The sequence below is a fragment of the Calothrix sp. CBUCES-K 9914 genome (assembly GCF_059640475.1).
Genome location: NZ_JBXXZH010000043.1, coordinates 1 through 47,519, shown reverse-complemented (window position 1 = coordinate 47,519; position 47,519 = coordinate 1). Strand labels below are relative to the sequence as shown.

The window sequence follows — 47,519 nt, the reverse complement described above, 5'->3', positions numbered from 1 at the left end:
TTATGATTTTTATAGCTAACCATCTTGACAAATCCGATTTGAGAGGGAATGAAACAGCCCTGCTTATCAAGGGGGGTTGGGGGGATTTTATTCTTGTTATATATTACCAATTCTATGAAATATCTCATCAGAGAGCCAATGAGTTGTTGCCTTAAAATTTCTAACTGGTGTTGGTAATAAGTCCACATAGGTAGCTTGGCGAATTAAATGACCAAGTTTACCTTTAAATTCATATTTATCAAAGATTTCTGCTGCACTTTCATCAAGTCCTAGTTTAATTAATGTGCCACGCAGTTTAATATTTACTGGAATAAGGGGATGACCATTAGATGCTGCTTTAAGATTATGAGCTATATTTGCTCCTTGTTGATATGCTACCTGTGCTGTTGCAGGTAAAGGATGTTCAGGACAAATTACACAGTCTCCACCTGCAAATACTTCTGGATATTCAGGTAATTGTAAATATGAATTTACATATAGTTTGCCGTGTTTGTCTCGGTTTTCTATTTTAACTGGTAATTGTTTAATGAGAGGATTTACATCGGTGCCTGTTGTCCAAACTATAGTATTTGCTATTAATATCTCGGTTTGTCCATGACGTAAATATTCAACTTGGTTTGGTTGAACAGCTTTAACATCAGCCTCTAATATAAATTCTACAGGTACTTTACGTTTTTGTGCTGATTGAAGTGCTGTATGCCTAAGTTGTGCTGAGTCTCCCTTAAGTATTTCACTACCCCGTTGTACGACTATTACTTTAATTTCTGCTATGTTACCTCCTATTGGTTCATACCATTCTGGCAATAAGTCGGCAAGTGTTACTGCTAGCTCAACTCCAGCACGTCCGGCGCCTAAAATTACAAAAGTTAATATTTGTTGACGCAGTTGGCTATCTTCTGTTTGACTAGCTAATTGTAAAGAATCTCGTAGATGTTTACCCAAAGACATTACATCTTCTGGACTCCTAAATCCGAAAGTGTTTTGTTCGGCGCCAGATACTCCCAAATAACTATTAACACTTCCTAAGCATAATACTAACTTTTCGTATTGATATGATAAACCTGAACGTAGATAAACTATACGTCCATTTACATCAATCGTCTCTATAGTATCCCTAACAAAACCAACATGACTATTTTTAAGCAAGTAATCATACCTCGCCCAAATTAGTTCTACATTCATTTCACCGCTTAGAAATTCATATAGTAACGGTTTGAAGGTAAAACTCCAAGATTGGTCAATTAATAAAGTCGGTAAATTATACTTTTGATGACTTAAATGTAAAGCTGTAAATAATCCAACAAAGCCACCGCCAAGAATAATTGTGTGATATTTGTTACTTTCCATATCCTTGCACCTTCTATAATTAACTTTGTTTATGAATCACAGATGGATTAATTAAATTAATCGTTGCATCACCTAACCCACCTAAAATTAGCTGTACCCCAATAGCAGACAGTATTAAGCCCAAAAGTCTTGTTGCTACATCTAGTCCAACTCCTCCAAGTATTTTTTGAATTTGATTACTTGAAAGCAAAACTAAAAATACTAGCAAAGCGAGTAAGAAAAGTGCTCCAACCAATCCAAAGAGAGTTTCCTCGTTTTTTGCTTGATTTCCATAAATAATGACCGTGCTAATTGAACCTGGTCCAACAAACATAGGAATTCCCAAAGGAATTAAGATTTTACGGAAAACTAATTCAGCTTCTTGTAAATCACTAATTTGACCTTCAGCAGCCATTGCTTGTGTTTTCTTAGTCTGCTCTCCCTTTACCATATTTAAACCCGTTAGTAGTAATAAAATACCACCAGCAATTTTAAATGCAGCTAAAGTAATACCAAAGAACTTGAGAATAGCTGTTCCAGCAATCAAAAATAAAACTAGAAATACTAAAACAGTCAAAGCAACGAACAAAGCTAACCAACGCTGCACTCCCCGACGCTCGCCAGTTGTGTAGCTAACAAAAACAGGAAGGTTTCCAATTGGATTCACAATCGCTAATATTGCAATTCCAAAGTTTAAAATCAGCGTCCTGTCCATATTCTACCTCAATCAAGTAGTTCACTATAAAATATATAAGATATTGAGGCTATATTTTTAAATTTTATATTTTGTCTTTATTTTATTAAACAAATAATCAGAAAATTTATGTTTGTGCCTAAATATGAAACCTATTGTGAAAATTATCAAACGACCTTATTTGAGTATACTAGCTTAATTTAATTAAGCCACTAATTTTACAAATAGTAAATTTCTATACTTTTGTTTATAATTATGACTCAACTTTTGCTAGTTGCGTAAACTTAAGTATTATGCTTACGCTCCCGGACATGATATCACTACCTCTACAATTATTGTAAAATCAAACCATAGTTTAGGTAATTAACCCACTCAACGGATAAAAATTTACTCTACATATCATGGATGACTACCTGAACCTATCTCTGACATATTAGGTGTATTGCGATTATTTAAGGCAAAATAAGATGAAAAAACTAGAGGGGAAAGTGGCAATTGTTACTGGCTCTAGCCGTGGAATTGGCAAAGGAATCGTCACAAAATTAGCACAAGAAGGCGCCAAGGTAGTCATTAATTACAGTAGCAGTCCAGATAAAGCCAAAGCTGTTGTCGATGAAATTGCCCAACAAGGTGGCGAGGCTATTGCAATTAAAGCCGATATGAGTAAAATTCCCGAAATAGAGCAATTAGTTGCTCAAACCGTAGAAAAGTTTGGCAAATTAGACATTCTAGTTAGCAATGCTGGAATTGAACATTTCGGATCTTTTGAAGAAGTGACACCAGAAGAGTTTGACCAAACATTTACTGTAAATACCAGAGGTCAGTTTTTTGCTATGCAAGCAGCAGCCAAGCAAATGAAACAAGGGGGACGTTTAATTTGCACTTCTTCTATCAGCGCTAGTAAAGGCTTTGTAAATCACTCAGTATACGGAGGCAGTAAAGGCGCCAATGAATCTTTTGCCCGTAACTTAGCAGTAGACCTTGGTAAGCGTGGTATCACAGTTAATGCCATTGCCCCAGGCGCTACCAAGACCGATATGTACAATAAATACGCATCTCTGTATCAAGACCCTAACTCTAAACTCTCTGTTGAAGAGCAGATGAATAATTTTTCGCCCCTTGGTAGAGTGGGAACACCTGCAGACGTTGCAAATGTCGTTGCTTTCCTAGCTTCTGACGAAGGTGGATGGATAACTGGACAAGTTATTCATGTTACAGGTGGCATGGGCTAAGTAAGGTGGGCAGTGCCTAGGGTGTTGACTCTGCGGCTTTTTTGGGATTTCGTTCATGCAGAAAACGTGGCTATTCACGATGGCTGAAACCCTACTTTAATTAGACTTTTGACGAAAAATTAAATGTTACGTACAAAAGTACCAAAAACGCTCAAATTTCAACAAAGTCAACAGCCTAGGCAGCGCCTAGGGTGTTTACTTTGATGGTTTAGGAAAAATACTTTTTCATACAGATTTTGTGTCTCGTGGTGCCCGCATAAAAAGCTTATAAAATCAGGGTTTTGAACTTTACGGCTAAACACAATATACTGATGAGCTGTCGGGTAGGTCGGGGGTATTGCTACCCCGTTCCCCCCTAAGAACCGTGTGTACAAGTTTCCAAGTTCACGGCTCAAGCAAATCATAAAGCTATGTTCCAGAATGGATTTGTTGATGACAGTAAAGATGAACTAATTCAAAATTTGAATAGTTATCTTTACCACCTTTGGATTTTGGGGTTTTGTGATGTTTGTGAATTTCTTCACCGTTGTATAGGCTTTGTCCACAGATAGGGCAAGTGTGACCCTGTTTTGAGGCAATTTTTTGAACACTTTTGGAATGGTTAGAGGTTTTATCCTTTTCCCTTTTTTCCCAGTATTCTTTTAGTGCCGGGTCATCAGGTGACGACTTACCAACTACGAGTTTATGCCGTTTAATCTTAAACCAAGAGAATTTCAATATATGTTTTCCGGTGTTTTTATTACCGAATACCCATTTATCGTTTCTCTCTAGGTTTAATTTTCCCCAATATCTATTTGTACGCCATTGCTTATTTTTCTTCGGGTGTGTACGATTTACATATTTACATTCGCGTTTGAACATCCAGTCGTCAAGTGCGCTAAAAGCTTCGGAGGCAACACCAATCCGGAAATAGTTAGCTTCTCCTCGAATAATCGGGTTGAGTTTTTCAATTACGGAATTGACATTGTGACCTTTTAAATTCAACCATTCTTGACGTAACTTTCTTCTGATGTTTAAAATGGATTCTTTACTAGGTTTTATCAGTAGTTTCCATTCGGTTTTCGTATTAGTAACCTGGTATTGTCTAATATTAAAACCAAGAAAATCAAAACCTTCTTTTAGGTGAACTATTCGGGTCTTTTCTTTTGATAGTTCCAGACCTCTTAAATTCAACCATTTTTCTAAGACAGTTTGTGCTTGTTCTGCATCTTCTTTGGTTTTACAGAAAATTACAAAATCATCTGCGTATCTTACTAATGCCCGATTACCTATTATTTCCGAGCGATTATTGTACTTTATTCCTAGCGCTTCTTCCATCCCATGAAGAGCAATATTAGCAAGTAATGGTGAAATAATATTGCCTTGTGGTGTTCCGGAAGAGGTGTGAAAATATTCTCCCTGTTCTACATATCCTGCTTTTAACCATTGGTATATTAATTTTCTTGCTGGAAAATTGCCAATAGTTTTCATCAGAAATTCATGAGAAATATTATCAAAACATCCTTTTATATCGGCATCTAAAACCCATTTTTTCCTTCGATGAGGACACGCGGTTAAATATATTTTTTCAATTGCGTCATGGGTGCTTCTACCTGGACGAAAACCATAACTGCTGATTTCAAATTTGGATTCCCAATAGGGTTCCAATGCGTTCTTAACAATCGCCTGTAAACAGCGGTCTATTATAGTTGATATCCCTAAAGGACGTTTTTTACCGTTTGATTTGGGAATGTAAACCCGTTTTGTTGGAAGTGGCTTCCAGGGAATAAATAAAGACAATGTATCTACCAATAATCCTCTGGCTTTTGGTGTCTTTATTATTAGCTTATCCACTCCGGGCGTATTTTTCCCACGATTTATTTGCGTTACTCTCCTAACCGCTAAGAGAATGTTAGAGTAACATCTCAACATTAGTTTTTGGAGACTACGTACTTTTCGTAGGTTTCCTTTCTGGGTAGCCTTGAATATTCTTTGTCTTAGGTTTCTGACTATCCGATAGGCTTTACGCCAATTAATGCCTCGCCAATCAGTAGTTCTTTTGGTTACATTTGCATTCCTCATGGTCTGCATCAAACTTTTTCCAAGAAGTTCGATTCCCTTACTTTGAATTTCAAGAGTTTCACCAACCCCACGTCGGCACCCTTTCGGGTTAGTCAATAGACCTATCCACCAAGTTATTTATTCCTTTTACATGAACGGTTAGTGGCGTTCGCTTTTTGAGGCTTCCTACGCCCACTGAGGGGTTCCGAATACCTTGCGGTAATTCCTACTAACAACATCGACCTAGTTGTTAGACCCCATTGGGGTTTTCCCTGTCTACACGAAAAGAGGTGTGACCAACTTAGGATTCTGCTTTACTCCGGGGGTGCGGTATCCTCAAAATCGCATAAATCGGACGATTTTCTTGCCCCACACTGCCGTATCAGTCACTTTCGACAGCCTTTTAGATATCGGAGCCTCAACACAGATTCATGTACTTATCCATATCGGTCTTACCCTAGCCCTCCCTTTCATCTGAGACTATTACTTGGGATTAGACATTACCCTCTAGCTGTGAGACACCGTAGTTACCCGCAATGCCCCTTCGGGTGGGTACAGGCTTTGGACACTAGCCTGGGAATTTTTAGGATTCCACTCCTTTCGAGCGATTTCGGGTCGCACAATTTATACCTTAATTATAGCAAAATCAACACCCTAGGCAGTGCCCACCATCATATCGTTAGTAAAGATGATTACCACAGAGAGGCTCTTGACACAGAGGTAGAGACGGAAAATTTACCTGCGGTACACTCCGTGAATGCGTCTCTAAACATCAATTTATGTAAAAAGATAAGGATCATAAAATGAAAGTCATAAATATTTGTATATCTTTATGTATAAGAAATAGCCTAAGCTTATTAGCATTACTTACTTTTACAAACACAGCTTGGGCAGAATCTTTACATAATACTCCCAGCCTAGTTTCCCAAACATCAAATGTAAATGAACAAGTTACTTCAGTCAATCAATTAGAAGATATTCAACCAACAGATTGGGCTTTCAGCGCGCTGCAATCTTTAATTGAACGTTATGGTGTAATCGCAGGCTACCCAAATGGTAGATTTCAGGGCAATCGAGCAATGACTCGTTATGAATTTGCAGCAGCGTTGAATACAGCACTTGAACGAGTTAATGAACTAATAGCACAGGGAACAACATCACTTGTCTCGCACGATGATTTAGCTACGTTACAAAGACTTCAAGAAGAGTTTGCAACTGAACTGACTATGCTCCGGGGTCGTATAGATTCTTTAGAAGCAAATACAGCATCTTTGGAAGCAAACCAATTTTCTACAACAACTAAACTCACGGGTCAAGTTATTTTTGCCCTGACTGGGGGAGGTTTCAGTGGTAAACGTATTATTGACGTGACAGGTAAAGAAATTGCCACAGAAAACCCCAATACTACTTTTATTTATCGTGCAGCTTTAGATTTTGACACTAGTTTTAGTGGTACTGATTTACTCAAACTTCGACTTGATATAGGAAGCAATGGCGCCGATGATAATGCTGCTGGATTTTTAGAACCTGCGTTTGGTAGCACTTTGGACTTCTCTGCAAAACCACCTGTAGAACAATTAGGGCTTTCACGCCTATACTATACATTCTCTCCATCTCAAGATATTACGCTTTCCGTTGGTCCAAGAATTACCCTGCCTGATTATATAGACTTGAACAGCTACGCGAACCTTAGCTTTTTAGATTTTTCAACCCAAGCATTAGTTAACAACTATATTCTTTTCCCTGTTCAAGGTTTAGGAGCAGGTGGTGTAATTAGCTGGAAACCAGGTCAAGGTTCATTCACCGCGCGCGCGGGTTATATCGCTGCATCTGCAAATGAACCAAGGGAAACTACATCCCCTGTTCCTGGCATTTTTCCACTTGGATATACTCTTTATCCGAATGGTGGCAGTGACCAAGGATTATTCGGCGCCCCTTATCAAGGTATATTTGAACTAGAATATGCTCCTTCCAAACATGCAGCATTACGACTCCAATATACAAGTGGTAATGTATTAGGTGGTCAGTTTAATGTATTCGGCGCCAATGCTGAACTATCAATCACAAACCAGCTTGCTATTTTTGGTCGCTATGGTATTGGTAGTTACGATGATACGACTTTTGGTGACATTGAACCCAGCTATTGGATGGCAGGCGTTGCATTCAAAGACCTTTTCAAATCAGGTGCCTTGGCTGGTATTGCTATTGGTCAACCATTCATTGAGAATAAAGTCGGTAGCGCAACTCAAACCAACTTTGAAGCATTCTATAACTTGCCAGTCAGTGATAACATTCGACTTACACCTTTAGTACAAGTAATTACAAACCCAGCAAACCGAGAAGAAAACGGCACGATTTTTACAGGCACATTACGAACTGTATTTTCTTTCTAAAATTGATTGTAGGTTGGGTTCCGCAAAGCCTCCACCCAAGCCATGATCTGACTTTTCACAGCATCTTTAATGGGCTATCAATAGGGTTTTGGTCATTAGATATAGGTATATTCAGATGTTGTTTTTCGATTAGCTCTATAACGTGTTGAGTTCACACAAAATCTGTGTTATCAATTTAGTCCAAAAACCTAGTTTTTATAAGTAAGCTTTTGAGCGCTAAAATCAGTAGCACAATTAGAGCGTGAATAAAAAACGGTCAAAACCTATCAAAGTCAACAGCCTAAGCATTGCTCACCGTACAACTCATTTGACAATTACCACAAAATTGGCAATAAGTCAAGCAACTATAAGTTAGTTAAAAACTGCTGGTTTTAATAGTAAACCTCTCTACTAAAGATTCGTGGCAAAGTCTCGGCATTTAATATAGCCTAAAAACGTATACCCTTATTTATCGCGCTTCGTAAAACCTGGCAACGGATGATTAGCGGATGTAACGGATAGATAATTTTAAATCATCAAATAAACGTTTAGAGAAAAATAGCTTATCCGCTACATCCGTTGTATCCGCTGCAAAGAGAACTTTTACTACTCAAAATTAAGAAAGGAGAACACTATGTCTGATACAACTATTAATCCATCAGCACAAGAACCTGTTATTGCTGATACAAAACCTGTTGTCATGGAATTAGAACCTGGTAAATATCACTGGTGTTCGTGCGGTCGTTCTAGTAATCAACCTTTCTGTAACGGCGCCCATAAAGGTACTGGTTTTACTCCGTTGGCATTTGAAATTACTGAGAAGAAAAAAGTTGCGCTCTGTTTGTGTAAGCATACTGGCAAGGCGCCGTTTTGTGATGGTACTCACCATAAGTTTGAAAATCATTAAAATCATTACATGGGGTTTTTGTTATGAATAATGAAAAAGAAATTCTGACTACGGATGCAGGTATTCCTGTAGGTGATAATCAAAATTCATTAACTGCTGGTGCCCGTGGTCTGCTGTTGATGCAAGATTTTCATTTAATTGAAAAGATGGCGCATTTTAACCGTGAGCGGATACCTGAACGTGTTGTACATGCGAAGGGGTCTGGCGCCTATGGTACATTTACTGTCACGAATGATATTACTAAATATACAAAAGCAAAGCTGTTTTCAGAGGTTGGTAAACAAACCGAGGTGATAGCAAGATTTTCTACGGTTGCAGGTGAACGAGGCGCCGCAGACGCAGAACGAGATGTGCGCGGTTTTGCACTCAAGTTCTATACTGAAGAAGGCAACTGGGATATGGTAGGAAATAATACCCCTGTTTTCTTCGTTCGTGACCCGCTTAAGTTTAGTGACTTTATTCGTACTCAGAAGCGCGACCCAAAAACTAATCTTCGTAACCCAACTTCAATGTGGGATTTTTGGTCATTATCGCCCGAAAGCTTACATCAAGTGACGATTTTATTTAGTGACCGTGGTTTACCAAATGGTCATCGTCATATGAATGGTTATGGCAGCCACACTTATAGTTTTATTAATGCCAAAAATGAACGCTTTTGGGTTAAGTTTCATTTCAAAACAATGCAGGGTATTGAAAACTTAACCAATGAAGAAGCAGGTAAAATTGTCGGTGATGACCGCGAAAGCGCGCAACGCGATTTATTTTATGCTATTGAACAAGGGAATTATCCCAAATGGCGCTTCATGATACAAGTTATGCCTGAAGCGGATGCAGACAAACTTGATTTTAATCCTTTTGATTTAACTAAAGTTTGGTATCATAGCGACTATCCTTTAATTGAAGTCGGAATTGTAGAGCTTAATCGTAACCCAGAAAACTATTTTGCTGAATTAGAACAATCTGCATTTGCACCATCAAATGTAGTACCAGGAATTTCCTTTAGCCCTGATAAAATGTTACAAGCGCGGATTTTATCTTACACTGATGCCCATCGTTACAGACTTGGTGTAAATTACGAACATCTTCCTGTTAACTGCCCTCACGCAACTAGAGCAAACACTTATCATCGTGATGGGGCTATGCGGTTTGATGGAAATAGCGGCGCCTCTGTTAACTACGAACCCAACAGTTTTAATGGTCCAGTCGAAGACCCTCAGTACAAAGAACCACCATTAAATATATCAGGCGCCGCAGACCGTTACGACCACCGCGAAGGTAACGATGATTATAGCCAAGCTGGTAAACTGTTTAGATTATTACCAGCAGAAGAAAAGCAGCGTTTATTCAATAATATTGCTGCGGCAATGAAAGAAGTACCAAGGTTTATCATCGAAAGACAGTTAAAACATTTTGCTGCTTGTGACCCAGCTTATGGAGAAGGTGTTGCTAAAGCTCTTGGTATAGCTGTTCCTGTACTGACTAATTAAATTGTAGTTATTTCCGAAAATGTAGAGACGTGATTAATCACGTTTCTACGTAAATATATTTCTACAATCTATATTTCTACAATCTATATAGAAATGCTATAAAAGACTCGCAACCGTATTAACAGTCGTGGCAATAATAACACTGTATAAAAAGAAAGATACCATTTCATGGAACAACACTAATCGTCGTATAGAACGGATCGTGATAGAAACATCAGAAGTTTGGGAAGTAAACCCAATAGTAAACGCAAAGTACATAAAATCAAGAAAATCTGGAGGTTCATCAGTGGGAAACTCTAATCCCCCAGCATATTTGTTTAAATCTGAGCCATCGACTTCATTATAGTAAGTACGAGCATAGTGCAGAGCAAACATAGTGTGAGTTAATAACCACGAACAGATGACATAATCTTTGTAAAGTCTAATATTTAGATATGGCATTCCTAATTTATTTGTAAAAAATGAAATCTTTATAACGAACCACAAAGGCACATAATCCGGAGGATTTATGAAGGTCATGATAGACTTTCCTCACTAGTAATGGCTTAAGAACAATAGTATTATTATTCTGGGTGATTAGCGTTAAAAGTTTGGTTATAAAATTTTTTTGTTGTTTGTAGAGGGCGGGCAAGGATGCCCGCTCCACAAGATGCTCCACAAGATGGTTTTGGAGGTTTTATGAATTATGTGCGGCTTGTTGTTGAATTATGTACGCAATAATGCCTGTCCAACCTGTTTGATGACTTGCTCCTATTCCGGCGCCGTTATCTCCGTGAAAGTATTCGTTAAACAATATTAAATCACGCCAGTGAGGGTTTTGCTGAAATATTTCTGTCCCTCCATAAATGGGTCTTCGTCCTTGGTCGTCGCGCGTAAATGTTTGTATTAATCGTTGTGAGAGTTTAGATGCGATATCCCAAAGTGATAGTTCTTGACCTGAACCAACTGGAAATTCAATAGCAAAATCGTCTCCTAGATAATTATGGAATTTTTGTAATGATTCGATTATTAGATAGTTCATGGGAAACCAAACGGGACCTCGCCAGTTGGAGTTTCCACCGAATAATCCTGTTGTTGACTCTGCTGGTTCGTAGTCTACTCGATATTCTTGTCCTCCCCAGCGAAATATATATGGATGTTCTAAGTGATATTTAGAGACTGCTCTAATTCCATACTTTCCCAAAAACTCTGCTTCGTGCAACATTGTTTGAAGTATACGACGCAGTTTGTCTGGTGTGACGACTGCCAATAAGCGACGGTTACATGCTCCTGATGTTTGTGTACAAGCTATTTTCTGACTCAAGTCAGGACGATGCTCGATAAACCATAGTGTTCGTTTAGTAAAATCTGGAAATTTCTCTAATACTTCCGGTTCTAAGCTGGCAACGGCAAATAACGGTGCCAGTCCAACGAGCGAACGTACTTTCATTTTAATTTGTTGCCCGTCAGGTAAACGCAGTGCATCGTAGTAAAAACCATCTTCTTCGTCCCATAAAGAAATATTCGCATCGCCAATTCCATCGATTGCATCTGCTATATAAAGAAAATGCTCGAAGAATTTACTTGCTATTGCTTCATAGTTCGAGTCAAAACCTGCTAGTTCTAAAGCTATTGTCAACATATTTAAACAATACATTGCCATCCAGCTTGTACCATCCGACTGATTTAAATGTCCTCCGGTGGGTAATTCAGCGCTGCGGTCAAATACTCCAATGTTATCTAACCCTAAAAAGCCTCCTTGAAATACATTGTTGCCTTCTACGTCTTTCCTGTTTATCCACCATGTAAAGTTTAATAGCAATTTTTGAAAAACGCGCTCTAAAAAGTGTATGTCCGCGTTTCCATACATTGCTTTCTCTATTTCATAGATTTTTAAAGCTGCCCATGCATGAACTGGTGGGTTCACATCGCTAAAAGACCATTCGTAAGCTGGTATCTGTCCGTTCGGATGCATATACCATTCTCTGGTTAATACGTCGAGTTGATATTTTGCAAAGTCGGGGTCAAGCATCGTTAATGGAATTAGATGAAATGCTAAATCCCATGCTGCAAACCACGGATATTCCCATTTATCTGGCATTGAGAAAATATCTTCGTTATATAAATGCTGCCATTCGTGATTTCTTCCAAATTTACGTTCTGGTGGTGGTGGAGAAGTTGGGGCACCCTTAAGCCAATCATGAATAATATAATGATAAAATTGCTTGCTCCATAACATTCCAGCAAATGCCTGACGCTGCACTTCACACATATCCTCAGATATATCATAAGGACAAATGCGATGATAAAATTCGTCTGCTTCTTGTTTACGGACGCTAAATATATGTTCAAATTGGTCTAATAAATCTGGGGTAAATTCTTTACAAAGACATAAACGAATAACTTTAGTTTCGTGAGCAGCAATTGATATTGTGTAGTGTGTAGATGCTTTTGTTCCAATTTGCTCAGGATTAATTGCATTGATTTGGCCATTTATTAAGTAATTATTAATACTATCTTTGACGTAAGGAGAAGCGTTCGGCACTCCATACAAACGTTCTAAATTGGTTTCATTCTCGGTAAAAAGTAGGTTTGGTGTACCATCACAGTAAAGACGCGCGTTTAATTCTGGGTGCAATACTTGGATTATATTAGAGTTAGCAGAATCAACTTTGAGAACTGGCTTTTCTTTAGAAACACCCCATGACCAAGTATTACGAAACCAAAGCGTTGGTAATAAATGTAATGTTTTTGTTTCCGAACCATGATTGGTCATGCTGACTTTAATTAGTATATCCTCCGGCGCCACTTTAGCATATTCCACTAAGACATCATAATAAGCATCGTTATTAAATATACCTGTGTCAATAAGTTCATACTCAGATTCATGCCGACTTCTACGACGATTTTCTTCAACTAGCTGAGTGTAAGGAAAAGCAGACTGGGGATACTTATATAGATATTTCATATAAGCATGAGTTGGTGTATTATCGAGGTAAAAGTAATATTCTTTTACATCTTCACCATGATTACCTTCATTACCTGTTAGACCAAACAAACGCTCTTTAATAATAGGGTCTTCACCATTCCAAAGCGCAATAGCAAAACATAATCTTTGATGATTATCTGATATTCCGGCTATTCCATCCTCTCCCCAACGATAAGCGCGCGAACGTGCATGGTCATGTGGAAAATATTCCCAAGCAATACCATTTGCACTATAGTCTTCTCGCACTGTACCCCATTGACGTTCGCTAACATAAGGACCCCAACGTTTCCAATAAGCTTTGCGTTCACGGTCTTCTGCCAGTCTTAATTCTTCTTCAGTCATGATAATTTTCCTATTGCTCATGATAATTCCGCATTAACCCACCATCTACAACAAAGGTGGCGCCTGTAATATAATCAGCATCAGATGAAGCAAGAAACGCTACCATTGGTGAAATATCTTCTGGTGTACCCAATCTGCCCAGAGGTATATTTTTTGTCAAAGCTTCTAACTTTACTGGGTCATTCAAAAGCTTTGTATTGATGGGAGTCACAATGGCGCCTGGAGCAATATTATTAATAGTGATTCCCAGTGGTCCAAGTTCAACAGCAAGATTTCGGGTCATCATCTTCAACCCACCTTTGCTCATACAATAAGAGGTGAAGTGAGGAAATGCCATTTCTTCATGGGTAGAACTAATATTGATAATCTTACCTGTACGTTTGGCACCGACTAAATACTGCACAAACGCTTGGGTAGTAAACATCGTTCCTTTAAGATTGATATTGAGAACAGTATCATAATCAGCTTCAGTAATCTCCCAGAAATCGGCATTTTTACCATCAACACCCGCATTATTCACCAAAATATCAAGCTTACCAAAATGCTCAATACCTTCTTTCACCAACCTTTGCACATCAGCAACAGAACTTAAATCTGCTTGAACTATCAAACCATTACGTCCTGCTGCTTCAACTTTGCTTAATGTTTCCTTGGCGCCATCTGGATGAGAACGATAGTCAATTACAACATCGGCGCCATGTGAGGCAAGACGAACGGCAATAGCTTGACCAATACCTTGACTACTACCTGTAACTAAAGCAACTTTACCTTCAAGTTTCATTGTTTTATTCCTTTTCAGTGCTTGATTTAATGCTTAACATTCTTAAAAATACTTCGACAGTGATAGCTGTGATAAAGCTTACAAGTTAAAACATCTAATTTTTGTGGTAACAATCGAAACACACCAACAGCTAATAAGGCGCCTAACGGTGGAGCAACAAAATAGAGCCATTGGTCTTTCCATAAACCTGTTACTAACGCAGGTGCAACACTACGAGCAGAATTTAAACTTGTACCAGATATTGGCGCCTCTTGCCATACCATTACCGCAATTAAAAGCCACACCATCAAAGGTGTCCAGCGCATTAAGTAGTCACTGCTAACGAACATAAAAATAGCCAAAACGAGTAAAAAAGTAATAAACACTTCTGCTGCAAACACCGTTACCAAAGAGTAACCTGTACCAGGAAGCGTCATGCCGTTATAAACGCTTTGTGCATAACTTCCCCATAACTTACTAACTAAAGAAGCTCCTATTACTGCTCCGATAAACTGAGCTACTACATAACCGATTAAATCCTGATTATGCATTTTACCATGTGCCCAAAACGCTAATGATAGAGATGGGTTGATATGGGCACCGCTTAGTTTTCCGAATGGTGATATGGCAACTAGTGAACCGCTACCAGCAAATATAAGTCCTGTTATTAGTAATCTTGCGCTGACACTGGGTATTAGTTGCTCCATTGGTAGACCTTTGCCAAAGTTAAATACTATTGCGCTTAGTCCAACAAATATATTAATAGCTGTTCCTATTAGTTCTGCTGTATATTCTCGTTTCCAAATGTGCATAAATGAAATTTCCTTTTTTGTGGAATAGGCATCCCTGCCTGTTCCATAATATACAGGGCAAGTTGCAGCCTGGAAGGCTGCTCCACAAGAGGTTTAATTTGGAGCGAGCATTACTCGACCTGCTCCACCTTTTAGGACTTGTTCATATGCGGTGACTGCTTCTGCTAGGGGATATTCTTTAATTCCTGCTTTTGGTGGTTTGAGTGCATTTGTTTCAAACCCTGGTGTTAGTTCTTTGAGAATGGTAGCACATTCAACTACACCAAGTTTGCGACTGTCAACACCTAATAGTCTTGCTTCGCGATGATAAAAATCGATTAAATCAAAGCTAACTCGGCGCTCCTTGACTGGAGAACTTATTTCTAGTAATCTTCCTTTATGTGCCAATGATTGTATGCAGGGTTCAAACATTGACCCGCCAACTGTGTCTAAAATAACGCTGGCGCCTTCAAAATTTGTTTCTGCCATTACTGCGTCTGGTAAAGTTTCTTCACCTAAGTTGATAATAATATCGGCTCCGTTATGTAATGCTAAGTCATGGTCGCTTTCACGTCGAATTGTACCAATGACTTTGGCGCCTTTCCATTTAGCTATTTGTATTGCAGCACCACCAACTCCACCTGTGGCGCCTATCACTAATACTGTTTCTCCTTTCTCTAATTTTGCTGCGTTAATAATACTTAGATATGCTGTTACATAAGTAACTCCAATTGAGCCTGCTTCTTGCATTGAAAGGTTTTTTGGTTTTGATGCTATTGCTGCTGATGGTACTACTATATATTGGGCGTGGGTACCATCACGAGTAAAACTTATATCTCCTCCTGTTCCCCAAACTTCGGCGCCTACTAATTCGCTTGCTCCTTCTACTATTATTCCCGCAAAGTCTCGTCCTGGTGTACGCGGTAAGGTTGTATTTTCCATGTTTCCCGCTACGTTTTTTACATCACTGGGATTTATTCCTGCTGCATGTACTTCTATAAGTACTTCGTCTTTGGTTATGGTGGGTTTGGATATTTCTTGAATCTGTAGCTGTGATGGGGCGCCGAATTTGTCGAAACGTACTGCTAACATTATATTATCTCCTTGGATGTAGTTTATGTAATGAACCGCAAAGGTCGCAAAGTACGCAAAGGTAAGAAAAGCAAGAAGAGAGATATTAATTATTTTAAGATAGCTGATACGTTAATATCTGTAAGAAGTTGTTCATCTTCTTTTAAACCTGATATTAGTTCTATATTTGTACCATAATCATTTCTTTCTTTGCGTACTTTGCGGTTCGTTACATAAACCTAGTTATTCATCAATAATTTGGGAATGTTCACACCTGCATCTACTGCTAATACATATCGGTGCCGTAACGCTAGTTTAAAAATCCACATATGACCAACCCTAAATACTATAAAAAAATCAATGTTTAAAACCTCTCCCCCTTTCCCATAACAAGAAGGATAGGGGGTTAGGTTTTTCACAGTCAAGTTAAAACAGGCGCCCGTAAAGTTGGTTTTGAGCTATAAATATCGATGATAGAATTGAGCAGATTTAGTGCTTGAGGTTTTGAACGCTGGAAAGAGTTACGTCCAATGATTGAACCAAAACCACCGCCTATATTAATTGCACGAATTTCTTCCAGTATTGCTTGGTCGCTATCAACTACACCACCAGAGAAAATTACTATTCGCCGTCCATTAAAGGTACACTGCACAATATGGCGTACTCTTGCTTCTAAAGTTGAAATTTGAATCTTTTCTTGTTCGTAAACTTTACGCCCTGCTTCCTGTTCTATATGGTCGCTCGGTAATTTAACTTTGATAATATGGGCGCCGAGTTGTGCAGCTATATGAGCAGCATAAGCGGTAACATCAATTGCAGTTTCTCCAGCTTTACTTAATCCTGAACCGCGCGGATACGACCATATAATTACAGCTAAACCGTGACGTTTTGCCTCCTCAGCATAAGCGCGAATTTGTCCATACATTTCGAGTCGATGCTCAGAACCTGGGTAAATTGTAAATCCAATTCCGACACAACCTAAACGCAGTGCATCTTCAACACTTCCAGTTAATGCTTGATGTGGGTCTTTTTCTTCGAGCAACACATCATGGTCGTTAACTTTGAGAATTAAGGGAATTTGTCCTGCAAACTCGCGCGCTCCTGCTTCAAGAAAACCTAAAGGTGCTGCATAAGCATTACACCCAGCTTCGATAGCTAACTCAAAATGATAACGCGGGTCGTAAGCATCAGGGTTTGGGGCAAAGCTACGAGCCGGACCATGCTCAAATCCTTGGTCTACAGGTAAAATTACTAGTTTCCCAGTACCTGCAAGTTTGCCATGATTGAGTAATTGCGCGAGGTTCGTCAGCGTTCCTGGGTTGTCGCTGCCATACCAACTGAGAATCTCCTGTACTCGTTGTGTCATATGATAAACTCCGATTTGATGTAGATGGAAGTGTATGGTGGGCACTGCCCACCTTACTTTGTTGAATGTTCAGATATGGCATTTCTTGCCAGCAATGACGGCAAAACCAATACACTTTTTTCTTTCTAATGTGTTGCAGCAAACGGTTGGAGCAACATGGACAAAGTTGGAAATCCACGTTAGCTCATTACTTTACCGTTGCTAATTTACTTAAAATAAATTGTTCAACTGCGTTAGCAAAACCTTCGTCTTCATAGGAAGTTGTTACATACTGAGCTTGTTTTTGCACTTCAGCACTAGCATTACCCATTGCAATACTCAATCCACTGCGCTTAAACATCGACACATCGTTAGGCATATCACCAATTGTGGCAATTTCTGCTGTTGGTATTGATAGTAACTCTGAAAGTCTATCTACAACTGCACCTTTATTCGCGTGCGGATGTGTAACGTCAAGATAATAAGGTTGAGAGCGCGCGGCAGATACCTGTTCTATATCACTTTCATTGGCAGGCACCTCACAACATACATGTTTACTAAATGCTTGTTGAACATCAGCTTCGCACTTAGCGACAGCTTCAAAATTATCACTTACACCAACAATTTTAACGACGTTATCAAGCAAATATTCATAGCTTTCAACGACAATTGGAGAAAATTTAACTGTTCGTTCTTCACGGTCTACATGTGTACCATGTCGTTCGTGTACATACCAATTATTACCTTTATAAATCCACACATCAAGACCATGAGCGGCAATTAAATCAACAATACGTGATGTAATTGATTGAGGTAAAACATTTTGCTCAATAATTGTCGATTCAGAATTAACATATACCCCGCCATTAAAAGCAGCTATTGGCTCTGTTAATTTTAAACCATCGACAATCATCTTCATTCCCAACGGTGGGCGCCCACTGGTAATTGTAAAGCGAATACCTGCTTCTTTAAGCTTACCCACAGCAGCGATAGCACGCTCTGTTAAGATTTTTTCTTTAGTAACAAGCGTTCCATCAACATCAGCTAATAATAGCGAAATCTTCTGATTCATATATTTTACCATTAACTTATTTGCCATTGACGACCATCACGTTCTAACAACTCATCAGCAGCAACAGGTCCCCATGTACCTGCTGCATAATTAGGAAATTCTTTAGAAGGAGATGCTTGCCAAACATCTAAAATTGGATTAACAACGCTCCAACCTAGTTCTACATTATCGGCTCGTTGAAATAAAGTCGCATCGCCAATCGTACAGTCATATAATAAAGTTTCATAACCTGTAGTTGGCTCTGCACCAAAGTAGTCTGCATAGCAAAAATCCATTTTCACGGCGCCCATTTGCACCGTTGGACCAGGAATTTTGGCGCCGAACTGTAAATTAATAGCTTCGTTTGGCTGAATACGAATTGTGAGAAAATTAGGTGTAAGCGGATTAGTTGAATTACGAAATAGTGAAGATGGTGCTTGCTTGAATTGAATTACTATTTCTGTAACTCGTTTTGGTAGACGCTTTCCTGTACGTAAATAAAATGGTACACCTGCCCATCGCCAGTTATCTATATTTAATTTCAGCGCTGCAAATGTTTCGATACTTGAATCAGAAGCAACACGAGGCTCAGAACGATAAGCTTTCACAATTGCATTATTAACTATTCCTTCGCTGTATTGTCCCCTCACCGTATTTTTTAATACTTCTTCCGGTGTAAAAGGTTGAATTGCTCGCAGTAACTTTGATTTTTCATCACGTACAGCGTCAGCTTCAAATGATACAGGTGCTTCCATACCAATCATTCCGAGTAGCTGGAACAAATGATTTTGCACCATATCTCTGACGGCGCCAGTTTTGTCATAAAAATCACCTCGTAATTCAACACCAACAGTTTCAGCAACAGTTATTTGCACATGGTCAATATAGCGACGATTCCAAATAGGTTCAAATAACCCATTGCCAAAGCGAAACACAAGAATATTTTGAACCGTTTCTTTACCCAAATAATGGTCAATACGGTAAATTTGATTTTCTTTGAGTACGCCTAATATATTATTGTTGAGCTTACGAGCAGACTCTAAATCTCTTCCAAACGGCTTTTCAATGATAACCCGGCGCCATAATGTATTCGTTTCTTGAGTTAATTTAGCATTTCCTAGCTGAGAAATAATGCTACAAAATAACGTTGGCGCCGTTGCAAGATAATATAAATAATTACCTGGAGTATGGTAAGCTTGGTCAACTTGTGTAAGCAGCGCTTGTAACTGAGTATAAAGGTTAGAATCATTAAAATCACCACCAAGATAGTAAATTCGCTGCTCTAACCAGTCCCATAAAGAACTTTCAACAGCAACAGTTGCAAACTCTTGAATATCTTGCCGCAATTTGCTGCGAAACTCATCATGACTCAACTTATCTCGTGAAACACCAACAATAGCAAATTGCTCCGGTAATAACTTATTCCGCACCAAATTATATAATGCCGGAATTAACAAACGTTTAGTTAAATCTCCTCCGGCACCGAATATTACCATTACACAAGGGTCAGCTAACCGAGTTGAATTTACTGGTTTTGTTGGATGTATGGCTGTAATCATTTTTATTACCTAACTGAATAATATTGGCAACGGATAGAACAGATGTAACGGATAGATTATTTTAAATAACAAGATTTTGTTTGAGGATGAGTTATTTTAAATAACAAGATTTTGTTTGTAATTAACAACCTATCCATTACATCCGTTTATCATCCGTTGCCAAGTTCTACATGTCCACCAAATTCAAACCGCATTGCAGAAAGTAGTTTATTAGAAAAATCTCCTTCCCCGCGCGAACTAAATCTTTGGTAAAGTGAAGCGCTTAAAACTGGTACGGGTACTCCTTCATCAATTGCTGCATTAATAGTCCAACGACCCTCACCTGAGTCTGATACATGACCTGCAAATTTTGTTAAATTTGGCTCTGAAACAAGTGCAGTTGCTGTTAAATCTAATAGCCATGATGAAATTACACTGCCACGTCGCCAAACTTCTGCAATATCAGCTAAATTAAAGTCATACTGATAATGCTCGGGATGTTGTAATGGCGCCGTTTCAGCATTAGCATCTCGATTTTGTGTGCCGATATTAGCATGGTGTAGAACGTTTAATCCTTCTGCGTAAGCTGCCATTAGACCATACTCAATACCGTTATGAACCATTTTGACAAAGTGTCCTGCTCCATTAGAACCGCAGTGCAAATAACCTTCTTCGGCAGTACTTGTAACTTGATTTCGTCCAGGTGTACGTGGAGTTGTGCCAATACCAGGAGCAAGCGCTTTAAATATTGGGTCAAGATGTTCTACTACTTCAGAGGCGCCACCAATCATCATACAGTAGCCTCGTTCTAGTCCCCATACACCCCCACTAGTACCAACGTCTACATAATGAATGCCTTTTAGATTAAGTTTTTTCGCACGACGAATATCATCTATATAATATGAATTGCCTCCATCTATAAAAATATCTCCAACGCTAAGTTTATCAACGAGTTCGTCGATTATTTTCTCTGTTGGTTCTCCTGCAGGCACCATTAACCAAATTGCGCGCGGTGTTTCGATTTTTGCGATAAAATCATCTAATGTATAAGCAGCTTTGGCGCCTTCTTCTGCTAGCTGTTTAACTTTTTCTGGCGAACGATTAAAAACTACACAGTCATGACCGTGACGCATTAGGCGCCGTGCTATATTGGCACCCATTCGTCCTAAACCAATAATTCCTAGTTGCATTGTTGTTTCTCCTAGTTGAATTTATTTTCTTGTGGAACAGGCATCCGAGGCTGTTTCATCTCATCTTCAGGGCGGGCAGGGATGCCCGCTCCACAAGACAAGATAAGTTTTTATTTGGAAGTTCCTAATATGATTCTTTTTAGAATCTCTAGTCCAGAAGAGACATCTTGACCTAAATCAACTCTTAAAACTCGGCGCCCACGTTCTGCTAATACTTGAAAATCTCCGCGCGCTTGGGCTGCTTTGACGACACTAAAGCTATATTTTTGTTGCGGAACAGGTAGATTAATTTTATCTGCACAGGTAATTTGCAGAATAACACCGCTGTTTGGCCCACCTTTATATGCTTGTCCAGTGGAGTGTAGAAAGCGTGGTCCAAATCCTAAACAAGTTGCAACTTTTTTTGTATCTCGGATATCTTGACGAATTGCTTGTAGTTGAGAGGTGTTTTCTTCGTTCATTTCAATGTAAGCAAGCAATGCAAAATAATCACCTGCTTGTAAACGGTTCAAATGAGCGCGTAAATATCCACCTAGCGAACGGTCGTGACCAACCATTTGGGCTAGTTGAACTGCATTTTTCTCATCTGTGAACAGTTCTAGACCTGCTTCAATGGTAATCGGGTTTTCTGTTCTAAGTATTCCCGTTTGTTCATATTCTGTAGTGAGTTCGCGCGTCACTATTTTACTTGCTTCGACATCAGGCTGGTTAAAAGCATTTATTCCAATGATTGACCCAGCTACTGCGGTTGCCATTTCCCAACGGAAAAATTCTTGCCCTAATTGATAAATATTATTAACAGAGATTCTTACTACAGGATGACCAGCTTGTTCTAAAGCAGTAACAGCAGCATCTTGATTTGAATCAGGCGCCTCTTCTAAACGAATGTAAGCAAATAAACGGTCTTCACCACAAAGATTGGGTTTTCCTAAAGGTTCACGGTCGATGGGGATGATTCCTTTTCCGTCTTTACCTGTTGATTCAGCTAATAGTTGTTCTAGCCATGCTCCTAAGTCGGTAATTCCTGGTGATGTAATTAATGTAACTTTATCGCGTCCACTATTAGCACAAACACCGAGAATTGCGCCTAAAACAACTCCAGGGTTCAAGCTAGCAGGAACCGAAGACGCGCAGGAATGAACCATCACTTCAGCGTTATCTAAGAAAGACGCTACGTTTACACCCATTGCTGCGGCTGGAACCATGCCAAAGTCAGAAAGTGCAGAATAGCGACCGCCAATACTGCGCGAACCAAAAAAGATATGGCGGAAATTATCGTTTTCTGCTACTTGCTGCATCTTTGAGCCAGCGTCAGTTATGGCAATAAATCTATTACCTGCTTCTTGGGCGCCAAGGCTATGAACAACTTTATCAAAGAAGTACTGCTTGAAAATATTTGGTTCTAGTGTACCTCCTGATTTGCTGGAGACTATAAACAGTGTCTTAGCAATATCAATTTTAGATTCGATTGCTTGAATTTGGGCTGGGTCAGTTGAATCAAGTACTAACAGTTCAGGATAATTATCAATTTTACCAAACGTTAGTTTCATCACTTCTGGGCAAAGCGAAGACCCTCCCATTCCTAGTAGTAGAATATGAGTAAATTTTGAATTGCGTACTTCTTGCGCTAACTGTTTTAGATGGTCGATATGCGCTAATTGGTCATCGGTAATATTTAGCCAACCTAACCATTTACTTTCATCCGTTAGAGTCCATAGCGATGCATCAAGTCCCCATAGGCGCCTAATTTTTCCTGTTGCTTGCCAATCTTGTAGTGAAGCTTGCACTTGATTATTTAAATCATTTGGCAGCGAATAGCTCAGTTTATTGAGTGCATTTCCTAATTTTGCTTCTCGTTTTTTCTCAACAGTACTCAGCAGCGAATCAAATGCTTCAACAAATAAATCCACTCCTTCTTTGAGTAAATTATCAGTTACTTGCTGCATCGAAATACCAAGTTGTTCCAAATTTTGCATAGTAGCGCGCGCATCTTCCACGTCTACAGTTAATTTAGAATTTGCTTGACCGTGGTCGCGAAATGCATCTAGTGTTACAGGTGGAACTGTATTTACCGTATCGGCTCCAATAAGTTCTTCCACATATAAAACATCAGAATAATGAGGGTTTTTAGTACCAGTACTTGCCCATAATAAACGTTGAGATTGGGCGCCGCGTTGTGCTAATTGCTGCCATCGTTCTGATTGATAAATACTTTGATAGCGTTCGTATGTAAGTTTAGCATTAGCAATAGCCACCTGACCTAAACAACTTTTAAGCTGCTGGCGCTTTTGTTCAGACGTAGTATTTTTGACATTAGCCGTAATTAAATTATCAATAGCTGTATCGATACGACTAATAAAGAAACTTGCTACACTTGCCACATTACTAACATCTCCACCAGATGCAGCAAAAGCTTCTAAACCTGATATATAAGCTTCGGCAACTTGTTCGTATGTTTTTTGGAAAAACAATAATGTGACATTAATATTGATACCTTCGCCAATTAATGTCTTGATAGCAGGAATACCCGCAGCAGTAGCAGGAACCTTGACCATTAAATTTGGACGATTTACAGCTTGCCACAGGCGCCGAGCTTCTGCAATCGTTTGCTCAGTATCATTAGATAAATAAGGAGAGACTTCCAAACTCACATAACCATCGCGCTTCTTCGTTCGTTGATAAACAGGTAGTAAAAGGTCTGCTGTAGCTTGAATATCTTCTATTGCCCACTTTTCGTACAGCGACATAGCATCAAGGTCATGTACTTGGTTATTCAAAGCTGAATCATAATCAGTACTACCAGCAATTGCTTTTTGGAAAATAGCAGGATTAGAAGTAACACCCCAAATTTCGCCCGCATCAATCATGTCTTTTAATTCACCACTAGTAATTAAGTTTCGGCGAATATAATCAAGCCAGATAGATTGACCGTAGCTTTGTAATGATTGTAACGAGCTACTTAGTGTTTGTACTGTAACCATAGATTCCTTGCTCCTAGTGTAAAGAAACCGGGTTTCTATAACTGAGTGTACGTACTTACAATATCGCTGTCGCTATACAAATGATTAAATAATAACTTAACTAAAGTACAGTTTATCCCCTAACAATAAGAACGTATAACCAAAAATCAAGCATTTGCACCCCAGGCGCCGTTATATACAGGTAAAAGAAAATACTAATTCTACTGCATTGGCAGCAACCTTTGTTGCTCGATTACCTGATCTTAAGTCTAGTTCCAGAACTACCTGTAGAGAAAGCTGATTATTATTCCCCTAATCAGTATTAAGACTATCTTTCAGGAATGTGACTCTCAATTGGGTTCAGACCTAAACTTATGATTAACTCATAAAATCCATTACTCAGGAGTTTAACGGTGAAAAAAGTTACTATTATTGCTATTGCTATAGGTTGTGTAGCTACAGTTTCTGGACTATCGTTCAAAATAATTAATCCTTATACACAACAGGTTCAAGCTCAGTCGATGAAAGATGTAACAGGGTTGAGCTTCTCGCAGAAAATAGACCTGCTTAATAAAGAAAAAGGTCAGTTTGGCAGTGGAGATGCCTTACGTCGCTTCTTCTTTGGCGATTTACAACCAATCGGAGTACAACCTGGTGGAGCAGGTATGGTTGTAAGCCTATACAACAAAACTAATGATATAACCTTTTCCTACTGTGCCACCTATGACGTGGTTGTGGCAATAAAGAAAGGCAAGATTAATAGTTTTCCTGCTAACGAAGTCAAGTAGACCGAAAGCTATGGGAGGGCGCCTTTGCAGAAATTTCCCTAACAGATGAAACGAACTGACTCATTTACTGGGAGGTGAAATATGAGGGAAACAACAAATACCACAAATAATATTTTTTTGAAGAGTGTAAAGTCTGCAGGGGTAGGCTTTGCGATTAGTACAATATTAAGCGGTGTAATGATTGGTTTACTAAGTCCTAAAGAAAAAGCGGCAAATCGTTGGGGGGTATCAGCTGCTCTTTTGGGGTTAGTTGGGGGAGGGGTAACTGGGTTAATTAAGAAGCAACAGAGCAAGTCTGGTCAGGATAATGAACAGATAGACATAGATAATTTCCTACAAGCTGATTACAAATAAATATTAGGTAATAATCTATATAAAAATTGAACTCGACTATAGACGCGCGATTAAAACGTATCTAAAAATTAATCTTAGGGCAAGAATAATAGTAGTACTTGCGTGCGTGTTGAGTGAAGAGGCGGAGAATAAGAACTTACCAATTTTAAACTATTTAATTATATAATTAAATAACATATAAAAATATTAAATAATCTCTTTAACTAATACTTTTATACTCAAGGTAAGTGTGAGGCTATGGTGCTTGTGCCATAGACGAGCGGGCACCCCGAATCACGCACAAATTTACACTTATTCATATTAAATAGTAGCAGGTTGTAAAAAAATATCTTTTATTTAAAAATAATAATGTTATTATCTGAAGAACGAATATGTAGAAGGGCGTATGGTAAATATACTTGATACTGCTGGTTTGTGTAATTAAATTTTTAGTGTAAAAAAATTGCTAAAGTATGATGGACAGAATGTGTTTATTACTGCACAGTCCGGAAGGACTGTGCCACATTTAAAATTATTAGGTAAATAATCCTGGTAACTCTTGGGTATTTTCTGCTACTGCTCCTTGTAAGTCATTTGGATTTAACCCTAATGATTTCAAGGCAGTAACGGCAATTTGAGTTGTATTTACGCGGTCTGTTTGTTTGGTTCCTCTTACATCATTAGGTACATTACCACCTACAACTAACGCGACATGAGTATCATCTTCAGAAAAACCACCGTGTTCCGCGCGCTTGGTTGAAGTTGCAGGGTTGCCTACAATAACATATCCAGGTTTGAGTTTAACAATTAAATCAGGTGTTCGTCCATCACTCGGATTTCCAAAACCTGCTTTTTGTAAATCATCTCCTGCATAAACTTCGTCAATTCCTGAATTTGAATTTATTTTTTTTACAATGTTCAGAACTTCAACTGCATCACTTGCTTGTTGTTGATTATCAAGCCATAGTAACGCGACATCATCTTGTGTAGCTTGAGCAACTTGAATTCCAACACTTTCCAAAGCTTTTGTATAGGTATCATCTTTAATTAGTGTTGCTGAACCTAAACGAGGGTTTTGTCCGTGTTTTGCTGTCACTACCACCAAAGTTGAATCGAGTAATCCTTGTTGTTTCAAAGCATCAAGAAGTTTGCCAACACTTTCGTCAGTATGTTTAAGCGCATCTTCTAACTCTGCTGACGGTGTACCATCAGCAGCAATACCACCATTTATGTCTTTTTGAGCAACGCTTAGTGCTTGGAAGTTCATTCCAAATATTGCGGGTACTGCTGAAGAGGAAGTACCTAGCGAGTTCAAACCGTTAATTTCGTTACTCACTGCGTTTACTTTCAAGTCGTCGTAAAGCTTAGTTGTTGTTACACTGCTTGTAACTCCTTTGAATGTAATTTTACTTGGGTCTTTAGCAGTTGATGCATCAACTAATTTACCATCTTCTATTGCTACTTTTGCGGCAATTTCTGGTGAGTAATAGTCGCCAACAGCTTTACCACTCTTCGCGTTCAGAATATCATAGGCGCCGGAGTGCTTTTCCGAGTAAGCTGTATATAAACCTGCGGATGACGCTACATCAAAAATCGTATTTACATTAACATAGTCGTGGGGAAAAACTGGATTGCCTTGTGCATCCACTGGTAGTTTCGAGACATCAATACTACCTACACCGTAATCACCACCACCACTGAGCAAATCGGGATTTTTGTCAATACTTTCATCAAATAATACTTCTGTGCCTAATGTATTACTACCAGGCGCCTTTAAATTGCGGTCATAGCTATCATCATAGTAAACTCCCGTCGTCTTAGGTGTGGCACCTGTAAAATAAGCTAAAGTACCTGGGAAAGAATCCGAAGGAACTGTTGTATAAGCGTTGGTAAAGGTAACACCACTATTTTCTAACCTTAAGATATTTGGGATATCTTTTTGTAAATTCGGGTCAGCCAAATCTGCAGCGCGTAGTCCATCTATCGAAAGTATTAATACATGCTTTTCACCTGTATCTAACCCAACGGTACGACCAGAAAAACCTGCTGCATCAAAGTACTTAGTATCACCAACTTGTTGATAATTTAAGTAAGTCTTAGTTCCATTTGCAGTTGGGTCAGAAGCAAGAACACCTTTGGTAAAGTCAACGTTATCAGGGTTTCCAACCAAAGCTTCGCTAGCAACCCGACCAACTAAGTCACCATTGCTAGGAATATTAAACCCTAAAATATTTGCTAAAGTTACCGCAACATCCGCGTTACTAACAGGCGCCAAGTCGGTATAGTTACTCTTGAAGTCGGGACCAATCGCCAACATATTATTGTAGGTGTCACCGCGTCCGAAACTACCATGCATTCCCTGTCCTTGCTGCAAACCAGTATCAGCTATTTCGACTTCGGAATTAACTGGGTCATTTGGATTAGTCGCAAAAGTCCTAAAATTCAATACAATTGATGGAGTAGGTGTTTGTGCTGAACCTTTCAAGTTAATCGAACTTAGAGGTAATGCTCCAGGAATGGCGCCAAAATCATCATTGACAAACAACCCACTCGTATAATCTTGCTTCGAGAGGAAGTCTACAACTTTCTTAACTGTCTCAACATTATTATCTGGAACATAAATTAAGTCTGAACCACCGTTTGCTGCAACAATAACTTTTGCATCAGGTTGAGCAAGTATTTGACCACTACCACCAATCAAACCGTTACCAGCAGATGGTCGCTGTCCTTGAGTCGGGTCAACAGCTTTGTAAGCAACTTTGTTGCCACTACTGTCTGTTACAGCTGTATCTGGGTCATATAACGTCAATCCTAAATCATGAGCAATATCAATTGCTACGAAACCTGGTGGTAAGAATCCGGGATTCACTCCTGAAAAAGTTAGTGATGACGCATAGTCTTTAACTACATTACCTTGAGTATCAACTGGACTTTTACTTATAGTAGAAAAACCGTGGTCTGAAGTGATAAATATATCAGTGTTATCGTACAGACTGCTACCGTCAGCTAGTTTCTGAGATTTGAGTTCAGCAATAATTTGTGCCAGGTTATTATCAGCATTCTTGATTGCAGCTTTAGAAGTTGCTCCGTTAATTCCCGGTGTCAAGCTGTTAAGACTATCACCTTGGTTATGTTGTGTTCCATCTGGGTCGCGCGACCAATACACCATTGCGAATGGTTTATCACTGCTAGCATAATCGGCGCCAAACTGCGGTAAAATCGCCTTGGTTATCGCGTCAGTGAAGTATTGCTGTTGAACATAGTTTGCTGCTTGAGTGCCAGGAGTTGTGTTATTACCAGAAAAACCATTATTTAATGGTGTTCCTGCGGTTACTCCGTTACTTCTGTCAGGAGCAGTGGCGCCAACTCCAGCAGTAACAAGGCGCCCAATAACATCCTGTGATAAAGGAACTCCCCCTGTTTTACCTGTAGAGTCGTCGATGATGATTGTTTGTGGAGGTGGAACAGTACCTGTACTTGGGTCACGAGTACCTTGACTAACATCTTGAATTAATGTCGGTCCAAGTTTACCGACGGCAGCAGTATTGTATCCATTGTTGCGCGCGAATTGAAGTAAAGTTTCTTCATTGAGGAAGTTGTAAAAGCTGAATGTATCAGGGTCAGAAGTGTCGTAGTTACCTCGGAATTGAGCATTTAAATCTGCAAGAACAGCATCATTTTCAATAAAGGGTGTCGGACTACCATTTGCGCTGTTGACAGGAAACCCTGTGTAGATAGTGTTACTAAAATCTCCTGTATCACCAAGATAATGTCCGGTAGCTATCGCTGACGCATTTGGAGTTGTAAAAGTTGGAAACAGCGAATGACTGTTAACAAAATCAACTCCTTCTGAGCGAATGCTAGAAAGGGTCGGAGCATCTTCTGGGTTTACTGAACCCCGACGTAAACCATCAGCAACAAAGATAAGAACATTTCGACCTTGGCTACTTTTTCCGGTTAATGATTGTTGGTCAGAAAGAGTATTTAAATCAGTACTTGTAATAGAACTGCTATTAAGACTAGTTGTAAGAGAATTCTTGTCTAATGTACTCAAATCATTATTTGCCATTTGTTTATTACTCCAAAGATTTTAATTACAATGTACACAATCAACTGGAATCTGAGTTAAGATACAAATCTATTTAATCCTACAAACCGGGTTTATGGTTTTAGGAATACGCACAATTATTCAGAAAATAGAAGCACATAGTATTTGACCTCTAAATTCTGCTTTATTAATTTAGTATTTGATTGTTCTATATATTATCCAATAGAATCTCTAGCTATAAATTAATACATTACTGTAATTTTGTTGGTTAAATGAAGATTAAAATTTTTTTAATAGAGTGATAATCAAAATCTTTTACATAAATTGATGCAGCCTGACGAGTCAATCTTTTGAATCTAAAAAAATTGATATCTTATGAGATGCAACTTTTAGACACAAATTCTTCATATGCATGACATACGAACGTCATAAATATGTTGTATGTACTAGAAATTATATGACTAATAAAAGTAATCTTTTCGAGTTATTTACTTTTAGCATTTAAAGTAAATGAAAAGTAATGGAATTGAGCAGGTTGAATGCTTGAGTTTTTGAACGCTGGAAAGAGTTACGTCCAATAGTTGAGCCAAAGCGAACAATTATACGATAAAGACCGTGTTGAGATAGTACCTCAGTTTCAAATCAATGACCCATTTGTATATCAAGCGGGGTTACTTCTTCGGTCTGAGTTAATTGAAACTATATATACACCTTACATTGAATCTATTATAAATACTTTAATAATGCATTTGTTACGACATTATGCGGTGCGAGCAGTTGTTATACCAGAGTATAAAGGTGGCTTATCTAGACAAAGATTAAAATAAACTCTTGAATTTATCGACAATAACCCTGAACAACAGTTAAGCGTTGAAGAAATTGCAGCTTTTACAAATACGAGTACTTTTCACTTCATCCGAGTTATTTAAACAATCTCTTGGAATTACGCCACATCAATATATTACTCAACGGCGCCTCGAACTAGCCAAGCATTTACTAGCAAAATCCGATTTAACAATTCTTGAAATTGCGGTTCGTACAGGATTTAATAGTCAATCAAGATTTTCATCTGTTTTTCGTCAGCACTTTAATATTACACCAAGCGAATATAAAACTATAAAAAATAATAATATATCTTAATATTATTTTAAATATAGTTAAAGAACTTAATATTAGTGTAATAATTATTAACAAAGCAAGAATTTAATAGACACGCATAAGCGTTTAAATCTAAAATTTGAACTAAGATTTGAATAAACAACAAGTAAACTCAACTTCTCAAGCAAGTCGGCTTTCTCTTGGGGTTTTGTGAAAATAAAGGTTGACTATATGAATGTTCTACAGCGCTTTCTTTTATGTATTTCGAGTTGCATAGTATGTTTTAGCGTTGAAAGTGTATTTAGCAATGCTTCAATAGCTGCAACTAAGATTGCGGTAAGGTATGGAATATTAGAACAGTCCGTCAACGTTGCTGATATACGTCAGTACGCAGAAACTCACAAAGCGTCTTCTGATTTACAATCTTTTTTAAATTATCTTGATTCCAAGACACAAAAACAGCTTTACGATGCTCTGCAAGTTAAGATGTATTTAAATATTGCAGCGTTAGACAAAACGCTTAATACCAAACCTGCCCAACAGTTACTTTCCACTATAAATGCTGGTATCGCGCGTCGTGACAATGCAGGAATACAAGCGTTACGTGGTGCAATTGTACTAGCAAGTGCCTCAAAAGAAGGTTTAGGAATTGTTAATTTTTTGGAAGCATATCCAAGCGATAAGCTAGTTATTGATGTTCCAGCAGCGTTAGAAATAGCTTCTCAAGCAGAAAGTTTATTCTCTGCTGACATTACACCTGGTCAAGATAACCTTAGTGCTAGTCCCGTATGGCAAGCAGAAGTACAATATCAAATATTTGCCAGTCGAAATAAACAATTTTCTGGTTGTTTATTTGGAGACTCAGTATCTGCGGAACTAGGAAACTCACTAGGTGAAGGCAATTTTAATTTCGCGTTGAACGGTTTAAGCGCAATTACCCTATCACAACAGTTACAGTTATTGGCGCCAGCAGGGGTAAAATGCCATAAGGTAGCAATTGCAGTTGGTGGAAATGATGCTTGGTACAAACTTAGCGATGACACATTTACAAAAAACCTGCGTTCTTCAATAGCAACAGCACGACAAATGGGAGCTAAAGAAATTTTTCTTATCCCTGGTTTTTACTCCACAGACGCAGCGAGTCAAGACCCAACGATATCAGCTACAAACCCTGAAGTAGACAAAATCAATATTTTAATTAACCAAGTTGCTACTCAAGAGAATATACCAGTTATCGCAAAAGATTTACAAGTATTGAATCAAAATAACGCCTTAAAACAAGAGTATAGCAGTAACGACGGCGCCCATTTAAACGACGAGGGCATCAAAATTTATCGTCAAGCCTTATCTAAAATTTTATAACTCTTACTCTCTTCCTTTGCGCCCTTCGCGTTCTTTGCGGTTCGTTATATAACCATCAAAGTATCAAATTTTCGGAGAACTGAGGGCGCCGATTAACAAAAGCGGCCAAGGTACTTTAATATCGGGTATGAAAGAAGAGTATTTTCTCAAAGCAGGCAATGCAGATGGTAATGCAAACCGCAAAGAACGCAGTGAGACAGGACGGTTTCCATCTTTATCTAAAATTCCATGTGACGAAGCAAGTTCAGCGACAATTTGCACTTTTCCTGTACGACGCATAATATTTGCTGATGACTCACCAGTCAAGTAAGCAATAACTCGTCCTGTTAATAAAGGAGTTTCCCAGTTATAGCGCTCACTAAATATTGATTTCATCGGGTCATTACTATCTTGTTCATTAAATTTATCGGCTAAACTAGAAAAATGCTCAGTTCCAACAATACCAGGCCATATAGATACAGAAGCAACGTTATGAGGCTTTAATTCAACAGCCATATCTGCCGCTAATCTATCACATGCAGCTTTCCCGGCGCCGTAAGCAACACCAAAAATATATGATAGCCCACCCCAAGAGGAGATAGTACTAATTAGTCCATGTTTACGCTTGGTCATCATTTGAGCAGCAAAAACACTTGCTACATAATGACTACGAAGACCAACATTATTACTAGCATCCCAAAGACTAGTTTCGTTTTCCCAGAAAGGTTTGCCGTTAGCATCTGTTAATGCTTTAACACCTGAGTACGCATTATTTACAAGTAAGTCAAGCTGGCCATACTGTTCATCTTGAATACGCTCAAACAATAAACGTACTTGTTGATCATCGCTATGGTCTACCTGGACAGGAATACATATACCACCAGCTTCTTCTACTGCAACTTTTGTATCATTTAAACTACCCGAACTACCACTGGTTGATTCAAGGCTACGTCCTGTAATATAAACAGTGGCGCCTGCTTCACCAAGACCAACGGCAATACCTTTACCTATACCCCGTGTGGCGCCAGTAACTAATACCACTTTACCTTCAAGATTAGCCATAGCTGTTTGTAATTATTTATAAATTATCAAGAATATTACTTCAAGGTTACATTAAAATTGAACAATATTCATAAGATTCCCAACTTATTTAAGAAGTCTGGAATATAAAACATGGGTTCATCACTTAACCAAAATGACTAAGACATTAAATCAATCCAAAGGCAGAAATAATCAAAAACGCCATAAATTTTTTCTAAACCCTTACTCAGATTGTGCATTTACCAAATGCCCCAAATGCGATACCAAAACGAAAGTGCGTAAATTTCCCTTGGTAATTCACATCGAACCACAGCAAATGTTTATACTAAACAAACAATGTAAATATTGTCCATATTGCGACCTAATTATTGCCAAACAGCAAGAATTAGAATCACTTATGGCAATGGCGATGATTCAATCGAATCCAGATATAATTGGCAACAAATATTTAGTCATGGGAATAATTGACAGAAACGACTGGAAGGAAGGTAGTCAAGATAAACTTTCTTCCTCTGATATAGTAAAACGCATGTACGTTTTTAAAGATATCTGGAACTTTGAAGTCATTCCCGCAGGATGGTATCCCGCATCTAAATCATAGTTTTTGTAGAAACTGGTAGCTAAAATAAGCTCAACACAGTACAATAGTTCTTAATTCAAGACAATAGTTTGGCGCCAAACATCAATCTTTATTTACTTGAACAACGGAGGTGTTGTGCGTGCAGTTAGAGCAGCTTTTGGATGTACTTCATTATACTCAATCGTCAAATTATTATAGTACTAACGCTCACCGTAACCCATTAACAGAGCATATATATCGTGCTGCGAAAAAAGCAGGTGTACAAGGAACTTACGTAATTCATACTAGCCCTTCTAGCAATAATATTTTGCCAGTTCGACCTGTCGTATATGTAGCATCAGCACAAACAGTAGAAGCTGCAAGAGCAATACACTATAAGGTTTGGAACCTTGGTACTGTACCTTTTTTATTAATACTTCTTCCAAACCACATTAGAGTATATACAGGTTTTGCTTACTCTCAACATAATGAAAATGATGGTTTAATAGATTTAGTAGACCTGAATCTTACAGATATTAGAAGCAAACTGGGTTATATTTTTGCTTTGCCAATAGACTCAGGTACTACTTGGAAAAGCCAAGCAAAGCATCTTGTTCCTGAGAAACGTGTCAACATACATTTACTCAACAATCTTAAAAAGTTAGCAGAGTATTTGCTTAATCAGGGTTTACACTTTTCTGTTGCTCACTCTTTAATAGGAAAATACCTTTATATCTGTTGCCTTCGCGACCGAGAAATTTTATCTAGCAATTGGTTAACAGAAAATGATATAAACTTACAAAGCGTACTCAGTAGTAACGCGACTGTATCAGGTTTAGATAAATTTATTAAAGTATTGGAAAAACGCTTTAGTCGTGATATATTTCCCTTTCCATTACAAGGTTGTGATGCAATTACTGATGAAATAGTATCATTGGTAGCTAGTGTTTTTAACAAAGATGAGCGAGTAGTAAATCAATTACATTTAGATTTTACTGCTTACGACTTTTCTTATATCCCTGCTGAGATATTATCATCAATTTATGAGCAGTTGCTTAATCTACAACCAAATGTACTTCAGGAAAAAACAGTTTACACTCCTGAAGTGTTAGCTGACTATTTATTATATGAGATAAACCAAAGCAGACCTTTATTCACAGGAATGAAAATCCTTGACCCATGCTGTAGTTGTGGGACATTTTTAGTTTTGGCTTATCGTAGATTAATTGAAATGGAACTAGTACATAGTTCCAATGGTAAAGTAAGCTTTGGGCGCCTCAATGATATACTTATTGAGAGTATATATGGCTTCGAGCAAAATTGCGATGCTTTTTACGTAGCTGAATTTAGCTTGCTTTTAACAATGCTCGATTATATTGAGCCTAAAGAATTACATAATCATCAAGACTTTAAATTTCCGCTTTTGCACAATCATCAAATATTTGAATCGAATTTATCTCAAACTAAGCAGAAATTTAACTGGATAGTTGGAAATTTTTATATAATAAACTTAAAATCAAGCACAAGCAATGAAAACTTGCTTAATTCGATTACAGAATTGTTGCAACCAGATGGTTACGCAGGTTTGATTATACATACAGAAAGCTTGTTGAATCATGAGTTTAAAGAATACCGCAGACAGTTTTTTCATAAAAATGAAGTTGCGAGAATTACCAATTTTACCAATTTAGCTGATATTCTTTTTCATGAGAGCTTGGCGCCTGTTTCAACTATAGTATATACCAAGGCAAAGGCAGAAAGAGAAAAGCCTGAAATTATTCACTTTGCTCCTTCGGTTATTAATCAAATTCATAATTTAGCTTGGATGATAACTATTAATGCCAATGAGATACAACTAGTTTCACCTGATGAAGCAGAAACAGGAGAAGCTATTGTATGGAAGTTAGCTTTATGGGGTAGTTACAGAGATAAGCGTACTATAAAACGTTTAAACCGAGTATTCAATACTAATTTAGGTGCTTTAGCTGAACAAAAAAACTGGCGCCTTAACCGAGAAGGAGTATTTAGAATCACTGCACACAAGTGCTTTACTATACCAGAGCCTCTATTTACTATTTCTCGTTCTGAAGAAGACACAAGCTATGTACACGCTATTTCTATTTGTTTTAACTCTTATATTAGTGAATATTATCACTTTTTTCAAAGTAGGCAATGGAATGTAGTTAATAATAGTATTTTTATCGGAGAGATTCAGAACATCTCCGTTCCGGCTTTATCTGTAAACCAAGTAGTCGAAATATCTAGACTACAGGAAATACCAGAAGCATTAGAAATTAGTACAGAAGCTCAAGAAATACTCGATAAAGAAATTGAAAAAATTTTAAACATTCCTCGGAACATCAGTATTATTGCCAAAGACTTTATCAATGTTAGGTGTAAACTTAACAAAACTAAAGTTATCACAGCAACTCAACCACCAACAGAACATAATTTAGTAGAATATGGAGAGTGTCTAGCAAGAGAACTTGATGAATTTGTTCAAGGTAGTGGCATACGTCATAAAATATCAATAGTAAATTCCGATAGCTTTACAATTTGCACGGTAGAAATAACCAAATCAAGTAACCCTATAGATATTACGGTTACAACTGTTACAGGTCATAACAATTATTATTCTCTTTTAAAAAATATTCAGCAAGAATCTAGATATAAGTTTAACCAATGGCTGTATACTCAATGTGGAATTTATATTTTAGATGGCGCCAAAATTCATATATGTAAAGCTTCACGTCTAATTGATTGGACACAAACGCAAGCTTTAAATGATTCTGACGACATAATAGCGCAATTGCTAACAACTAAGAGTAAAAACAATGAAGTATTGCTTGAGGGTGTGGGATAACTAATTAATGACGCAAGATAATATAAGTGATGACTGGGTAGATTTGTATAATAATTTTTTCCGTAGAGACGCACATCAATTACTCGCTTGGGGATATGAGGATGCTCGACATAAAATTGAAGCGGATAATGAAGAAACAGATATTACAGGTTTTATCGCAGAAAAAATAGAGAACAGACTCGATGACCCAAATACTCCATCTCGATTTGACAGATATTTTTTAGGTGAAGACAAACCAATACCCGGAGAAGGACGTACTGGAAAATCAAGACGAAGACTCGACCTAGTTATTGAATGCAGTATAGTCAAACCACGTCCCAAGTACATATTTGAAGCAAAACGACTTAGTAAGGGTAAAGTGACTATAGGTGATTACACAGGAGAGGAAGGATTACAACGGTACGTATACGGAAAATACGCTTCGCAATATCCTGAAGCTGCTATGATTGGGTACGTACAGAGTGATAACTGTGACTATTGGTTAAATGAGTTGCAAAGGAAGTTTGATACAGATTCTAGTAATAGCTTATATATAAAAAAAACCTTAATAAAGGTGGAAGTAATATCCTTTCTAAACAATGAATGGGTTAGCGAACACGACCGCACAACTGGCAAAGTCATTGTTGTGTTTCATATTTTCCTTGACTGCTGTACTATTTCTTTATAAGTACAAACAGCCAAAAACTCGCACCAATGGTGCGAGAATTGAACTTTTTATTACATTCCAGTTTCACTTAAAACCGATTTTAGGTATTGATTTACTTAAATCAAACAAATTTTGTGCGCGCAACTAGAGCAAGTCTTAAGTGTAATTCATAACACCCAATCCTTAACCGATGTCTAGAAAAAGCCTGCTAGACAAGAATTTCAGGCTTCTAGAGCGCCAGTCCGGTAGAAGTAGTTGACATAATAATCAGATTATGCACATGGTTATAATCGAACATTAAGGCGCCGATTTTTAGATGTGAAGGCTAAATCAGGGTAAATTATTTAATACAAAAACAAGCGTTTTGCCCTAACGCACAAATCAACACTTTCGTCAATATATATTACTGGACTGGCGCTCTAGGTGTGCTTGAAGTAGGGGAGGAATAAGACTTTGTGATTTTCGTCTATTTTTTGGGAAGACTAAGCTTATATTCCTTATAAAATTATAAATCTTAAACATATGGACTGGACAGTTCTCCTAAAATCACAGCAAATTGATTTTATTGAAAGATTGAAGTCAGGGCGCTTACTGCATTCCGAGCTAGAAGGAAGGCATAGCGAGTTAACTATAATATCAGGAGATAAGTTAAATCAATTAAGGAACTTTTGCTGGGAGATGGTTAGAAAATATAAACCAGATGACCCAAGAAAATATTTTATAAACAATATGAAGGGTAAACTAGGCGAGGAAGTTATTAAAGCTCGCTTAGGTAATTTCGTGACTGAAGTAGACTACGAAAAAAAAGTTGGTGGTGACGGTAAAATTGATTTTTATTTGACTTCTGAGCCTTCTGTCGGTATTCAAGTTAAGGCACGTTATGGAGATATTGATACTGTTCAATGGTCGATTAGTAAACAAGAAATAGAAAAAAATGCTGTATTGGTATGTGTTTTAATTCAGGAAGAAGTCAATGAGGCACAAACCAATTACAGTTTAGTATTTGCTGGTTTTATACCAACAATGATTCTTAAAAATCAAAATAAAACTTCAGTACAGATAAATGAGTTACTTTATTGTAGTGGTTTACAGAGCTTTCTAGAATACTATATGAAACTATTAAAAAATAATTGTGTAAAGTTAACAAATGAGTGTAAAAATGGGGAAATAGAAAACAATCTTGCTATAAAAAAAAAATAATGATTATACTGAATCTCAATTCATAAGTTTAGCTAATGAATACTTTAATCTAGCTAATTCTTATCATCAAAATTCTCATTATGTCAATGCAATAGCTTATTACACTCAAGTATTAAAATTAAATCCATATTTTGTGGAAGCATATTTCAGTAGAGGAATAGCTTTTAATAATCTCGGGAAATATCAAGAAGCTATCGCTGATTTTGATAAAGTTATAAAAATTAAACCGAGTGAATTTAGGGGATACAATAGTAGAGGTATTAGTCGCTTGTATTTAAATGACAAGCAGGGAGCAGCAAATGATTTTAATATAGCTGTCAACATTATAAAGAATACAGCAGCAGAAATTTATTATAACCGAGGTTATATCTTTTATTGTATTGGAAAAATTAAAGAAGCAATAGATAATTTTAATGAATCAATAAATATGAACAGAGGTTACTACTTACCATATTTAATTAGAGGAAATTGCCGTTCAATAATAAAAGATAAAGAGGGAGCAATTAAAGATTATACAATAACTGTAAGAATGAATCCAAAATGTGATGAAGCATATTTTTATTTGGGATTAAATTCTGAAGAAAGTGGAAATTTAAACAGAGCAATAACTTATTATAATGCTGCAATTGCAACTAATAATAATAATGATAAATATTACTTGCATCGTGGTAATATTCGTTACAAAATGAGAGACAATAATGGTGCAATCGCGGATTATACAAGTGCTATAAATATTAACCCTAGTCTAGATGTTGCATTTAGTAAACGTGGTACTGCTCGTTATAAACTTACAGATAAAAACGGTGCAGTCGAAGATTATACTCAAGCAATAAGTATTAACCCTAAAGACTTTACAAGTTATTTTAACCGAAGTATTGCTCGTTATGAGTTAGGAGATAAACAGGGATCTATCAAAGACTATAACCAAGCATGTAGTATTAATCCACAAATAGTTAAATCAAAAAAGGTCAATCAAATGGGAGAAATTCTTTTTTCAAAAAATGTCTCCCTTGCAATGCTTGCTGATAGTTATCAAGAACATGAAACTGAATTTGAAGAATTATCGTATGCGGATGATGACGATGGTGATGATGATTTTTTTTCAAATCATATGTCTTTAGAAGATTACGATGAACGTTCTCTAGATTACGGATATTTGGAAGATTTAACAGGTAAAGAATATGATGATTATTTTAATTAAATTTTTACATTTACAGCAAATATTAGGTACATAAGGTACATATATAATTTCCAAAACCTTGTAGAGACGTGATTAAATCGCGTCTCTACATAAATTCTGAGGGCAGGCACCAATATTTAAAATCTCTCCTCTGTGTACTCTGTGTCTCTGTGGTAAATAAAAATATATCATTGCACAGGCAAGATGCCTGTGCTACGGGTTTACAACCTTGGGTCTACAGGTTCACTCTCTAAAGCTAAAATTCCAAATACACATTCATGTATTCTTCGTAATGGTTGATGTGAGACAAACCTTTCCAAAGATTCTACACCGAGTGCGAATTCGCGCATTGCTAACGAACGTTTATGAGATAATCCTCTTTGACGCAAGCGATTTAAGTTTTCTGGACTAGTATATTCGGCGCCATAAATAATCCGTAAATATTCCTGTCCACGACATTTAACGGCTGGTTGAATAATACCACGATTACCTTTAACTATATAATCCATTGGCTTAACTACCATACCCTCACCACCAGCAATAGTCATTTGCTCCCACCAATGAATACCTTCAGCTTGGCTACTAGGGTTAGTTAAATCAATGACTTTATAATTGGTAGCTAATAATATGGGGTTATATGAGGCAATTTTGGCAATTTCTTCCATATGCCAACGATGGGTTTTGTCGGTATGTACGGCGCCTTCTGTTGCTAGTATATGAAACGGCGCCAGTTTGATATCAGAAATATCGTTGACATCCCAGCAATAGCGACGGTAAGCATCAGTATATAAATTAGCCATTTGTGCGCGCTGTGTAAATGCAGTTAATTGGGCACCAACATCAACTCCTCGCACGCTAGCTTTTTCTAACATCGCAACTGCATCAGCAAGTCCGGTGCGCGATGATACACCAACGGGAGCATACTGATTTTGTAATAACGCTTGAGCTTTTGCTGACCAAGGCATAAGCTCACAGTCGAGACATACCCAGTCGGTATTAAATGTTTCCCAAAAATTACTTGTAGATAAAGCTTGATTGATTTTGGCAATAAACTCAGTTTCTAAAGCTTGATTATCAAAAAACTTTCTGCCTGTACGAGTGTAACAAATACCAATACCTTCTCCGACAATACCAAACCGCTTTCTTACTGCATCTTCGTCACGGCAAACTATGACAACCGCGCGCGAACCCATATGTTTTTCTTCACAGACTACCTCGTTAATACCTTGACTTTGGTAATATGCAAAAGCTTCTTGAGGATGTTCTAAATATCCAGGTAACTTTGAAGTCTCTACAGGTGACATTGTAGGAGGTAAGTAAATTAGCCACTTGGGGTTAGCAGCAAACCGACTCATAACTTCGAGTGCCGCAATCGCGTTTTCTTCCCGAATCGTTATATTATTTTGCAAGCGCACATTAATAATGCGTTTACCCAACACATCATCAACATTTAACACATCATCATGTTCCTGCTGTGCTGAGTGCTGAGTGCTGAGTGCTGAGTGCTGAGTGAGGGGTTTGATAGGTTCGCAATAAACCCTAGCAGCAGGTACACTAACTAATTCCCTTTCGGGATAGCGCAAAGCTGTTAACTTCCCACCGAATACACAACCTGTATCTATATCTATTGTATTATTCAACCATTCGGCTTCTGGTACTGGTGTATGTCCATAAACAACCATTGCATCACCTCGATACTCACCTGCCCAGTTAAAACGTACAGGTAAACCAAATTCATCTATTTCCCCTGTAGTGTCACCATACAATGCAAACTCACGCACGGCGCCACTTCCTCGTCCTTGCATTTCGCGCTTCATTCCTGCATGTGCGACTACTAGTTGTCCACCATCTAAAACATAGTGACTTACTAATGAGTCGATAAATTCGCGTAGGTCTTTAATAAAATCTTCGCGGGTATCTTCAGGTAGTGCGTCTATTTCTGCTAGTGTTTGCTCTAACCCATGATTAACTCGAACGTTTTTACCACGAAGTTTTCGCAGTAGTTTATGTTCGTGGTTGCCTGGAACGCATAAAGCTGTACCTGAGTTAACCATCTTGCGAACCAGGTTTACTGTATCTAATATACGGGCGCCTCTATCTACTAGGTCTCCAAGAAATACTGCTTTGCGTCCTTCTGGGTGATAGTAGTGTTCTCCTTTTTGATAACCAAGTTTTTCTAGCAGTAATTCTAGTTCGTCGCAGCAACCGTGGATGTCGCCAATAATATCAAATGGACCGCGTTCGTGTTTACGGTTGTTCCACAATGGTTGACGTTCTATTTCTAGGTTGTTAATGTCTTCTAGGGAATTTAAAACATGAACGTATCGAAATCCTTCTTTTTCTAGTCCGCGCAAGCTTCGACGCAGTGCTTGTGTATGTCGTTTGACTACATGGGCGCCAAATTGCCTGTCTGGACGCTGTTGGTTACGTTCGTGACAAAGTTGTTCGGGAAGGTTGAGGACTATAGCTACGGGTAATACGTGATATTCCCGTGCCATTTTTATATATTCTTTGCGGTCTTCGGGTTGGACGTTGGTGGCATCTATGACTGTTAGTTTTCCAGTTGCTAATCGTTTGGTGGCGATGTAATGTAGTACGTCAAATGCGTCGTGTGATGCTTTTTGGTCGTTTTCGTCGTCTGATACTAGTCCTCGACAAAAGTCTGAGGAGAGGATTTCGTATTGTTGGAAGTGTTTGCGCGCGAATGTTGATTTGCCGGAACCAGAGGCGCCGATGAGTATTACTAGTGAAAGTTCAGGAATTGTTATTTTCATATTATTAACTTAATTCCCCCCTTATTAAGGGGGGCTAGGGGGGATTTTTTAACCGCAAAGAAAGAGAGGATTAAATTTTGAAGATTGCCATTTGTGTAGGCGCCCCAACTTCTGGGTCATTATCTCCAATGGGTTGAAACTCAACTGTATAGCCAAATCTTTCTCCTACTTGGTTTGCCCAAGTTTGAAATTCTTCTCTTGTCCACTCAAAACGGTGGTCTTTATGTCGGAGTTTTCCAGCAGGTAATGTTTCAAATTTGACGTTATATTCGATGTTTGGTGTGGTTACAATTACTGTTTTGGGATGGGTAAACTCGAAGACTACCCGTGATAAAGAACTTAAACGCGGTAAGTCTAGATGCTCGATAACTTCGATTAGTGTGACTGCATCATAACCCTTGAAACGTTTATCTTGATATGTTAATGCGCTTTGGAAAAGTTGTATTTTGTCCCATTGGTTGCGTGCTAACCGTAGTTTTTCAATGCGTTCTTTGGCAATTCCTAACGCGCGATACGATACATCAGCACCTGTGATTTTATCGAAAAACGTATCTTTGATTAAATATCTAAGCAAAGTCCCCTCTCCGCAACCTAAGTCTATTACAGTTTTAAGGTTGTTTTGTTTGAGGGTATCAACAACAGTTAACATTCGTTGTTTATTGAGGGAAAGCGGTTTCTCTACTGCTGCTTCTTCTTGTGCGTATTCTTCCTGACTACTATCTGGGTCAGGGTCTTCTAATTCTATGAGTTGCGCTAAAGCAGCACGAGTTAAACGACCTTGACGTTTCAGGTAGCGACGAGTTATTTGCTCTTTTGCAGGGTGCGAACTTAACCAACCTTCTCCATGACGCAGAAGTTTTTCAACTTCGTCTTCTCCTACCCAGTAATGTTTCTCGTCATCAAGTACTGGAATAAGCACATAAAGATGACTAAGTAATTCAGATAAAGCTAAAGTGTGTTGTAACTCCACAGTGTAATATTTACTGGCGCCCCAATCTGGAAATTTCTCATCAAGCTGGTGATTTTGTGCGCTAACGGTATAACCCAACGGTTCAAATAATTCGCGTAGAAACTCTTCACCCCCACGACAAGGTAAAACGCTTATTGTTGCGGTTAAAGGTATTGGGGTTTGCACGAGTTCAGGACGGTCTTTACATCTACCACCAAGCGCAGTCCCGAAAACCTGCGACATCGCAACACTAAAAAACGACGAAGCAACATAAGGTCTATCATTAACATACTGGTCGAGAGTGGCGCCTTTTGAACGCACCAATTTTACAGGGTCGATATCCAACAGCAGCGCAGCAGTACAGCAAGTATCGCTAGCTTCCGGGTAAAAAACATGCGCTTGTCCAAAAGAGAGCGAGAACGACTGACACTTATCTGGGTGCTTATGTAATAAATAACCCAGGTCTGTAGCTGGTGTATGTGTTGTTGTAATTGTTAATAGCATGAACTTTCAAAACGGTTCATAGTAAAAGTGTTATATGTTTCTACAGTTATAACTCCACTCATTTCGGAAAACCATCCTAAAATTACTTATAAAACTCCAAAAATTAAATTCTCCTCTTGTGGAATCTCTCCTGGTATTGGTTGCCACCAACGTTCAATATCTTCTGCAGCCCATGCAAAACAATTATATTCTTGTGATTTTGGACTAGTTACTTGATAATTAGTACTAGCCAAATTTGGCCATTTGACCTCAAGCTCAGGTCGTCTATACATTAGATTAAATTACGTAACCTTGATTTTTACCCCATTCCAGCCAAGCTTCAGCCATCTGTTTTATTTTTCCTCGCTGTTCAGGCTTAATTGGATTTTCACCTGTAATTTGAGATAATGCCGATAACCAGTAAAGAGGGTTATTTTTTAATTCTTTCAGCAATAATGGTAATATTTGATTTCCCATACTGACAATTTCTTGGTACGCGGGATGCTGAGACATTTGAGCAGTAGAAGACATTCCTTCTACTTCACTTTCCCATTGAGAAGCAAGAATATAAAACTGTTTCGCGATTTCGGAGGAATGTTCAACATCGTGTTTAATAACATATTTGTTTATCTCGCTCATACAAAATATACTACTTTCATATATAATGCATTTATCTTATAGTCATTTAATCGCCATCGTAACAAAAAATCAAGCTAAAGCTATGAAGCCTGTGGTAAGGTGCGTGAAAGCAGTTTAATTTTTCTATAAGCGTGAAGATTGTAATGGCTTTCACGCACCCTACTCTCTTCCTTTGTGTACGAGTGTGGTTAATTTTTCCTCTCTCTGTGTACAGACGCGATTAATCGCGTCTGTACGTGTCTCTATGGTAAAGAAAACGACCTCACTGCACAGGCAAGATGCCTGTGCTACGATTATCTAATAAGCTTCTAATAAAATTACTATACTCGTCTCTCATAGGTAATTCTAAATCTCGCTTAATTCGGCGCCTAATTGCAGGAACTGTTTGCCCGGTTTTTGGATTAAATCCTTCTTTTTGATATTCTTCCCAGTACAGTCCTACTCCTCGTTTTTGCCAGTTGGGAAGGTTATTAAAGTTAATGCCATGTTGAAACAATAGTTCGTTTTTGTCTGCAACAGATAATCGATCCATCATGCTGGTTGCAAGTCTTGCGGTTTTGCCATCACGACGTAAGCACCAGTAACAATGAGCGTTGAGTGCGTTACGGTGTGCGTCTTCGTTACGCCAGCGGAAATAGTTGACGACTTCGGTAATATTAGGTAGTTGTGATATGCGACAGTCAAAGCAAGCTATATCACCTAAAAGTAACGAGAACCGCGCGCTTGCTTCTCCTGCTAAGACTGAATTTAGTTTACGTGTTTTGCGACCGAAGCTAACTTCGTCGTATGCAAATAATAAAGATATTTCATCGCTTTCTGTATAACCGTAGATAATATCTATACCGCAGTTCATTAAATGCTCGACTGTTGCCAGCATTATATCGCGAAATTTCTCATCGAAAGGCGCCTCAAATTTATGGACTTCTTTCGTTAACCGAGTAAAACTGCGTCCATCTAACCGAGCTACTATGTAAATACCTGGTAATACACAGTGGTCGTGCGCTGTTTCAAAGACGCGCATTCTAGTATCAAGTTCATCAAATTTCACGGAAGCATTCCCTTACTATAAACGAATTATTCACAGCTGTTTTAACTGAGTATATTGCGTCAAATCCTTCCTCCCATGTTGGTAAAACTAATCTCTTATAAGTACCTAGTAATCCAACAAGCGGTATTTTTTCTTTTCCTGTACGCTGATTATTTCGCTGTTTACATTCTTCTAAAGGCGAATTAAAATAATAAGCTACAACTCTAAATTTATTTTCTTGCGCTGGCAATATATAACGGCTCCTATCTTTAAGTGTAGGGTTGGTATTATCAACAACAAACGATTGTTTAGCTTCAAAACAAGCTTTGATAAATATTTGCTCACGGTGTCTGGTTTTGAGCATGTCTAAATTAATACGTATATGAGTATTTAAAAACCTTTCGCGGTAAAAAGTTGATTTTCCGGCGCCTTGAAGCCCAACAAATATTATTGCTTCCATAAGAGAATAACTCGTAGTAAGCACTTTAGTGCTTGAATTTAAGAAAGCACTAAAGTGCTTACTACGTATATTTAAACACAGGCACTTGCGTCGGCGCCCCAACTTCCAGGTAATTATCTCCAATAGGTTGAAACTGCACTGTATATCCAAATCTTTCTGCAACTTGATTTGCCCAAGTTTGAAATTCTTCGCGCGGTTCATAGTAAAAGTGTTTTATGTTTCTACAGTTATAACCGCAACGATTTCGGAAAACCATCCTAAAATTACCTAGAAAATTCCAAAAACTAAATTTTCCCTCTTGTGAAATAAGCATCTTTATCTTCTGGAATGGGCATCCTTGCCCGTTCCAAATCTAAGGCGGCAATTGCTGTAATCTCAAAATCATGGTTGTGTAGGCGGATTTCGGTATTTATTGGACTTTCCCTAATGGTGAGGTCGAAGGGAGCTATTACACTCCGCTCCTCCCCTTTAGAACCGGACGTGAAAGTTTCCCTTCATCCGGCTCCCGATATTCTTAAGGGCTAGTGTTGTACCCTTTCTCCTTCCTTTTTACCAAGAATTTTCTGCTAAGTATTCCTCGGTTATTTCTGGGTAGTTAGTTACATCTTTTCCCTTTTTGCTACTGTGGATGTAATCGTGACATGATTCGTGGACAACTGTTAGATTTTTGGTCTTCCAATTGTTATGGTTCCCGTCCTTATGGTGGAGATGAACCTGTTCATCATGTGTAAATTTCAAGCCACAATGTCCACAGCTATGGTCTTGCTTTTTGAGCAGCTTCGAGGTTAAACCGTCGTATAATTTACTGTTGCGTTCGCTCCAATATTTTATGTCGCCATCGTATGGGGACTTACGTCCTTTGACTTTGACGTGACTGTTTTCGGAGTATTTTACCGCAGGGAAGGCTTGTTCTACAAGCTTTTTGGCGGAGTGCCTATCCTGCTTGGCATCTTTGTTAAATACCTTAAATGCTCGATGGTTCATGAACCAAAGCGAATATTTGGAACCATCCATTTTGCAGTATTTGTGGTATTGCCTCCAACCTCTAACTATCGGAGCCAGCTTTTTAGCTTTTACCGACGCACCATAATTTCCGTTGTTAATAACAGATTTTACCTTCTTACGGAATTTCTTGAAGTTTTCCTCTGAGGGAACGCATCTAAATTTTCCGTTTTTCTGGACATAAAAATTCCAGCCTAGGAAGTCAAATCCGTCTGTCGAAGCGGTTAATTTGGTCTTACTTGACTTAACTTTTAGACCTCTTGCTGCTAAGAACTCGTTGATTTTATCTGATAGCTCCGAAGCGTTATCTTTAGGTCTTAAAAAGAAGACCATATCATCGGCGTATCTCACACAGGGGTAGATTATATCGCTTTCATTGGTTTTGTCGGTGATTCTCTTATGAGAGTCTTTATGATACTTGTGTATTTCTTCGATTCCGTTGAGAGCGATATTTGCCAACAGAGGACTTATCACGCCACCTTGACATGTACCTTGTTCTGGAAACTCTGGATTTTGTCCTGCTTTGAGACAGCGAAAAATTCCAAGTTTTAACCCATAGGGGGCAATCAGATTGGACATTATTGCGGTGTGGTTTATCCTATCGAAACACTTTTCAATATCTAACTCGTAGATTCTTTTAGTGATGCCATTAACATTTGAACTCAAATTTTGGTAAATCTGTTTTTGAGCATCCTGGGCAGAGCGCCCGACTCTAAATCCATATGAGTGTTCGTGGAAAGTTGCTTCGTGTGCTGGCTCTAATGCAAACAGCGCTAGGCACTGCCAACACCTGTCCAACATTGTTGGTATTCGGAGTTTTCTGGTTGTTCCATCCTTTTTGGGAATTGGGATTTCACGGAGTCCGTTATGTTTCCAATTGTTTACGTACTTCTGTAGGATTGGTTCGATTTCAAACCTTTCTTGGAAGTTAAGTTTGGCTTTACCATCAACTCCAGCAGTTTTCTTACCTGCGTTAAGTTGAGTTATCTTTCTGATAGCGAGAAACCTGGCAGC

The 47,519-nt window shown here is 38.3% G+C and carries 37 protein-coding genes; 14 read left to right on the top strand and 23 right to left on the bottom strand.

Annotated features, from left to right (window positions below):
* Nucleotides 1-96 precede the first annotated feature (96 nt).
* Together AC2JBO_RS12605 and AC2JBO_RS12600 are read right to left on the bottom strand one after the other, a co-directional pair.
* Nucleotides 97-1,347, bottom strand: coding sequence for an NAD(P)/FAD-dependent oxidoreductase (locus AC2JBO_RS12605; RefSeq protein WP_496953998.1), 1,251 nt, complete (start codon nt 1,345-1,347; stop codon nt 97-99).
* 19 nt (nt 1,348-1,366) lie between these two features.
* The gene (locus AC2JBO_RS12600) at nt 1,367-2,041 is read right to left on the bottom strand and encodes a MarC family protein (protein ID WP_496953997.1); all 675 of its coding nucleotides are present in this window, start codon (nt 2,039-2,041) and stop codon (nt 1,367-1,369) included.
* Nucleotides 2,042-2,487: 446 nt separating this feature from the next.
* Between AC2JBO_RS12600 and AC2JBO_RS12595 the strand changes: the two genes are divergently transcribed.
* On the top strand, nt 2,488-3,252 hold the full coding sequence (locus tag AC2JBO_RS12595) for an SDR family NAD(P)-dependent oxidoreductase (RefSeq protein WP_496953996.1): 765 nt from the start codon (nt 2,488-2,490) through the stop codon (nt 3,250-3,252).
* A 408-nt stretch (nt 3,253-3,660) separates the two neighbouring features.
* Here the strand turns inward: AC2JBO_RS12595 and ltrA are convergent, their stop codons facing one another.
* Complete coding sequence (gene ltrA / locus AC2JBO_RS12590) at nt 3,661-5,409, bottom strand: group II intron reverse transcriptase/maturase (protein ID WP_496953995.1); 1,749 nt, start codon at nt 5,407-5,409, stop codon at nt 3,661-3,663.
* 686 nt (nt 5,410-6,095) lie between these two features.
* Here ltrA and AC2JBO_RS12585 point away from each other — a divergent pair.
* From AC2JBO_RS12585 to AC2JBO_RS12575, 3 genes are all read left to right on the top strand, one after another.
* The gene (locus AC2JBO_RS12585; RefSeq protein WP_496953994.1) at nt 6,096-7,685 is read left to right on the top strand and encodes an iron uptake porin; all 1,590 of its coding nucleotides are present in this window, start codon (nt 6,096-6,098) and stop codon (nt 7,683-7,685) included.
* A gap of 613 nt (nt 7,686-8,298) precedes the next feature.
* Nucleotides 8,299-8,571 carry a CDGSH iron-sulfur domain-containing protein gene (locus AC2JBO_RS12580; RefSeq protein WP_496953993.1) on the top strand — a complete coding sequence of 91 codons (273 nt, stop codon included), beginning with the start codon at nt 8,299-8,301 and terminating at the stop codon, nt 8,569-8,571.
* A gap of 23 nt (nt 8,572-8,594) precedes the next feature.
* Nucleotides 8,595-10,058, top strand: coding sequence for a catalase (locus tag AC2JBO_RS12575; RefSeq protein ID WP_496953992.1), 1,464 nt, complete (start codon nt 8,595-8,597; stop codon nt 10,056-10,058).
* 96 nt (nt 10,059-10,154) lie between these two features.
* On the opposite strand, the gene AC2JBO_RS12570 is transcribed toward AC2JBO_RS12575, so the two are convergent.
* The 10 genes from AC2JBO_RS12570 to AC2JBO_RS12525 form a co-directional block, all read right to left on the bottom strand.
* Nucleotides 10,155-10,499: a DUF1345 domain-containing protein gene (locus AC2JBO_RS12570; protein ID WP_496954000.1), complete on the bottom strand. Its 345-nt coding sequence runs from the start codon at nt 10,497-10,499 to the stop codon at nt 10,155-10,157.
* A 235-nt stretch (nt 10,500-10,734) separates the two neighbouring features.
* A complete protein-coding gene (locus AC2JBO_RS12565) occupies nt 10,735-13,368 on the bottom strand; it encodes an MGH1-like glycoside hydrolase domain-containing protein (protein ID WP_496953991.1) in 2,634 nt (877 codons plus the stop codon).
* A gap of 10 nt (nt 13,369-13,378) precedes the next feature.
* On the bottom strand, nt 13,379-14,149 hold the full coding sequence (locus tag AC2JBO_RS12560; protein WP_496953990.1) for an SDR family NAD(P)-dependent oxidoreductase: 771 nt from the start codon (nt 14,147-14,149) through the stop codon (nt 13,379-13,381).
* A gap of 26 nt (nt 14,150-14,175) precedes the next feature.
* Nucleotides 14,176-14,940, bottom strand: coding sequence for an MIP/aquaporin family protein (locus tag AC2JBO_RS12555; protein ID WP_496953989.1), 765 nt, complete (start codon nt 14,938-14,940; stop codon nt 14,176-14,178).
* Between the two features lie 93 nt (nt 14,941-15,033).
* The gene (locus AC2JBO_RS12550) at nt 15,034-16,011 is read right to left on the bottom strand and encodes a quinone oxidoreductase family protein (protein WP_496953988.1); all 978 of its coding nucleotides are present in this window, start codon (nt 16,009-16,011) and stop codon (nt 15,034-15,036) included.
* A gap of 400 nt (nt 16,012-16,411) precedes the next feature.
* On the bottom strand, nt 16,412-17,356 hold the full coding sequence (locus AC2JBO_RS12545) for a class I fructose-bisphosphate aldolase (RefSeq protein ID WP_496953987.1): 945 nt from the start codon (nt 17,354-17,356) through the stop codon (nt 16,412-16,414).
* 187 nt (nt 17,357-17,543) lie between these two features.
* Entirely contained in the window at nt 17,544-18,407 is an 864-nt protein-coding gene (locus AC2JBO_RS12540; RefSeq protein WP_496953986.1) for a Cof-type HAD-IIB family hydrolase, read from the bottom strand.
* An 11-nt stretch (nt 18,408-18,418) separates the two neighbouring features.
* Complete coding sequence (gene zwf / locus AC2JBO_RS12535; protein ID WP_496953985.1) at nt 18,419-19,945, bottom strand: glucose-6-phosphate dehydrogenase; 1,527 nt, start codon at nt 19,943-19,945, stop codon at nt 18,419-18,421.
* Between the two features lie 149 nt (nt 19,946-20,094).
* Nucleotides 20,095-21,114 (bottom strand): phosphogluconate dehydrogenase (NAD(+)-dependent, decarboxylating), encoded by a 1,020-nt coding sequence (gnd, locus tag AC2JBO_RS12530; protein ID WP_496953984.1) that lies wholly within the window; start codon nt 21,112-21,114, stop codon nt 20,095-20,097.
* A gap of 110 nt (nt 21,115-21,224) precedes the next feature.
* Nucleotides 21,225-24,095 carry a bifunctional transaldolase/phosoglucose isomerase gene (locus AC2JBO_RS12525; protein ID WP_496953983.1) on the bottom strand — a complete coding sequence of 957 codons (2,871 nt, stop codon included), beginning with the start codon at nt 24,093-24,095 and terminating at the stop codon, nt 21,225-21,227.
* A 392-nt stretch (nt 24,096-24,487) separates the two neighbouring features.
* Here AC2JBO_RS12525 and AC2JBO_RS12520 point away from each other — a divergent pair, with 392 nt between their 5' ends.
* Together AC2JBO_RS12520 and AC2JBO_RS12515 are read left to right on the top strand one after the other, a co-directional pair.
* On the top strand, nt 24,488-24,862 hold the full coding sequence (locus AC2JBO_RS12520) for a hypothetical protein (RefSeq protein WP_496953982.1): 375 nt from the start codon (nt 24,488-24,490) through the stop codon (nt 24,860-24,862).
* Between the two features lie 81 nt (nt 24,863-24,943).
* Nucleotides 24,944-25,216 carry a hypothetical protein gene (locus AC2JBO_RS12515; protein WP_496953981.1) on the top strand — a complete coding sequence of 91 codons (273 nt, stop codon included), beginning with the start codon at nt 24,944-24,946 and terminating at the stop codon, nt 25,214-25,216.
* Nucleotides 25,217-25,730: 514 nt separating this feature from the next.
* Here AC2JBO_RS12515 and AC2JBO_RS12510 read toward each other — a convergent pair.
* Entirely contained in the window at nt 25,731-29,264 is a 3,534-nt protein-coding gene (locus tag AC2JBO_RS12510; protein ID WP_496953980.1) for an alkaline phosphatase family protein, read from the bottom strand.
* 560 nt (nt 29,265-29,824) lie between these two features.
* On the opposite strand from AC2JBO_RS12510, the gene AC2JBO_RS12505 reads away from it, so the two are divergent.
* The 3 genes from AC2JBO_RS12505 (at nt 29,825) to AC2JBO_RS12495 (ending at nt 31,703) form a co-directional block, all read left to right on the top strand.
* Nucleotides 29,825-30,070 carry a hypothetical protein gene (locus AC2JBO_RS12505; protein ID WP_496953979.1) on the top strand — a complete coding sequence of 82 codons (246 nt, stop codon included), beginning with the start codon at nt 29,825-29,827 and terminating at the stop codon, nt 30,068-30,070.
* 52 nt (nt 30,071-30,122) lie between these two features.
* Nucleotides 30,123-30,383, top strand: coding sequence for a helix-turn-helix transcriptional regulator (locus AC2JBO_RS12500; RefSeq protein ID WP_496953978.1), 261 nt, complete (start codon nt 30,123-30,125; stop codon nt 30,381-30,383).
* 189 nt (nt 30,384-30,572) lie between these two features.
* On the top strand, nt 30,573-31,703 hold the full coding sequence (locus tag AC2JBO_RS12495) for an SGNH/GDSL hydrolase family protein (protein ID WP_496953977.1): 1,131 nt from the start codon (nt 30,573-30,575) through the stop codon (nt 31,701-31,703).
* Nucleotides 31,704-31,766: 63 nt separating this feature from the next.
* Here AC2JBO_RS12495 and AC2JBO_RS12490 read toward each other — a convergent pair whose 3' ends face one another.
* Nucleotides 31,767-32,744 carry an SDR family NAD(P)-dependent oxidoreductase gene (locus AC2JBO_RS12490; RefSeq protein ID WP_496953976.1) on the bottom strand — a complete coding sequence of 326 codons (978 nt, stop codon included), beginning with the start codon at nt 32,742-32,744 and terminating at the stop codon, nt 31,767-31,769.
* A 133-nt stretch (nt 32,745-32,877) separates the two neighbouring features.
* Here AC2JBO_RS12490 and AC2JBO_RS12485 point away from each other — a divergent pair, with 133 nt between their 5' ends.
* The 5 genes from AC2JBO_RS12485 (at nt 32,878) to AC2JBO_RS12465 (ending at nt 39,192) form a co-directional block, all read left to right on the top strand.
* Nucleotides 32,878-33,324, top strand: coding sequence for a hypothetical protein (locus AC2JBO_RS12485; protein WP_496953975.1), 447 nt, complete (start codon nt 32,878-32,880; stop codon nt 33,322-33,324).
* Between the two features lie 118 nt (nt 33,325-33,442).
* Complete coding sequence (locus AC2JBO_RS12480) at nt 33,443-36,145, top strand: N-6 DNA methylase (RefSeq protein ID WP_496953974.1); 2,703 nt, start codon at nt 33,443-33,445, stop codon at nt 36,143-36,145.
* A gap of 7 nt (nt 36,146-36,152) precedes the next feature.
* A complete protein-coding gene (locus AC2JBO_RS12475; RefSeq protein ID WP_496953973.1) occupies nt 36,153-36,812 on the top strand; it encodes a hypothetical protein in 660 nt (219 codons plus the stop codon).
* 501 nt (nt 36,813-37,313) lie between these two features.
* Nucleotides 37,314-37,991, top strand: a complete 678-nt coding sequence (locus tag AC2JBO_RS12470; RefSeq protein ID WP_496953972.1) for a hypothetical protein — start codon at nt 37,314-37,316, stop codon at nt 37,989-37,991.
* 22 nt (nt 37,992-38,013) lie between these two features.
* Nucleotides 38,014-39,192: a tetratricopeptide repeat protein gene (locus tag AC2JBO_RS12465; protein WP_496953999.1), complete on the top strand. Its 1,179-nt coding sequence runs from the start codon at nt 38,014-38,016 to the stop codon at nt 39,190-39,192.
* Between the two features lie 200 nt (nt 39,193-39,392).
* Here the strand turns inward: AC2JBO_RS12465 and AC2JBO_RS12460 are convergent, their stop codons facing one another.
* From AC2JBO_RS12460 to AC2JBO_RS12425, 8 genes are all read right to left on the bottom strand, one after another.
* Nucleotides 39,393-41,945: a polynucleotide kinase-phosphatase gene (locus AC2JBO_RS12460; RefSeq protein WP_496953971.1), complete on the bottom strand. Its 2,553-nt coding sequence runs from the start codon at nt 41,943-41,945 to the stop codon at nt 39,393-39,395.
* A 70-nt stretch (nt 41,946-42,015) separates the two neighbouring features.
* Entirely contained in the window at nt 42,016-43,398 is a 1,383-nt protein-coding gene (locus AC2JBO_RS12455; protein ID WP_496953970.1) for a 3' terminal RNA ribose 2'-O-methyltransferase Hen1, read from the bottom strand.
* Between the two features lie 86 nt (nt 43,399-43,484).
* Nucleotides 43,485-43,670, bottom strand: a complete 186-nt coding sequence (locus tag AC2JBO_RS12450) for a DUF7689 domain-containing protein (protein WP_496953969.1) — start codon at nt 43,668-43,670, stop codon at nt 43,485-43,487.
* Nucleotides 43,671-43,674: 4 nt separating this feature from the next.
* Nucleotides 43,675-44,016, bottom strand: coding sequence for a hypothetical protein (locus AC2JBO_RS12445; protein WP_496953968.1), 342 nt, complete (start codon nt 44,014-44,016; stop codon nt 43,675-43,677).
* Between the two features lie 262 nt (nt 44,017-44,278).
* A complete protein-coding gene (locus tag AC2JBO_RS12440) occupies nt 44,279-45,064 on the bottom strand; it encodes a tRNA(His) guanylyltransferase Thg1 family protein (protein ID WP_496953967.1) in 786 nt (261 codons plus the stop codon).
* On the bottom strand, nt 45,054-45,503 hold the full coding sequence (locus AC2JBO_RS12435) for an AAA family ATPase (protein WP_496953966.1): 450 nt from the start codon (nt 45,501-45,503) through the stop codon (nt 45,054-45,056). Before AC2JBO_RS12435 ends, AC2JBO_RS12440 begins: the two co-directional genes overlap by 11 nt.
* A 61-nt stretch (nt 45,504-45,564) precedes the next feature.
* On the bottom strand, nt 45,565-45,816 hold the full coding sequence (locus tag AC2JBO_RS12430) for a hypothetical protein (RefSeq protein WP_496953965.1): 252 nt from the start codon (nt 45,814-45,816) through the stop codon (nt 45,565-45,567).
* Nucleotides 45,817-46,052: 236 nt separating this feature from the next.
* On the bottom strand, nt 46,053-47,519 hold a 1,467-nt coding region (locus tag AC2JBO_RS12425; protein ID WP_496953964.1), incomplete at its 5' end, for a group II intron reverse transcriptase.

Excerpts from the sequence above, each read along its gene's own strand:
- AC2JBO_RS12460 (WP_496953971.1), bottom strand. The coding sequence starts at position 41,945 with ATGAAAATAACAATTCCTGAACTTTCACTAGTAATACTCATCGGCGCC.
- AC2JBO_RS12525 (WP_496953983.1), bottom strand. The coding sequence starts at position 24,095 with ATGGTTACAGTACAAACACTAAGTAGCTCGTTACAATCATTACAAAGC.
- AC2JBO_RS12485 (WP_496953975.1), top strand. The coding sequence starts at position 32,878 with ATGACTAAGACATTAAATCAATCCAAAGGCAGAAATAATCAAAAACGC.
- AC2JBO_RS12550 (WP_496953988.1), bottom strand. The coding sequence starts at position 16,011 with ATGTTAGCAGTACGTTTCGACAAATTCGGCGCCCCATCACAGCTACAG.
- AC2JBO_RS12450 (WP_496953969.1), bottom strand. The coding sequence starts at position 43,670 with ATGTATAGACGACCTGAGCTTGAGGTCAAATGGCCAAATTTGGCTAGT.
- AC2JBO_RS12570 (WP_496954000.1), bottom strand. The coding sequence starts at position 10,499 with ATGCCATATCTAAATATTAGACTTTACAAAGATTATGTCATCTGTTCG.
- AC2JBO_RS12565 (WP_496953991.1), bottom strand. The coding sequence starts at position 13,368 with ATGACTGAAGAAGAATTAAGACTGGCAGAAGACCGTGAACGCAAAGCT.
- AC2JBO_RS12575 (WP_496953992.1), top strand. The coding sequence starts at position 8,595 with ATGAATAATGAAAAAGAAATTCTGACTACGGATGCAGGTATTCCTGTA.
- AC2JBO_RS12455 (WP_496953970.1), bottom strand. The coding sequence starts at position 43,398 with ATGCTATTAACAATTACAACAACACATACACCAGCTACAGACCTGGGT.
- AC2JBO_RS12490 (WP_496953976.1), bottom strand. The coding sequence starts at position 32,744 with ATGGCTAATCTTGAAGGTAAAGTGGTATTAGTTACTGGCGCCACACGG.
- AC2JBO_RS12495 (WP_496953977.1), top strand. The coding sequence starts at position 30,573 with ATGAATGTTCTACAGCGCTTTCTTTTATGTATTTCGAGTTGCATAGTA.
- AC2JBO_RS12510 (WP_496953980.1), bottom strand. The coding sequence starts at position 29,264 with ATGGCAAATAATGATTTGAGTACATTAGACAAGAATTCTCTTACAACT.
- zwf (WP_496953985.1), bottom strand. The coding sequence starts at position 19,945 with ATGATTACAGCCATACATCCAACAAAACCAGTAAATTCAACTCGGTTA.
- AC2JBO_RS12600 (WP_496953997.1), bottom strand. The coding sequence starts at position 2,041 with ATGGACAGGACGCTGATTTTAAACTTTGGAATTGCAATATTAGCGATT.
- AC2JBO_RS12555 (WP_496953989.1), bottom strand. The coding sequence starts at position 14,940 with ATGCACATTTGGAAACGAGAATATACAGCAGAACTAATAGGAACAGCT.
- AC2JBO_RS12605 (WP_496953998.1), bottom strand. The coding sequence starts at position 1,347 with ATGGAAAGTAACAAATATCACACAATTATTCTTGGCGGTGGCTTTGTT.
- AC2JBO_RS12475 (WP_496953973.1), top strand. The coding sequence starts at position 36,153 with ATGACGCAAGATAATATAAGTGATGACTGGGTAGATTTGTATAATAAT.
- gnd (WP_496953984.1), bottom strand. The coding sequence starts at position 21,114 with ATGCAACTAGGAATTATTGGTTTAGGACGAATGGGTGCCAATATAGCA.
- AC2JBO_RS12515 (WP_496953981.1), top strand. The coding sequence starts at position 24,944 with ATGAGGGAAACAACAAATACCACAAATAATATTTTTTTGAAGAGTGTA.
- AC2JBO_RS12580 (WP_496953993.1), top strand. The coding sequence starts at position 8,299 with ATGTCTGATACAACTATTAATCCATCAGCACAAGAACCTGTTATTGCT.
- AC2JBO_RS12540 (WP_496953986.1), bottom strand. The coding sequence starts at position 18,407 with ATGAATCAGAAGATTTCGCTATTATTAGCTGATGTTGATGGAACGCTT.
- AC2JBO_RS12445 (WP_496953968.1), bottom strand. The coding sequence starts at position 44,016 with ATGAGCGAGATAAACAAATATGTTATTAAACACGATGTTGAACATTCC.
- AC2JBO_RS12435 (WP_496953966.1), bottom strand. The coding sequence starts at position 45,503 with ATGGAAGCAATAATATTTGTTGGGCTTCAAGGCGCCGGAAAATCAACT.
- AC2JBO_RS12545 (WP_496953987.1), bottom strand. The coding sequence starts at position 17,356 with ATGACACAACGAGTACAGGAGATTCTCAGTTGGTATGGCAGCGACAAC.
- AC2JBO_RS12595 (WP_496953996.1), top strand. The coding sequence starts at position 2,488 with ATGAAAAAACTAGAGGGGAAAGTGGCAATTGTTACTGGCTCTAGCCGT.
- AC2JBO_RS12430 (WP_496953965.1), bottom strand. The coding sequence starts at position 45,816 with ATGCTTATTTCACAAGAGGGAAAATTTAGTTTTTGGAATTTTCTAGGT.
- AC2JBO_RS12585 (WP_496953994.1), top strand. The coding sequence starts at position 6,096 with ATGAAAGTCATAAATATTTGTATATCTTTATGTATAAGAAATAGCCTA.
- AC2JBO_RS12470 (WP_496953972.1), top strand. The coding sequence starts at position 37,314 with ATGGACTGGACAGTTCTCCTAAAATCACAGCAAATTGATTTTATTGAA.
- AC2JBO_RS12560 (WP_496953990.1), bottom strand. The coding sequence starts at position 14,149 with ATGAAACTTGAAGGTAAAGTTGCTTTAGTTACAGGTAGTAGTCAAGGT.